The organism is Porphyromonas sp. C0041D3 (assembly GCF_056590575.1).
On sequence record NZ_JBWPWJ010000007.1, the window covers coordinates 1 to 57671 of the forward strand.

45 protein-coding genes and 1 pseudogene (1 of these 46 running past the window's edge) are annotated in these 57671 nt (G+C 55.9%); 18 read left to right on the forward strand and 28 right to left on the reverse strand.

Annotated features, from left to right (window positions below):
- Nucleotides 1-428: 428 nt before the first annotated feature.
- From AC1EKE_RS06125 to AC1EKE_RS06140, 4 genes are read left to right on the forward strand one after another with little or no spacing between them, the layout of a single operon-like run.
- The gene (locus AC1EKE_RS06125) at nt 429-1307 is read left to right on the forward strand and encodes a tetratricopeptide repeat protein (protein ID WP_480308684.1); all 879 of its coding nucleotides are present in this window, start codon (nt 429-431) and stop codon (nt 1305-1307) included.
- 8 nt (nt 1308-1315) lie between these two features.
- A complete protein-coding gene (locus tag AC1EKE_RS06130; RefSeq protein WP_480308685.1) occupies nt 1316-6430 on the forward strand; it encodes an alpha-2-macroglobulin family protein in 5115 nt (1704 codons plus the stop codon).
- A 52-nt stretch (nt 6431-6482) separates the two neighbouring features.
- Entirely contained in the window at nt 6483-6980 is a 498-nt protein-coding gene (gene tpx / locus AC1EKE_RS06135; protein ID WP_480308686.1) for a thiol peroxidase, read from the forward strand.
- Complete coding sequence (locus AC1EKE_RS06140; RefSeq protein ID WP_480308687.1) at nt 6981-8933, forward strand: family 20 glycosylhydrolase; 1953 nt, start codon at nt 6981-6983, stop codon at nt 8931-8933.
- Nucleotides 8934-9188: 255 nt separating this feature from the next.
- On the opposite strand, the gene mutL is transcribed toward AC1EKE_RS06140, so the two are convergent.
- The 6 genes from mutL to AC1EKE_RS06170 form a co-directional block, all read right to left on the reverse strand.
- Complete coding sequence (gene mutL / locus AC1EKE_RS06145) at nt 9189-11084, reverse strand: DNA mismatch repair endonuclease MutL (RefSeq protein ID WP_480308688.1); 1896 nt, start codon at nt 11082-11084, stop codon at nt 9189-9191.
- A gap of 8 nt (nt 11085-11092) precedes the next feature.
- Nucleotides 11093-11455, reverse strand: coding sequence for a hypothetical protein (locus tag AC1EKE_RS06150; protein ID WP_480308689.1), 363 nt, complete (start codon nt 11453-11455; stop codon nt 11093-11095).
- Nucleotides 11456-11462: 7 nt separating this feature from the next.
- On the reverse strand, nt 11463-13577 hold the full coding sequence (locus tag AC1EKE_RS06155) for an OstA-like protein (protein ID WP_480308690.1): 2115 nt from the start codon (nt 13575-13577) through the stop codon (nt 11463-11465).
- A 31-nt stretch (nt 13578-13608) separates the two neighbouring features.
- A complete protein-coding gene (locus AC1EKE_RS06160; protein WP_480308691.1) occupies nt 13609-15027 on the reverse strand; it encodes a peptidylprolyl isomerase in 1419 nt (472 codons plus the stop codon).
- Between the two features lie 12 nt (nt 15028-15039).
- The gene (locus tag AC1EKE_RS06165) at nt 15040-16761 is read right to left on the reverse strand and encodes a glutamine--tRNA ligase/YqeY domain fusion protein (protein ID WP_296159087.1); all 1722 of its coding nucleotides are present in this window, start codon (nt 16759-16761) and stop codon (nt 15040-15042) included.
- A gap of 234 nt (nt 16762-16995) precedes the next feature.
- Nucleotides 16996-19017 (reverse strand): LTA synthase family protein, encoded by a 2022-nt coding sequence (locus AC1EKE_RS06170; protein ID WP_480308692.1) that lies wholly within the window; start codon nt 19015-19017, stop codon nt 16996-16998.
- A gap of 158 nt (nt 19018-19175) precedes the next feature.
- Between AC1EKE_RS06170 and murB the strand changes: the two genes are divergently transcribed.
- Nucleotides 19176-20228: a UDP-N-acetylmuramate dehydrogenase gene (gene murB, locus AC1EKE_RS06175; RefSeq protein WP_480308693.1), complete on the forward strand. Its 1053-nt coding sequence runs from the start codon at nt 19176-19178 to the stop codon at nt 20226-20228.
- Nucleotides 20229-20234: 6 nt separating this feature from the next.
- A complete protein-coding gene (locus tag AC1EKE_RS06180) occupies nt 20235-21008 on the forward strand; it encodes an MBL fold metallo-hydrolase (protein WP_480308694.1) in 774 nt (257 codons plus the stop codon).
- Nucleotides 21009-21724: 716 nt separating this feature from the next.
- On the opposite strand, the gene AC1EKE_RS06185 is transcribed toward AC1EKE_RS06180, so the two are convergent.
- The 8 genes from AC1EKE_RS06185 to AC1EKE_RS06220 all read right to left on the reverse strand — a co-directional run bounded on the left by AC1EKE_RS06185 (nt 21725) and on the right by AC1EKE_RS06220 (nt 27023).
- On the reverse strand, nt 21725-21880 hold the full coding sequence (locus AC1EKE_RS06185; protein ID WP_018107830.1) for a DUF4295 domain-containing protein: 156 nt from the start codon (nt 21878-21880) through the stop codon (nt 21725-21727).
- A 22-nt stretch (nt 21881-21902) separates the two neighbouring features.
- A complete protein-coding gene (gene rpmG, locus AC1EKE_RS06190) occupies nt 21903-22106 on the reverse strand; it encodes a 50S ribosomal protein L33 (RefSeq protein ID WP_297127362.1) in 204 nt (67 codons plus the stop codon).
- A gap of 114 nt (nt 22107-22220) precedes the next feature.
- Nucleotides 22221-22481 carry a 50S ribosomal protein L28 gene (gene rpmB, locus AC1EKE_RS06195; protein WP_018107832.1) on the reverse strand — a complete coding sequence of 87 codons (261 nt, stop codon included), beginning with the start codon at nt 22479-22481 and terminating at the stop codon, nt 22221-22223.
- 163 nt (nt 22482-22644) lie between these two features.
- Complete coding sequence (gene secG / locus AC1EKE_RS06200; RefSeq protein ID WP_480308695.1) at nt 22645-23046, reverse strand: preprotein translocase subunit SecG; 402 nt, start codon at nt 23044-23046, stop codon at nt 22645-22647.
- A gap of 70 nt (nt 23047-23116) precedes the next feature.
- Nucleotides 23117-23797 carry a hypothetical protein gene (locus AC1EKE_RS06205; RefSeq protein ID WP_480308696.1) on the reverse strand — a complete coding sequence of 227 codons (681 nt, stop codon included), beginning with the start codon at nt 23795-23797 and terminating at the stop codon, nt 23117-23119.
- 22 nt (nt 23798-23819) lie between these two features.
- Entirely contained in the window at nt 23820-24326 is a 507-nt protein-coding gene (locus tag AC1EKE_RS06210) for an LptE family protein (protein ID WP_480308697.1), read from the reverse strand.
- On the reverse strand, nt 24326-25591 hold the full coding sequence (locus AC1EKE_RS06215; RefSeq protein WP_480308698.1) for a sigma-54 interaction domain-containing protein: 1266 nt from the start codon (nt 25589-25591) through the stop codon (nt 24326-24328). The genes AC1EKE_RS06210 and AC1EKE_RS06215 overlap by 1 nt, the downstream gene beginning before the upstream one ends.
- 61 nt (nt 25592-25652) lie before the next feature.
- Nucleotides 25653-27023, reverse strand: coding sequence for an aldehyde dehydrogenase (locus tag AC1EKE_RS06220; protein ID WP_480308699.1), 1371 nt, complete (start codon nt 27021-27023; stop codon nt 25653-25655).
- A 280-nt stretch (nt 27024-27303) separates the two neighbouring features.
- On the opposite strand from AC1EKE_RS06220, the gene AC1EKE_RS06225 reads away from it, so the two are divergent.
- Genes AC1EKE_RS06225 through AC1EKE_RS06235 form a run of 3 tightly spaced genes read left to right on the forward strand, consistent with a single transcriptional unit; the run spans nt 27304 to nt 33218 of the window.
- The gene (locus AC1EKE_RS06225; RefSeq protein WP_480308700.1) at nt 27304-28491 is read left to right on the forward strand and encodes a TlpA family protein disulfide reductase; all 1188 of its coding nucleotides are present in this window, start codon (nt 27304-27306) and stop codon (nt 28489-28491) included.
- A 17-nt stretch (nt 28492-28508) separates the two neighbouring features.
- The gene (locus AC1EKE_RS06230; RefSeq protein WP_480308701.1) at nt 28509-31769 is read left to right on the forward strand and encodes a SusC/RagA family TonB-linked outer membrane protein; all 3261 of its coding nucleotides are present in this window, start codon (nt 28509-28511) and stop codon (nt 31767-31769) included.
- 18 nt (nt 31770-31787) lie between these two features.
- The gene (locus AC1EKE_RS06235; RefSeq protein WP_480308702.1) at nt 31788-33218 is read left to right on the forward strand and encodes a RagB/SusD family nutrient uptake outer membrane protein; all 1431 of its coding nucleotides are present in this window, start codon (nt 31788-31790) and stop codon (nt 33216-33218) included.
- A gap of 5 nt (nt 33219-33223) precedes the next feature.
- Here AC1EKE_RS06235 and AC1EKE_RS06240 read toward each other — a convergent pair whose 3' ends face one another.
- Entirely contained in the window at nt 33224-34141 is a 918-nt protein-coding gene (locus tag AC1EKE_RS06240) for a DMT family transporter (RefSeq protein WP_480308703.1), read from the reverse strand.
- A 4-nt stretch (nt 34142-34145) separates the two neighbouring features.
- Entirely contained in the window at nt 34146-36701 is a 2556-nt protein-coding gene (locus AC1EKE_RS06245; RefSeq protein WP_480308704.1) for a zinc-dependent metalloprotease, read from the reverse strand.
- A 235-nt stretch (nt 36702-36936) separates the two neighbouring features.
- On the opposite strand from AC1EKE_RS06245, the gene AC1EKE_RS06250 reads away from it, so the two are divergent.
- A complete protein-coding gene (locus AC1EKE_RS06250) occupies nt 36937-37701 on the forward strand; it encodes a hypothetical protein (RefSeq protein WP_480308705.1) in 765 nt (254 codons plus the stop codon).
- A gap of 86 nt (nt 37702-37787) precedes the next feature.
- Here the strand turns inward: AC1EKE_RS06250 and AC1EKE_RS06255 are convergent, their stop codons facing one another.
- The 7 genes from AC1EKE_RS06255 to AC1EKE_RS06285 form a co-directional block, all read right to left on the reverse strand.
- Nucleotides 37788-37982, reverse strand: a complete 195-nt coding sequence (locus AC1EKE_RS06255; protein ID WP_480308706.1) for a hypothetical protein — start codon at nt 37980-37982, stop codon at nt 37788-37790.
- 8 nt (nt 37983-37990) lie between these two features.
- Entirely contained in the window at nt 37991-38557 is a 567-nt protein-coding gene (locus AC1EKE_RS06260) for a Maf family protein (RefSeq protein WP_480308707.1), read from the reverse strand.
- A gap of 17 nt (nt 38558-38574) precedes the next feature.
- A complete protein-coding gene (locus AC1EKE_RS06265; RefSeq protein WP_296159168.1) occupies nt 38575-39099 on the reverse strand; it encodes a KdsC family phosphatase in 525 nt (174 codons plus the stop codon).
- Nucleotides 39096-39911 (reverse strand): Rossmann-like and DUF2520 domain-containing protein, encoded by an 816-nt coding sequence (locus AC1EKE_RS06270; RefSeq protein WP_480308708.1) that lies wholly within the window; start codon nt 39909-39911, stop codon nt 39096-39098. The genes AC1EKE_RS06265 and AC1EKE_RS06270 overlap by 4 nt, the downstream gene beginning before the upstream one ends.
- Nucleotides 39912-39916: 5 nt before the next feature.
- Complete coding sequence (locus AC1EKE_RS06275) at nt 39917-40468, reverse strand: nitroreductase family protein (protein WP_297127399.1); 552 nt, start codon at nt 40466-40468, stop codon at nt 39917-39919.
- A gap of 90 nt (nt 40469-40558) precedes the next feature.
- Entirely contained in the window at nt 40559-41104 is a 546-nt protein-coding gene (locus AC1EKE_RS06280) for a pyruvoyl-dependent arginine decarboxylase (RefSeq protein ID WP_297127402.1), read from the reverse strand.
- 60 nt (nt 41105-41164) lie between these two features.
- A complete protein-coding gene (locus tag AC1EKE_RS06285; RefSeq protein WP_480308709.1) occupies nt 41165-41368 on the reverse strand; it encodes a hypothetical protein in 204 nt (67 codons plus the stop codon).
- A gap of 707 nt (nt 41369-42075) precedes the next feature.
- On the opposite strand from AC1EKE_RS06285, the gene AC1EKE_RS06290 reads away from it, so the two are divergent.
- The 6 genes from AC1EKE_RS06290 to lipB all read left to right on the forward strand — a co-directional run bounded on the left by AC1EKE_RS06290 (nt 42076) and on the right by lipB (nt 48540).
- Nucleotides 42076-42792 (forward strand): hypothetical protein, encoded by a 717-nt coding sequence (locus tag AC1EKE_RS06290; protein ID WP_296160756.1) that lies wholly within the window; start codon nt 42076-42078, stop codon nt 42790-42792.
- Nucleotides 42793-42904: 112 nt separating this feature from the next.
- A complete protein-coding gene (locus AC1EKE_RS06295) occupies nt 42905-43726 on the forward strand; it encodes a DUF3822 family protein (protein WP_480308710.1) in 822 nt (273 codons plus the stop codon).
- A complete protein-coding gene (locus AC1EKE_RS06300; protein ID WP_480308711.1) occupies nt 43717-44286 on the forward strand; it encodes an RsmD family RNA methyltransferase in 570 nt (189 codons plus the stop codon). The genes AC1EKE_RS06295 and AC1EKE_RS06300 overlap by 10 nt, the downstream gene beginning before the upstream one ends.
- A 33-nt stretch (nt 44287-44319) precedes the next feature.
- A complete protein-coding gene (locus AC1EKE_RS06305) occupies nt 44320-44571 on the forward strand; it encodes a GlsB/YeaQ/YmgE family stress response membrane protein (RefSeq protein ID WP_480308712.1) in 252 nt (83 codons plus the stop codon).
- Between the two features lie 52 nt (nt 44572-44623).
- Nucleotides 44624-47863: a PD-(D/E)XK nuclease family protein gene (locus AC1EKE_RS06310; protein WP_480308713.1), complete on the forward strand. Its 3240-nt coding sequence runs from the start codon at nt 44624-44626 to the stop codon at nt 47861-47863.
- An 8-nt stretch (nt 47864-47871) separates the two neighbouring features.
- The gene (gene lipB, locus AC1EKE_RS06315; RefSeq protein WP_480308714.1) at nt 47872-48540 is read left to right on the forward strand and encodes a lipoyl(octanoyl) transferase LipB; all 669 of its coding nucleotides are present in this window, start codon (nt 47872-47874) and stop codon (nt 48538-48540) included.
- A 75-nt stretch (nt 48541-48615) separates the two neighbouring features.
- Here the strand turns inward: lipB and AC1EKE_RS06320 are convergent, their stop codons facing one another.
- Genes AC1EKE_RS06320 through glgP form a run of 4 tightly spaced genes read right to left on the reverse strand, consistent with a single transcriptional unit; the run spans nt 48616 to nt 53223 of the window.
- A complete protein-coding gene (locus tag AC1EKE_RS06320) occupies nt 48616-49221 on the reverse strand; it encodes an FKBP-type peptidyl-prolyl cis-trans isomerase (RefSeq protein ID WP_297127419.1) in 606 nt (201 codons plus the stop codon).
- A complete protein-coding gene (locus AC1EKE_RS06325) occupies nt 49218-49931 on the reverse strand; it encodes a CDP-alcohol phosphatidyltransferase family protein (RefSeq protein ID WP_480308715.1) in 714 nt (237 codons plus the stop codon). Before AC1EKE_RS06325 ends, AC1EKE_RS06320 begins: the two co-directional genes overlap by 4 nt.
- A gap of 9 nt (nt 49932-49940) precedes the next feature.
- On the reverse strand, nt 49941-50618 hold the full coding sequence (locus AC1EKE_RS06330; RefSeq protein ID WP_480308716.1) for a phosphatidylserine decarboxylase family protein: 678 nt from the start codon (nt 50616-50618) through the stop codon (nt 49941-49943).
- Between the two features lie 28 nt (nt 50619-50646).
- Nucleotides 50647-53223 (reverse strand): alpha-glucan family phosphorylase, encoded by a 2577-nt coding sequence (gene glgP, locus AC1EKE_RS06335; RefSeq protein ID WP_480308717.1) that lies wholly within the window; start codon nt 53221-53223, stop codon nt 50647-50649.
- Between the two features lie 188 nt (nt 53224-53411).
- On the opposite strand from glgP, the gene AC1EKE_RS06340 reads away from it, so the two are divergent.
- On the forward strand, nt 53412-53810 hold the full coding sequence (locus AC1EKE_RS06340; protein ID WP_297127432.1) for an START-like domain-containing protein: 399 nt from the start codon (nt 53412-53414) through the stop codon (nt 53808-53810).
- A gap of 780 nt (nt 53811-54590) precedes the next feature.
- Here AC1EKE_RS06340 and AC1EKE_RS06345 read toward each other — a convergent pair.
- Nucleotides 54591-55599: pseudogene (locus AC1EKE_RS06345) on the reverse strand (transposase).
- A gap of 179 nt (nt 55600-55778) precedes the next feature.
- Here AC1EKE_RS06345 and AC1EKE_RS06350 point away from each other — a divergent pair.
- Nucleotides 55779-57671, forward strand: the 5' portion of a protein-coding gene (locus AC1EKE_RS06350; protein WP_480308718.1) for an Eco57I restriction-modification methylase domain-containing protein. 1131 nt of this gene lie beyond the right edge of the window; 1893 of the gene's 3024 nt are visible here — the first part of the coding sequence; it begins with the start codon at nt 55779-55781; the stop codon falls past the right edge of the window.

Below are 57671 nucleotides of genomic sequence, written 5' to 3' on the forward strand. Positions count from 1 at the left end.
CACACCCGAAACGGGTTAGGTGCCAACTCATATACAAATATACGCATTTATTACTAATGAGTACACACTTATTTTGCAAGTCCTCCACGGTCGTAGGACTGGCTAATTCGTAAGCTCTGAGATGGTGCAGATAAGAGACAATAGGGTCTTGGGATTGTCGTATCTTTGCCGCATGAATCTTTACTGAGACGACTCGTATACGGTTCCTTTCGCGTCCTACGGATATCCGCCATTGTCATCCAGGTTCGGCCAAGTATGGTGAGACTGCGGAGTCTCCCCCTGCTCTGAGGAGGCAGGACGAGTTGTCTCTTCCTTTTTTCCCCAATAATCTACAGAGCTGAGGGCTCCACATTCTTTAACAATCGAGATTGGTCAGGTGGGGAAAAATGGGTACCTTTCATAATCTAAAGCATGGAAGAAGTACACCAATGAATGTCCTCGCCAGACCCTTAGCAACGATCATCGTAGCCCTGATGCCCCTGCTTCTTGCTTCCGCTCAGACGGATAAGGAGGGGGGAGAGGCGTATGCCGGCTGCGTGGAGCGCTACTTTGACTACTACGAGGCAGGCAAACCGGACAGCGCTGAGCTGATGCTTAGGCAGGCTCTGGAGCTGAGTCCGGAGGCGGAGGGGAACTTCCTCCTCCTCGGCAATCTGGCTGAGCTGGTGGTGGCGCGGGGTGACTCCCTCGAGGCTCTGGAGCTCCTCTCTGAGGCGCTGAGCCGTCAGCCGAAAGTACCGGAGCTGAGGGAGCGACGGGCAGACCTGCTCTCTGACCTGGGGCAACTGCAGAGCGCCCTCACTGACTATGACGAGCTGGTCTCTACTGCACCCTCCAGCGAGATCTACCGGTATAAGCGGGTACTCGCATACGAGCAGATGGGGCTCTGGAATGCCGCCGAGGAGGACCTGAAGCGGATCCTTGCGCACAATCCAGACGCCTACCTCCCGCGTGTGAAGATGGCGGAGGTGTACGAGAAGCAGGGACGCCCACTCGAGGCAGAGAAGCTGCTGAGCTACCTGATCGAGCAGCAGCCGGTGATGGCACCGGCCTACCGGGCGAGGGCTCGGCTCCTGATGCGTCAGGGGCGTAAGTCGGACGCACTTGCCGATGTGCGGGAGATCATCCGCCGGAGCGGGGAGCGTGTCGATGCGGAGGAGTATCTCCTGAGGGGCGAGATCTGGCTAATCTATGGGGAGGAAGAGGAGGCAGAGGGAGACTTCGCTCGCGCCATAGAGGCGGGAGCAACACCCTCTAGGGTGGCACAAGCAAGGGAGGAAGTATTTCAGATCAAGAAAAAATCATAAATAATACCATGAAGCGTATCACTCATACGGCCCTCGGGGCCCGAATCGCAGCACTGCTGCTGCCGGCACTTGTCGGCGCAGGTCTGCTGACCGGGACCGGTATCGCCGGTCACCGATCCATTGATAAAGTAGCTATGGCAGAGGAACAGAAGATCCCCGAGGAGGAGATGCTCTCTCTCCTCGACCACCTAAGTCGACTGGCAGCCAATGCCGGTCGCACCATCGAGGAGTACGACACCACAGACGAGTCGCCCGACACACTCCTCTGGAGTAAGAAGCGGACCGAGGAGGAGCTGGTCCGGATGATCTCTCGAGAGCTGGAGCGTCGGGAGCTGTGGCGCGCCACCACCGACCTGAGCGGACTTCGCTATCAGAGTCAGGTCCGCCGATGGCGACTGGGTGTGCCCTCCGAGGGAAACGGGTACTCCCTGCTGGCTCAGCTGATGGAGCAGCTGGCGGACAAGGGCTTCGATGCTCTCCGGGAGCTTCATCTCCGGGAGCTGGACCAAGCCCTGAGGGCAGGCTACAGCGACCAAGCTCTCTCCATGCTGGAGTGGGAAGCAAAGCGGTCGGAGGAGAATATCTACCCGACCTATATAGAGCGCTTTGCCGGTCGCCCCGAGCAGCCGGTGGTCCGTATGCTGGACCTCCGGGAACGGAGCTCACGACAGCTCATACCTCTTGAGATGGAGTACAAGACCGAGGAGTGGATCCGCGAGGAGGGTAAGCTCTACGCCGAGTACCTCAGCATAGAGCCGTCAATACCGGGGAACCCCTACGAGAAGCGACTGAGGGAGATGGGCAAGCAGCTCTTTGGCCACAGTCCATCCATCAGTGATGTGACCTACATTGACCTCCACACTGGGGAGGCTACCGTCGAAATAGAGGGTCCGACGCGACAGGCGCTCGACCTCTACCTCGTCGGCGGTGACCGTAGGGTGGAGCAGCAGATCCGTAGCGGTCGTGCGACGAAGCTCGCCTCCTATACAGCTCCGGCGGGTAAGGCTCGCTGGATCAGCGACACAGTATCCCTCCGTCTGCCGAGAGTGGGGTACTATAAGCTGGCACTCTACAACGAACGCACGGGGGTGATCCGTCATAGCAATGCTCGGCTGGACAAGATCACCGTGGATCAGTACGAGCAGATCATCTACGCCCTCGACCGACAGGACGGCAGACCGGTCTCCGGCGTGGAGGTGAAGGTCTTCCGCGGTGATGAGCGGAGACGCCCCATCGCCACCCTCTACACCGGTGAAGGGGGCGAGGTGGTGGTTCGCCAGACCCCGCCGAGAGGGGGGTACCTCTTCATCAGCGTCAAGGATCCCCGAATGCTTGAGGAGCGGTTCTTCACCATCTATGGGGAGCAAAAGTGGCCTGCCGGGACAGCTAATCCGAAGAGACAGGCAGAGACACACTTCTACACCGATAGACCGATCTACAAGAGGGGGCAGACGGTGAAGGTCGGCATCGTCACCGTGACCCGCAAGGGGGAGGTGGTGAAGGCCGAACCGAACACACTTCAGCAGGTGGAGCTGGTCGCTTACCGCGACGGGGTGAGGGAGGTACTGGAGACACAGACGATCACCACCGACGATCGTGGGGTGGCGGAGGCTTCTTTTACCCTCCCCGAGGACGAGCATCTCTCAAGCTTCTCTCTCAGTACCGCCTATGGGGACGAGTCTCTACAGGTAGAGGAGTATAAGCTGATGCACCTGTCGCTCACCATCGACAGCATACCGACCGGCTATGTCTCCGGTCGACCGATGCGGATCTATGGTCGGACAGAGGATCTGAATGGTCACCCTGTGGCGGCACGACTGACGCTCCAGTACGATGTGGACGGGAAGCGGATGACGGGTCGGAGCGGCTCGGATGGACACTTTATGCTGGAGACCGAGCCGCTGACGAAGTCTGCGACGGGTGGCTACTACTGGAATCACCCGATCACTCTCTCTGCCGCTGATGCGATAGGAGATGTAGCGGATGAGTCTCTGGCGATGGAGAAGGATACGACCAACCTCCCCCTGTCGGCAAACCTACTTCTGGGCGGTAAGCATAGACTCAATCGCCTCGACCTGGCGCTGAGCACTGAGAGCCAGCCATACCAGCGGATGAGGCTGGGGGACCTGTCGAGGTATCAGCTCACGGCCACCTGGATCGATGCGAAGGGGAAGCAGGTCGGAGAGCCGATCGAGCTACCGATGAAGGGGAAGCGGAAGCTGAGCCTGGCAAGTCTGCCCAGCGGGAGCTACCGACTGAGGATAGAGACGACCGACTACTGGGGTCAGGTGGTGACGGACGAGAGCGACCCACTCTACCTCTACAGCCCGACCGATGACCGGCTCCAGGGCGAGGTACCCCTCTTTGCCACTATGACGAAGGAGGGAGAGATCCTCTACGGCTCAAGCCATGGCGGGACGCTCTCTCTGCTGATGGTCCGAGAGAGAAAGGGAAGTGTGCACCAGTTCCTCTCGGTGGAGCCGGGTAAGCTCTATCGCCTACGCCCGATGGAGGGGACGCTATCCGTGGTACTCTCCGCCTACTACAGAGGGGAGGAGTCCTCCGCACGCATTGACCTGACAGAGTATAGTGAGGAGTCGGGTGATAAGGAGAAGACCCACACCGATGGACTGGAGATGAAGGAGGGAGAGGGTCGCTTTGTGCCGGGAGCGGATTTCTCTCGACGCTTTACCATCGTGAGTCGCGCGGGCAAGCCGCTCTCTGAGGTGCCGGTACTTGTGGCGGTCTTTGACAAGGCCCTCACCGAGGCCTCGGGCAACGAGCAGCACTGGAGCAAGATCGGGGGTTCACCGATACTATACCAAGCTCTGGGTGGCAATCTGTATGGCGCTGTCCTGATGGATAGTGTGATGGAGAGTGCGGTGGCATCCCCGAGGGCGATGATGAAGCAGAGCAACGTCGTCAAAGATGAGGTAATGGTTGTGGCTGAGGGTGCCAGATCAGACGGGCAGCCGAGGCTGAGGCAAAACTTTGCCGAGACCGCATACTTCAGCGCGCTCCTCAGGAGCGATAGGGAGGGACAGGTGCAGCTGAACTTTAAGCTGCCCGATACACAGACGGAGTATGTCCTGAAGGTCTACTCCTTTGCCCCCAACTTTGAGGAGGAGCTGCTGGAGGACCATAGCTTCAGCGTCTTTGCCCCGCTCTCCGTAGAGCTGTCCTTGCCCCGATACCTGAGATGGGGCGACCGGCTGGAGGGACTCGCTCGGGTGCAGAATGCGGAGCAGTCGCCCGCAACCATCCGTGCAACCGTCACGGAGGGTCAGGCGCAGCTATCCGAGGCGGAGCTGTCGGTGGCCGGTGGTCAGACAGGCACGATGCCCTTCGTCGTGGAGGCTAAGCGTGCCGATGGCGACTCGCTGATACTGCGTGCCACGGTGGCAGGAACGCACTATACCGATGCGCTGGAGCGGGTGATCCCTCTCCGGAGCGACCTGACGGAGTATACGGTGGCGGTCCCCTTCTCGTCCTATAAGCAGTCGCAGGTGAGCCTGACACTGCCCAAGGCGGACCTCGGCGGTAGCCAGGCTGTGGCGGAGATCTACTTCTCCCCGATCCACCTCCTCCTCACCACCCTCGCCGACACCTACGCTACAGAGGCACCGGCAGAGGAGCTCTCTCTCCTCGAGGCGAGCACGAAGTATGCGGTCTACAGTCGCCTGAGGGCGCTGATCGCCTCCACACCGGAGCTGAAACGGAGCCTCTCTATGTCTCGCACACAACTGCGGGCTGCGATACGTGATCGGGAGTCGGAGCCGAGATCATCCTTCAATAGGCAGGCCGACCCGAGGACACTGGCAGACTTCTACGATCTGCTCCTGAGTGAGGAGCGGATGAGCGACTTGCTGAGCGGGCTGGAGAAGAGGATCCTCGCCTTTACCTTCCCCACCGGTGGTTTCCGCTACGATGCCCTACTGCCAGAGCCCTCTCCCTGGCTGACCCATGTGGTCCTGGAGAATCTTGCCTTTACCCCCACACGATCGGCAAAGCTGGATGATGCGATCGACCAGTCGCTGAAGTACCTGCAGGGTCAGCTCTCCAAGGACCGGAGCTACTACAAGGCTGCGATGGAGTATCGCCTACTGATCCATAAGCTGGGGAGGAAGGATCCCACCCTCACCGGAGAGGTGAAGAAGCTGCTCGAGAAGCAGGTGAAGGGTGCTCGAGAGAGCTACCGGACCGCATCGACCTCATACTTGCTCAATTTTGGGGAGTACTCGCGTGCCTTTGACACCAAGGCAGCGTACAGCGAGGTGCGGGACTTCATCCGCGACCGAAGCAGCTACACTCAGAGCGATGCTGAGCTGCTGGCGCTGACCCTCTTCCTCCACCACGATCAGCAGGACGAGGCACTCTCTCCGGAGGTGACACGCTTTATGCTGAGCCTCAAGCAGGGGACGCTGTGGCGCAACCCGATGACGCTGGAGGCGGTGGAGCCTCTGCTGCGCACGGTGACGCCGACGAGCTTTGCACCCGATGCGACGCTCCATCTCGGAAAGGTGACCTACCGCCCCACGGCACTCGATAAGGCGACGGGACACATCGTCCTCGGCCTGCCGAAGCCGGAGACCAAGACGGTGATCCGGTGGGAGGGTGTGACGACAGACTTTGCCTTCGGTGGCATCCGGTATCGGGTGACGGAGCCGGCGGCAAAGGCGACACCCACAGGTGAGAAGCTGACGATCGGCAAGGAGGTCTACGCCCGCCGTATCATCGATGGCAAGTCGTCACTCGTCCGACTGACGGATGAGCGGGAGGCGGTAGCCGGCGAGCAGCTGGTGGTGCGCTACCTGATCGAGACGAAGCAGGACCTGAGCCTCGTGACGATACGGGATGACCGGGCGGCAGGCGCCGAGCCGGGCTATGACTTTGCCGGCTACGGTATGTCGGACCGCACGTGGTACGGCTACAGCCGACGAGAGACGGCCGACTACATCTTCATCGACTACCTCCAGAGGGGGAAGCACGTGATCGAGCTGGAGGCGACCGCCAACGTGGCGGGACACTTCAGCTACGGTCCTGCCGAGGTGCAGAGCTTCTACGCGCCGGAGTATGCGGGCAATAGCGCCGGTGGATCACTGACGATCCGCAGGAGCGAGTAAGAGACAATTCTATTTTTTCATATATCACACACAACAACAATCACAAGAAACTATGGCTAAAGTAAAGTTTTCGGGAGAGACTGTAGAGACGATCGGTAAGCTGCCTGAGGTGGGCAGCAAGGCACCTGACTTCTGCCTGACGAAGGGCGACCTATCAGATGCAAAGCTATCCGACTACAAGGGTAAGCGGGTCGTGCTGAATATCTTCCCGTCGATCGATACGGGTGTCTGCGCTCAGAGCGTCAGGACCTTCAATAAGAAGGCCTCCTCGCTCGACAATACCGTCGTCCTCTGCATCAGCGCAGACCTTCCCTTTGCGCAGGGACGCTTCTGCGGTGCCGAGGGACTGGAGAACGTCGTGACGCTCTCCACCTTCAAGAGCCCTGACTTCGGCAAGGACTACGGCTGCCTGCTGACCTCTGGTGCACTGAAGGGGCTGATGTCCCGCTGCGTCATCGTCCTTGACGAGGAGGGAAAGGTGCTCTACACCGAGCAAGTCGAGGAGATCACCCACGAGCCCAATTACGATCAGGCTATCGCAGCACTCTAAATGAAGTATGGACTCCTAATCCCCTTCCTTCTCTCTATCCTCCTCAGCCCGGTGCGGGGGCTCGCTCAGAGCAACAAGCCCTTTACCATCCCTGAGGTCAAGAGCTGGAGCGGGGCGGAGGAATCCTTCCACTACAGTGACCTCTGTCGTCTCACCCCCGAGGGGGAGGAGGCGACGGAGGTCGCCGTTTTGCTTAGGCAGGACCTCCGAGAGCTATTAGGCGACACCGCCAAGGCAGGATCCACAGGAACCATCTCCCTTGCGATCCGCCCCACCCTACTCTCCGACAAGGGGAGCGAAGCCTATCGGATAGAGATCCTACCGGATCACATCACTCTCACGGGCAACTCCCGTCAGGGACTCTACTGGGCGACGCGGACGCTGCTCCAGCTGCTCGAGCAGGGGCAGAAGCTCTCCTGCGGCGTGATAGAGGACTACCCGGACTACCCGATACGCGGCATGATGCTGGATGTGGGACGAAAGTTTTTCTCCCTCGACTTCCTCCGCACCACCGTAAAGCTGATGGCGTACTACAAGATGAATGCCTTCCACATTCATCTCAACGACAATGGCTTCAAGAAATTCTACAGCGACGACTGGGACAAGACCTACGCGGCCTTCCGTCTCGAGAGCGAGACCCACCCGGGGCTGACAGCGACAGATGGGCACTACAGCAAGGCCGACTTTAGGCAGCTGCAGCAGGAGGCGGCTTCGCTCGGTGTGACGATCATCCCGGAGATCGATGTGCCGGCGCATACGCTCGCCTTTACCCACTACATGCCCTCGATAGGGAGCAAGGAGTATGGCGCAGACCATATGGACCTCTTCAGTCCCGACACCTATCGCGTGCTGGACGATCTGCTCGGGGAGTATCTGGACCCGGCCGACCCCACCTTCATCTCCCCTTACGTCCATATAGGGACGGACGAGTACAGCAATAAGGATCAGAAGGTGGTGGAGCAATTCAGAGCCTTCACCGACCGCTACATCCGCAAGGTGGAGTCGTATGGGAAGCGCGCCGCCGTCTGGGGATCGCTCACCCATGCACGAGGCGAGACACCGGTGAAGGTGGACGATGTCCTGCTCTACTGCTGGAGTATGGACTACTCGCTCGCAAGAGAGATGATCGACATGGGGTACGACGTGGTGAGCATGCCGGACCGGTGGGTCTATATCGTGCCGGCAGCCGGCTATTACTACGACTACCTCGATATTGAGAAACTCTATAGGGAGTGGACCCCGGCAACGATGAATAGCGAGACGCTGGAGGAGCACCACCCGCAGATCAAGGGAGGGATGTTTGCCGTCTGGAACGACCATTGCGGAAATGGCATCAGTCAGCAGGACGTCTACCACCGGATCTTCCCCGCTGTGCAGACCCTCGCAGCCAAGACCTGGCAAGGAAGGAGTGGTACAATGTCCTACGAGACCTTTGACCGAAAGCGTCGAAGTCTATCCGAGGCACCGGGAGTAAACCTGCTTGCGAGACCGGAGAAGAATAGGCGCTCCTACTTCGTCTCATCGCCTAAGGTGGGCTCCCCACTGGGTCTGCCGATCACTGAGATTGGGTACGACTACCGGGTCTCCTTCCGCATCACCCCGGGAGAAAATCCCCGCGGTACGGTCCTCTTTTCCTCTAAGGATGCAGTGGTCTACCTATCCACCCCGGAGGAGGGGCTGCTGGGCTTTGAGCGGGACGGGTACCGATACCACTGGGACTACCGCCTACCGATAGGTCGCGAGACTGAGGTGACGATCGAGGGGACCAATCGGGAGACCCGACTCTACATCGATGGTCAGCTGCAGGAGACGCTCGGCATCATCGTGCATCCGGAAGACCGTGAGCTGAAGGGACCTCGCTACTGGGTACAGACACTGGTCTTCCCGCTGGAGCGAACCGGCCACTTCACCGGCTCCCTCTCCGACCTGCGGGTAGAGTGGCTAAGTAACTGATACAACTGGGGAGACCTTTGCATAATACCCCATCTGCGGCGTCACTTTCGAGATTCGGGCTTGGTCATGTGCGTAAGCACACTCCCTTCGCCCTCACTCTCAGTTCCTTGCATCTGGGGTATTCTGCAAAGTCCCTGCCGAAAAAGCGGTGCTTTTTCGGCAAAAGACCATTTTGCAAAGGTCTTTGGGAGATATCAGTCTGAGAGAAAAAGAAGTCCCGCCTCACATCGTGAGACGGGACTTCTTTTTTTTGTGTCAGGGGAGGTGCTTGGCGAGCTCCCGAGGGGTGAGGAAGAAGAGGATCTGCCGACCGGATGGGGTAACCCGATACTCCGGGAGAGCAAAGAGCTGCTCAAGGAGCTGCTGCGCCTGCGCCGGGGTCATCTGGCGAGGAAGGGACCGTAGGCGCGAGGTGGTGATGGTCCGCACAAGCCTATTCGACAAGACCTCCCCACCTGAGCGACCGGTCTGCTCGCACTCACGGAGTAGCTCATGGAGGATCTCCTCCTCTCCGCCTGCGGGTAGCCCCTCGGGTACGGCGTTGATGCCGATCGCATTTTGCCCCATATCGGAGATGTCGAAACCTATCTCTGTCAGATCCTGACGGTACTCTCTCAGGAGAGCAGTGTCCTCGGAGGAGAGCTCAAGGAGTGCCGGGAAGAGCAGGCGCGATGAGACCACATGCCCGCTTCTAAAGGAGGTCATATACTGCTCGAAGAGGACCCTCTCCCTTGCCCTGGAGAGGCTGACCACGGCGATACCCTCCGGACGTAGGGCGATGCCATAGTCGCCGTAGATGAGCGGTGGGACATCGTACCCGGATCTCACCTCGGGCTTCTCCTCTGTGAGTGAGGAGGGCATGGTCTGCACAGGATCCTCCCTATCGGTGAGAGGGACCTGCCTCGGCATGTCCTCACGACTCTTCTGGAAGTCCTCGTAGAAGCTATCCCAGTCTGCTATATCGGGCATAGCCGTCTCGCCCCCCACGGCAGGGAAGGTGTCGCCGATCTTGGGCGTCAGCATCAGCTCGTCACTGTCATTGAGCCGGCTCCCCACCTCGAAGAAGTTGCCCGACGTGGGCGGCTCGGGGGCATTGCGTCTGCTGGTATCAGCGATGGGGATCTCCATACGATCCTCGTCAAAGTCGAGCGTAGGCATGGCTGCCCCCTTCATCAGCACTTCACGGATGGCGGAGAAGAGAATGGTGCCGATATCATTTTCGGCCTCAAACTTGACCTCCGTCTTTGTGGGCGAGATATTGACATCTATGGAGCCGGGGTCGCATGAGAGGAAGAGGAAGTACTCCGGCTTCTCCCCCTTAGGTATCATCTCGCCATAGGCATTGAGTACCATCCGGTGGAAGTAGGGGTGCCGCATAAAGCGATCGTTGACGAAGAAGTACTGACAGGCTCCGCGCTTGCGGGTATACCTCGTCTCCGTCACAAAGCCCTCGATGGTGACTAAGGGCGTCTCGATATGGAGCGGGAGGAGGTGCTTGGAGAGCCGGCTGCCAAAGAGGTCGAGGAGCCGCTGCTTCTGCGGTGCTGCAGAGAGCTGGAGCTGGATCTTGTCATTGTGGACAAGGGTAAAGGCGACCCGGTGCCGTACAGCAGCAATATTCTGCAGCTCAGTAAGGATGTGGGCAAATTCGGTCGTATCCGCCTTGAGGAACTTCCGCCGCGCCGGGACATTGAAGAAGAGGTGGCGGATCTGGAAATTGGCCCCCACAGGGCAGGCGATCGGCTCCTGAGAGATCACCTTAGAGCCCTCTATCTCGAGCTTCGTCCCCTGCTCCGCATCTTCCATACGCGTCTGGAGGGACACGTGTGCCACCGCAGCGATGGAGGGGAGTGCCTCTCCTCGGAAGCCCATAGTGACGATGGAGAAGAGGTCAGCCGCCTCGCGGATCTTGCTCGTCGCATGCCGCTCAAAGGCCATCCTGGCATCGACGGCTCCCATACCGGATCCGTTGTCGATGATCTGGATCAGGGTCTTGCCGGCATCCTTGATGATGATCTGGATGTCGGTGGCTCCGGCGTCGATAGCGTTCTCGACCAGCTCCTTGACGACGGAAGCAGGGCGCTGGATCACCTCACCGGCAGCGATCTGATTGGCAATATTATCCGGTAATAGATGTACTCTGCTATCCACGCGATGGCTTACCAGAAGATGAAAAGCTGTGCGAAGTCAGCCCAGGTGGTGATGCCTAAGCTCTCGAAGATCCAGTAGGTAAAGGCAAAGAGGATAGCGAGGACAAAGACAAGCTGCCTATTTTTCTTGCCAATGCTCTCCGAGAAGTCCTCCGGGTCGCCATACTTGGCAAGACGCTCGGAGTTGCGCCGTAAGCGTCCTCTGAGGTTTTCCTTCAAGTCCTCCTCCGTAAGGGGATTCGCCTCCGGGTCGACCCTATGCTTGGAGAGCCGGATCTTGCGCTCCAGCTCCTTCTTCTTTGGGTCAAAGGTGAGGTAGGTGTACCTGAATCCTCTTGGCTTCTTAGACTTAAAAAAACTTCCCCATCCCATAGTACGGTCACTTCTTCTTAGGTTGTGTCGCCTCGTCCTCCTTGCGGATCGTGGCCTGTCGCTCTCTCTTGAGCCCTGTGATCACCTCACGCGCCTTGGTCTCTGCCTCATCGGTCACAGCCTTACGTGTTAGTCCGAGTGAGTCGAGCTGAGCGGTACCCATGCGACGGAGGGAGTCGGTCACCTCGGCGGGGCGCTGTCGCCCGTCAAGGAACTCGGTGACCCGCTGCCCGAAGATGGCCCTGAGGGTGCTGTCGGCTGCGCCCTGCAGGATCTCACGACCCGCCTGTGGCAGAGAGACAGCAAGGGAGTCCATCACATGACTCCTGATCGAGTCGATCGATATGCCGGTGGTGTCCGCCATCGTCCGGATGATAGAGTCGGTCAGCGCTGTCACGAGCGAGTCCGATGGGAGTGAGGTCTGCACAGCCTGCTGAGGCTTCTCCTCCTTAGGAGTCGGGAGGTCCTGAAGGAGACCTGTCGTCGGTGGGCGCGGCACCAAATCGCCTCCACTCTGGCCAGGTGTCGGGGTGCGACGGAAGATATCCAGCGAGTCGACCGGGCGCCCCTCGGGGAACCAGACGAAGTCGGGATAGACCAGATCGCTCTCCTCGACGAGGAAGATCGGCTTCGTGCGTCCCTTTGTCTGTCCAAGGAGGAGGATCCGCACCACCTCTCGATTCTCCAGTTGCGTCAGTATCTCGCTGCTCTGCGTATGCGTCTGCTCGGTCTGGATGGAGTCCTTATTCTCACTGAAGTAGATCGTCTCCGCATTGCCTCGCGTCCATACGGAGTCCATCTCGCCCTCGTGGAAGTAGGCCTCCACCTCTCGTCCTCGCATCTGATTGTAGTACTTTTTCCGCAGATGCTGGGACATATAGGCATTCTCTCCGATCAGGGCGCGCTCGACGGAGCCATTTTTCATAAAAAGGCGGATCGAGTCACCGGTGACCTGTGAGAGACCGCTCCAGACGAAGGGGCGACCATACATCTTCATCACCGAGTCCTGAGTGAGGTAGACCATCGAGTCAGCGACAGCCTGTGCATCTCTGCGCCAGGTACGGACATTGCCTATCCCCTTAGCGATATTATTGACGGAGTCGACCTTGATCAGCTGCATCCTATCCGCACCGGTAAAGAGGTGGTCGGAGTCGGAGTACTCGTAGATATACGCATGGTCTATCGCCTCACCGCACTCGGTGGAGTCGTTGTACATCACATGATTGCCCCTCAGCTCCATACTCTCAGCCGTATCCCTGAGGATGACACTACCATAGAGGTCGGCAAAGTGTGCGGGGCGGTCGTAGATGAGAGAGTCACCCGTCATCCATCGGCTGCCGGAGACGATCTCGGCCCGATCAAGGAGTGTCGCCACGTCCTCCTCCGTCCGGTAGGTGCCGCGAGTAGCGTAGATGATACCGCTGTCGCCCTCGATCGTTGTGGGACCGAGGATGGTAGCGATCTTGGTATTAGTGTCGTAGTGCAGCGTATCGGAGTAGAGGGTGAAGTTGTCATTCTGTAGCACGACGTCGTTGTAGAAGACCGCCGTCTTATCCACCGTGGAGTACTCCGCATAGACGCTCGAGAGCACATTGAGGCTGTCAGCGACCGAGCCGTAGTCAAAGTAGTAAGCGATCCCCGACATACGATCGTAGTCCAAGCTATCAGTGAGGAGGGTATTCTCCCCCTGCTCCATCTGTACCAGCTCTCGGAGTCGTGCAAGCTTCGTGTAGCCGTCGTAGTCAAGGTAGTTGCAGTAGATATCGACCGTATCCTGAGCCTGGTGGATGTGGACGTTGCCAAAAGCCTCAAATCGATTGGTCTCCCTATAGAGGAGCGCACTGTCGCAGTACATCAGTGCGTTGTCATGCTTGAAGACAACGTTCCCCGTCAGGATCTGAGCATCGGGGTTGACCTCCTTATCGAAGCGCCACAGGTCCACGTGCTCTATGATGATCCGCTCCTTGCCGGTCGTATCAGGAGGCGCCGTCTGCAGGGAGGAGAGCAAGCCGGCAGTCCCGGGAGCCGATGGCCGAGCCTGAGTAGCCAGAAGCCCTGCCACCGACAGGAGCGTCAGTGCCAGAGCTATGAGAATGGGATGACGAGGGTCACCTTCGTTCATACGAGACTACTCTTGCAGTATTGGGACAAGCTTACTCCTTCTCCGTGCCCTCACGGAGTACCCAGCCGGGGTACTGAAAGGTGCACTGCCGATAGGCGGGTGCGATGCTGACGTAGGTGGTCTTCTGCTTCTCGCGGATCCACTCGTCGAGCAGCTCCTCGCGCTTTTTCCCCTCCACCATATCCTTGATCACCTGATAGTCGTCGACGACATTGGCGCGGTGACCCGACTTACGGCTCTTGAGACGGGCAATAGCCACGACGAGGTGGTTATTCTTATCCGTCATGGTAAAAGGCTTGGTGATCTCTCCCTCGCCCAGCTCCGATACGAGCGGGGACATCTCCTGAGGCAGGTCGGACATCTGGAAGCGAGAGGTACCGAAGAGGGAGCTCTGCTGATTGGCGTTCACCATCTGTCCGTTACTCAGCCGGGTATCCTCATCCGAGGAGTAGTAGAGCGCAGCAGTGGCAAAGGGGACACTGTCCCTCGTGATGATGCCGGCGATGGAGTCCATCCGGCTATTGGTTGCGAGGAGCTCCTCCTGATTGACCTCCGGACTCAGCATAATGTGCCGCACGTTGATCAGGTCGCCCCGCTTCTCGATCAACTGGATGATGTGGTAGCCCCGCTTCGTCTCCACGATGCGTGACACTTTCTTTGGGTCATTGAGGCTAAAGGCGACGTTGGCAAACTCCGGCTCCAGCTCCGCACGACCGACAAAGCCGATCTCACCACCCTTAAGGGCTGTCTCATTGTCCTTGGAGTAGAGACGAGCCAGGGTCTCAAAGTCCGACTTGCCACTATTGACCTGCTCCGTGAAGTCGACCAACCGCTGCTTTACCGCATCGACCTCCTTGATAGAGATCTTGGGCTGAAGAGTGAGTATCTGCACCTCCACCGTCGTGGGGACAAAGGGAAGGGAGTCCTTATTGATCTGCTCATAGAAGCGATTGACCTCCGATGGGGCGACCATCACCTCTCCGACAATCTTCTGCTGCATCTGCATGACGGTGTACTGCTCAGCCACCACCTTACGGCGCTCCTCCCGTATCTGAGAGTACTTCTGACCGAGGTACTCCTCGAGCTTCTCCTTGCTCCCCAGCTGATTAGTCACCTGCTCCAGCCACTGATTGACATTGGCATTGATCATCTGCTGATTGGGCTCGATGCTGTCGATCTTAGCTTGATTGAGGAAGAGCTTTGAGATCGCCATCTGCTCGGGGATGATGCAGCGAGGATCACCCTGGAAGGGCTGCCCCATACTCTCGTAGTACATCCTCTGTCGCTCAATGTCGGAGAGCAGGATCGGCTCATCACCCACGACCCAGGCCACCTCATCCACCACATTCTTGCGGCTCTGGGCGAGCATCGTGAGCGGAGCGAGGAAGAGCAGGCAGAGGGCACTCAGAATCTGCCACTGATGGGACCGGGTATGGGGTTGCGTACTCATTAGCATGACCTATTACTTATTGGCTTTGTCGTTACTGACCATCTTCTTCCACGAGTCGCGGAGGGAGACAGTCTGATTGAATACTGGCAGCTCGTCTGTGCTGTCCTTGTCCTTAGTGAAGTAGCCCTTGCGGACAAATTGGTAGTGGTCCTCCACCTGAGCCTCCGTGATAAACTTCTCAGCATAGCATGGGTAAAGGATCGTCTCGCTCTGAGGATTGATCAGCTCGCTGATGTCCTCGTACTCCTCCGCCATCGGATCCTCGGCAGAGAAGAGGTGGTCGTACATACGGACCTCTACCGGCTGCGCCCCGGCAGCATAGACCCAGTGGATGGTCCCCTTCACCTTGCGATCGGCGGTGGCACCACCGGTCTTGCTATCCGGGTCATACTCGGCATAGACCGTGGTGACCTGTCCGGTGGAGTCCTTCTCGCAGCCGGTGCAGGTGACGATGTAGGCGGAGCGGAGTCGAGTCTCGCGCCCGGGCGTGAGACGGAAGTACTTCTTGGGTGCATCCTCCATAAAGTCCTCCCGCTCGATCCAGAGCTCTCGACCGAAGGTCTGCGTGTGGGTGCCGGCATCCGGGTCCTCCGGATTATTGACGCACTCCATCTCCTCCGTCTCTCCCTCGGGGTAATTGGTGATCACCAGCTTGATCGGGTCGAGGACCACAGCGGCACGGGTGGCGACCTTATTCAGATCCTCCCGGACATAGTGCTCCAGGTGCTCCTCCTCGATGGTGCCATCGTACTTCGTGTAGCCGATGGCCCCGATGAAGTTTCGGATGCTCTGCGGGGTGTAGCCCCTCCGGCGCATACCGACGAGGGTGGGCATCCGGGGGTCATCCCAGCCGTGGACGAGACCGCGCTGCACCAGCTCCAGTAGCTTCCGCTTACTCATCACCGTGTGGGTGAGATTGAGCCTATTAAACTCATACTGGCGCGGGCGATACTCACTATCCTCTGGCTTGAGGAGATCAATGAAGTAATCATAAAGTGGGCGGTGGGGGACAAACTCGAGCGTACAGATCGAGTGGGTCACTCCCTCGAAGTAGTCACTCTGCCCATGCGCAAAGTCGTACATCGGGTAGACCGACCAGTCCGTCCCGGTGCGAGCGTGCGGCTTCTTGATGATGCGGTAGATGATCGGGTCGCGGAAGAGGAGGTTGGGGTGAGCCATATCAATCTTCGCCCGGAGGGTCATCGACCCCTCGGCGTGCTTACCGTGACGCATCTCCTCGAAGAGCCGGAGGTTTTCCTCCACCGGGCGATCCCGGTAAGGGCTGGCTGTCCCGGGCTCAGTGAGCGTCCCCTTCTGAGCAGCGATCTGCTCGGACGTCTGCTCATCGACGTAGGCGAGGCCCCGCTTGATCAGATCGACGGCAAAGTCATAGAGCTTATCGAAGTAGTCACTGGCGTGGTAGACGTTGCCCCAGTGGAAGCCGAGCCACTCAATATCCCGCAGGATCGCATCGACATACTCCTGATCCTCCTTGACGGGATTGGTGTCATCGAAGCGGATGTTGCAGACACCGCCATACTTCTCGGCGATGCCGAAGTCCATACAAACCGCCTTGGCGTGGCCGATGTGGAGGTAGCCATTGGGCTCCGGTGGGAAGCGGGTCTGGATGCGTCCGTTGTGGAGTCCCTCCCTGAGGTCACGCTCCACGATCTGCTGTATAAAGTTGAGCGACTTCTCCTCGCCGCTTTTTACTGGTTCTACTATCTCGCTCATACAAGGCTCTTAATAGGGTAAAAGACAGGGCGGCGACAGCTCCCGGCAAGCCGGCAACGATGCCACACCACTGATCACAAAGATACGACAAATAGCCCACCTATCCACCACCTCAGACCAAGCGCATTAGAGCCCAGTCCTACAAGCGGATACCTAATACCGATATTAGTGAAGTCTAATACCGATATTAGATCGATCTAATATCGGTATTAGACTTCAGCCTTACGAAGGGGGCTAATGCTGTGCGCCCGCCTCGGTAGCGGCAGGGTCGGTCAGCACAAAGCCCGAGGAGAAGAGCCGCTCACTATAGTCCTGCGCAATCGCTCTCAGTAGGTGGCTGTAGTGGTCCCGGATGGAGTCGCTCGGCAATGTCGGGTCGGGATGATCCGTCTGCACCGGTGCGCGAGGAGCCTCGAGAGAGACCTCCCCATCCCGCCGCATCACCACGGTCAGCTCCTTTGTAAAGAGAAAGTACCGGTCAAAGAAGTTATTGAGTGCATAGTGATCCACCCGGTCATCAAAGATATTGTGACCATAGGAGTAGATCGCTCGGTCTATCCCCAGCAGATAGAGCAGTGTGGGATAGATGTCGAGATGCTGGACAACGCGATCGGAGATCTCACCCCGGAGGGATCCGTCGGGGACATAGAAGCAGATCGGCACCATCGACCTGCCTGCAGGGCAGTCGTACTCGGGGCGGTCACTCTGATTGGTGTGGTCGCCCGTGATGACGAAGATCGTATGGTCATACCACGGCTCATCCTTGATGGAGTCGAAGAAGTCTCGCAGCGCCTCATCGGCATACTGCGCTGTGCGGTGGATCGGGAGCGTACCCGGCTTATACCTCTTCTCATACCCCCGAGGGAGCTGGAAGGGGTGGTGATTGGTGAGGGAGAAGAAGAAGGCTCCGAAGGGCTCTCTGAGGGAGCGCTTCATATCCCGCGCCATAGCCTGCTCAAAGGGATCGTCAAAGACGCCCCACGACTTCATGAAGTACCGATCGGCATCCGGCACCTCCTGACGGAAGTCCTCCGCCGTGTACTGGCGCTCAAGCCCCATCCGGTGGAGGAAGTCATAGAAGCCCATCGCCCCCGGCTCGTCACCGTGGTAAAACTTCAGGTCATACCCCTCATCCCTCAGCATCAGCGGCAGCCCCGACGTAAAGGCGTGACACTGCTGATAGCTATTCATCTGGAACTCCTTATCATTAAAAGTGGCGCCAAAGGTAGGGAGCGATGCATAGATCGATGGGAAAGACTCGACGGAGCGCTTCCCATTGGCATAGCCGTACTTTGCGTAGAGCGTATGAGGGATGAGCGAGTCGAGGAACGGGGTGTAGCTCTCGTAGCCGGGGATGTCCGTATTGAGCGCACCGATGTACTCCCGCCCCATGCTCTCCATCAGGACGATCATCACATTGTATCCCCGTAACGATCCGAAGAGGGTATCTCCCGGCTCGAGTGGCTCAGCCTGATAGACGGGGTCAAAGATCCGCCTAAGCTCGGTCGGGTCGTAAAACCGGTACCGGACAAAGCGCGCACCGGAGCTCCGGGAGAGCGAGTAAGGGGTATTCAGCACCAGCGCCACCTCCCGATAGTCCTCGATGTATCTGTCGGCTATCGTCTCACTGAGTGGTCGCTCATGGGATCGGAGGGTGCCGCGCATCCCGACCACTATGAGTCCGACAGCGACGAGAGCACCTGCTATCCGGTGCACCAGCGGACTCCTTTTTTGCTCTACCACGGGGGCAAAGGAGAAGTGGAGAAAGCCGTAGACCAGCAGAGACATCAGGGCGAAGAATGCCAAGGTGAGTGGCCAAAACTGGACCATAAAGCCTCCAGCAAGACCAACCATATCCTCCTCGCCAAACTCGTAGAAGAGGTGCCTTGAGGCACGGCTCAGGATATAGGGATAGTAACCTGTGTCGCAGATATTCATCACCAGCATCAGGCCCATCGGCAGAAGGAAGCCGACCGCCCTCACCACCTGCCACCAGCGACGCTGCTCCACTCGTGGTGGCAGAAGCGCTCCCGCTATCATCATCAGATAGTAGATGATACAGCCGTAGAGGATCACTGCCACATCGTAGTGAAGCCCTCCGGCAAGGAGCGTCAGCAGATGTGGCATCGCGATGAAGCTGAAAAGACTCTTATTGAAGAAGTAGTAAAGCAGCCTGCAGAGTGTCATCAGCACCACTGCCAGACCGGTGTGAGCCAGCATAGCGACCCACCTATTGCGTATCCTTAGGACACCCATTCCCGAAAAGCAAGTTATATTGTCAAGACAAAAATAAAGGAGTTTTATCCCGCGAAGGTAACACTTTAGACTCAATCCCCAGCCGACAGCTCCGGATAGCAACGACGGCGAAGAATTTGGGTACCTTTGAGGAAGATATACATCACTATAGTCTAATTATGCGCATTACGCAGGATCAACCGCTCAAGGAGCACAATACCTTCGGCCTCGATGTCCGAGCCGCTTTCTTCATCACCCTGGAGAGTGAGGAGGATGTCCGGACACTGGCTCGGGACGAGTACTTCCGGACCATCCCCTTTATCACCATCGGAGGGGGGAGCAACCTCCTCTTCAATGGCGACTTCAAGGGCGCCGTCCTCCGCTATACCGGGTCCGATGTCGCGATCGTCTCAGAGGATGACAAGACTGTCCGGCTCCGTGTGGGGGCGGGGAAGAGGTGGCACGAGCTGGTCACAGAGACGACGACGAAGGGCTGGTGGGGAATCGAGAACCTTGCCCTCATCCCGGGCGACAGCGGTGCCGCAGCGGTGCAGAACATCGGTGCTTACGGCGCAGAGATCTATGACGTACTCGACAAGATCCACTATATCGACCTGAGGGACGGCTCCGCACACGACCTCCCCGCTACGGAGGCGAAATACAGCTATCGCCACTCGATCTTCAAGGAGGAGAGTATGGTCTCTGCCGTCGTCACGGCGATCGAGCTTACCCTCTCCAAGGTCCCCAAGCCTAGGCTTGAGTACAGGGGGCTCAGCGACCTGAGAGAGGAGCAGGGTCTTACCCCCGCTCGTGTCGCCGAGGAGGTGATCTCCATTCGCCAGTCGAAGCTCCCCGACCCAGCCGAGCTGCCCAATGCGGGATCATTCTTTATGAATCCCTTTGTCACCACAGCGAAGCTGGAGGAGCTGCAGAGCGAGTACCCCGATGTGCCACACTACGACAGTGAGGACGGCACCCGACACAAGATCCCGGCTGCCTGGCTGATCCAGCAGGTGGGGATGAAGGGGTATCGAAATGAGAAGGTGGGGACCTACGACAAGCAGCCTCTCGTGCTGATCAACCACAGCCACGGCGAGTCCGCGGACATCAGACGGCTCGCTGACCTGATCATTGCTAAGGTGAATGAGCGCTTTGGGATAGAGATACGCCCCGAGGTGCGGTATGTACGTAGCATACTGATGCGCTCGGTCAATCAGATGATGGAGGAGTAAAGAGATATGGAGAAAGGTACGCTCACCTTCCTCGGCACCGGTACCTCTCGCGGGGTGCCACAGCTCGGGTGCCGCTGTCCGGTCTGCCGGTCCGCTGATCCGCGTGACAAGCGTCTGCGCTCCGCCGTCCTCCTCCGATCGGGCGGGCGACTGATTATGATCGATGTGGGACCGGACTTCAGGCAGCAAGGGCTTCGTGAGGATCTGGATCACCTGGATGCAATCTTTGTGACGCACGAGCACTACGACCATATAGGCGGGATGGATGACGTAAGGGCTTTCTCCAATCACCACCACACCTTCCCCATCTTTGCCCTCCCGAGGGTGATCGATGCGCTTCACCGGGTGATGCCCTACTCCTTTGGACCAAAGAAGTATCCAGGTTCGCCTACGCTGGAGCTCCACCCACTCACCTCCGGGGAGCCTGTTGCGGACGAGCGCTATGCGGATGTGCTGCCCTTCACCGTACTGCACGGACAGCTCCCGATCCTCGGCTACCGCATCGGAGACCTCGCCTACATCACCGACTGCAAGACCCTGCCCGAGGAGAGCTACGAGATCCTCCGGGGCGTCCGTACACTGGTGATCAACGCCCTGCGGATCCGCGAGCACCCCTCGCACCTAAGCTTCGATGAGGCACTGCAGGTGATCCACCGCATCGGACCGGAGCAGACCTACCTCACCCACATCGACCACGACTTCGGTACCCACGAGGATATCTGTGCCCTCTGCCCTCCCGGCATCGCCCCCGCCTACGATGGCCTGACCATCGACCTCTGACGCTTGGCAAAACAGAGTAAGGGGTCGAATGCTTGAGACTTAGTCCGACAACTGCACTGATACGTCAAATTCTCATAGTTAAGGGGTTACAATTTCTTGAATGTAATCCTATGGAGAACTATGTAACACGCTAAAAGGAGAGGAGCCAACAGAACCGTCATCGACACTATTGCTACCGATAACAATGACCAATGTAGAAAGTAAAGGCAAAAGCCAGCTACGATGACGATGGTAGCAAATCCGGTAAAAAAACCGACTGGAAAGGGAATAGGGTAATAGTCCGGCACAAGGTCGCAGCCGCATTATTCACACTTGATCCTGTAACCATATGCGTGTATAAGGTAGGGCATGCATGTCCTTAAGGACTGGCGATGCCCACAGTGTGGACATCGTCTCGAGTCTTTCTCTCTCATTACGTTCACCAGAGTATTTCGTAGAAAAACGACAGTCTCCTAATTCGGTACAATACGCCTCCTTATGACCACTGCATAGTCTCAGATCAGGAGTGGCTCTGTGAGAATGTCCTCACTCAAGTGATTATTCTCCTTGACTATTGCATCCGAAGTATTCTGCCAAGCTCTCGCTCGGGAAAGCAATGCTTGTTCGGTACAAGTCCATCCTGAGTCAGGAGGCAAAAAAAAGTGAGCGCAAGTAGAGAAAAGACTCTGCTAGCGCTCGCTTTGTTATCTATAGGCTGACTGAGGGTCAGCTCTAAGTCACTTTGCCTTAAGGACCTCCTGGACCATCTCGTTGGGGACCATCTGCTCCGAGAAGACATAAGCACCCGTCTTGGGGGACTTTACCATCTTCACTACCTTGGAGTAAGTACGGCCGTCACTGGCATGGAGGGTTGATATCGCTTTCTTTGCCATAATGTACTAGTCGATCTGAGGATTACTTAATCTCCTTGTGTAGGGTCATGCGCTTGAGGATGGGATTGTACTTCATCAGCTCAAGGCGCTCGGTGGTATTACGCTTATTCTTCGTAGTGATGTAGCGTGATGTACCGGGCAGACCACTCTCTTTCATCTCCGTGCACTCCAGGATCACCTGGACACGGTTCCCTTTAGCTCTCTTGGCTTTCTTTCTCTTGGCCATATCGTGATTGATCTATCTATGCGGTTACAAAAAATCAGGGAAGGACTCTCACGGACAGTGCCTCACGCAGCATCACAAGTGAGGGGTAGTGGTCCAAAATCCTCTCGTAGAGTATCAGGCCTTATCGGTAATGATGAAGTCGTCCAGATATCCCTTCGATGCAGCACTACGGAGCGCAGCATCCAGACCCACCTTATTGATCAGGCGGAGACCCTTGGCGGAGACACGTAGGTGTACCCAGCAGTCCTCCTCGGGCCAGTAAAACTTGCGGTTAAAAAGGTTGGCATTGAATGTCCTCCTCTCACTGCGGTGGGAGTGAGACACGCTGTTGCCCTTGATCGCCTTTTTGCCGGTCAGTTGACATACTCGTGACATAATATCTTGTCTCTATATTATTGTATTCGTGTACTTAAGTTTCAGGGTGCAAAGGTACCACTCTTTAGGCAAAATAGCAATCCTTCAGCCGGATAATCTGCTGACTCAGACCTTCTGATCACTCTCGCGAGCTATTCAGGAGTGGTGACACCACTTGAAGCCTTTACTCTGCGGGAGTAGCAGGCTCAGCAGGTGTAGCAGGTGCCTCTGCGGGTGCAACGGGCGTCTCTGCGGGTGTTACGGCGTTGCCACCGAAGGGCTGTGCATCAGCGGGAGCAGGGATAGTGGCCTGGTCGACATAGTCATTGATGACACTCTCCTGCTTATTGATGGCGTGCTGAACGGTGGGGGTCCACTTGGCTCCAACGACGCAGAGCAGGCACATAATGCCGGCCAGCCACCAGGTGACCTTCTCGATCATATCTGTGGAGCGACGGACGCCCATCACATTATTGGCACTGGAGAAGCCACTTGCGAGACCGCCACCCTTACTATCCTGGATGGTGACCACGAAGATCAGCAGGATAGCTGCAAGAACGCCTAAAACATTAAGGAACGTAAACATTTTCCTCTCTTAAAAACTTACTCGTATGCAGGGACCTCACGTCCCTGATCTCATATTAAATCCAAATAAATCAGTCCGCCACGAGTCCCTTACGACGTTGCTCAAGCTGACCAATTCGCTCGGCAAAGTAACCACTTTTTTCTGGATATTTCAAATTCAAGGTCTTAAGGATCGTCATCGCCTCGGAGTACCGCTCCTGGGAGGCGTACATCATGGCCAGCTTCTCCGTGAAGAGCTCCTCACCAGGCAGTGGACCATTATCCTCGTCCTCGGGAGGGAGGGCCACATCGTCCTCCTTACTGTCGGGACGGATGCGGATCTTCTCCGCCTCGGGTCCCTCATCGAGGAAGTCCTGGACGATCTGAGCCTCAGTCTCTCGCTTCGTCCGCCCGGTCTTAGTCGGTGACTTGGCTGAGGGGGTCGCAGCCGTCGTCTCATCGGAGACAGCGGACTCCTCAGGACGATAGCTCCGGACAAAGCGGTCGATCAGGTCGTAAGAGTGGGACTGCGGTCCTCCGGAGGTAGCATCCAGTGACAAGAGGAGAGAAAAAGGGTCGTGCAGGTACATCAGTCGGCGCTTCAGCTCCGCAGGGAAGCGCACATCCTCGCTACGGTAGAGATCGATGAGGAGCAGCCGGTGGAGTGCCTCACAGTAGGGGTATTGCCGGCTCAGCTCGAGGAGGTCATCGAGGTGGTACGCCGTCAGCGTCATCGGGTCGGCAAGGGCACGGGAGAGATCGTCGTAGGTCATAGTCGGGCTTTATCCATAGGGGCTACCAATTCTCCACGGTAGCATTGAAGATCTGATTGATGATATCCTTGGTCAGCTCCTCGCAAAGCTGATCCTGCACGTCGACAAACATCTGCGAGCTGTCGAAGGTGCCAAAGGAGGTAAACTCTCGCTCAAAATTCTCCTCCTCATTCACCTTATTCGTAAAGCGGACGTTGATCCGGAGGGTGAGGCGAGTCTTGGCGGCAAAGGCATTCTCCTGGACCGCCTCCGCCGAGAGGTCGTAGCCGACGATCTCTCCCTCGATGCTCAGGTCGCCATTAGTCGGTATGTCACGTAGGCGCGTCTGCCTCTGGAAGCGATCCTTCAGGTCCTCCGTGAAGCGCTGCGCAAGGGGTGGATAGACAGTAGGGGCGAGGTTCTGAAAGTCTGTGATGGAGACCGTCTTGATCTTCGTGTAGTCGATGCTGGCACCATTGAGCGAGTACTTGATATGGCAGCCCGCGAGGAGGAGCATGAGAAGGAGCGATATGAGGATAGACTTTTTCATCACTGCTTATTGAGCTTGCGGTAGAGCGTGCGCTCCGAGATGTCGAGGTCCTCTGCCGTCTGCTTGCGAGAGCCCTTATTCTTCTCGAGGACAAAGTCGATGTACCTCTGGCTCATCTCCTCGAGGGTAAGCATCTTGCCCTCTGTGCTGGTCAGCTCCTCGAAGTCTGCCTGCAGGTCGCCCACCTTGACTTCCCCTGAAGCCGATGACGGGGCGACGTGTGACAGATCTTGTAAGGGGATCTCCGCAGTCCGGTCGGGCATCATCAGGCTACCGACGGGCTCGCGATGGACCTGTGTCTGGAGGAAGCGGTAGAAGAGCTGTGTCAGCTCTCCGACGCTCCCCTTTACGTCCCGAAGCATCGACATAATGGCCCCCATCCCGGCACTGCTCCCGGCCGGCTCATCCATCATCGACTCATAGCCGATCGTGGGAGAGACCAACGCAGGATGGCGCACCTCGGCATTACGGGGGAGATTGTCCTGCAGCACCTCGCGGCTGATCATCCGATCCGGGGCGATCACGCTGAGACGCTCCACCACGTTGCGCAGCTGTCGGATATTCCCCGGCCAGTCGTAGCTCTCGAGGAGCTGCTCCGCCGCCTCCTCAAGACGGATCGGAGGCATATGGTACTTATCGGCAAAGTCGGCGGCAAATTTCTTGAAGAGCAGGATCACATCTCGACCCCGATCCCGGAGGGGTGGCAGGTCGATCGTGACCGTATTGAGTCGATAGAGCAGGTCCTGACGGAAGTCACCTCGCTTGACCGCCTCCTGGAGATTGACATTCGTCGCCGCCACGACGCGGATATCGGTGCGCTGGACGTCGGAAGAGCCTACTTTCATAAATTCGCCACTCTCCAGCACCCGCAAGAGTCGCGCTTGGGTCGCCATAGGCAACTCGCCCACCTCGTCAAGGAAGATCGTCCCCCCATCGGCCACCTCAAAGTAGCCCTGGCGCTCCGTCACCGCATCGGTGAAGGAGCCTTTCTTGTGCCCAAAGAGCTCGGAGTCTATCGTCCCCTCAGGGATCGCTCCACAATTGACCGCCACATAGGGTCCATGCTTGCGGAGACTATTCTGGTGGATGATCTTGGGGAACGCCTCCTTCCCGACGCCACTCTCTCCTCCCACGAGGACGCTGACATCGGTCGGAGCAATGAGGAGAGCCACCTCGACAGCCCGATTGAGCGCCGGACAGTCGCCGACGATCTGCTGCCGCTGCTTAGCACGGCGGATCTCCTCCTTGGGTATGCTATTATTCATATAGGGTCACACTTTGTCAAGTCCAAAGGTACCCAAAATAGTGGTCTGACAAAAAGTCAGACTAACGCAACATCAGTCGCACCAGCCGGAGATCCCGCTCAATATTTCGACCATAACGGACCGGCAGATCCAGCCAGGTAGCCTTGTGGAGGATGCTCTTCCGGTGAGAGAAGGTCTCGAAGGAGAAGCGCCCATGGTAGCCGCCCATACCGCTCTCCCCCACTCCCCCGAAGGGCATCTGAGACGAGGCGAGGTGCATAATCGTGTCATTGACGCAGCCCCCACCGAAGGGTATGCGGGAGATCACCTCTCGCTCCACCCTCCGATCCTCGGTAAAGAGGTAAAGTGCCAGGGGACGGGGTCGATCGGTCACCTCACGGATCACCTCATCGAGACTATCGTAGATCAGAATAGGGAAGATGGGACCGAAGATCTCCTCCCCCATCGCAGCGCAGTCCCAGTCACCCCGCACGATGCAGGGGGCGATCCTGAGGGTCTCCTCCGACACTGCCCCACCCCACAGGACATCAGACGCAGTGATCATATCGCAGAGGCGGTCAAACTTCTTGCGATTGATGATCCGCGGATAGTTCGGGTTAAGCTCCGCATGCTCACCCACCTGCATGACAAAAGCGCGCTTCAGGGCGCTGATGAAGGGCTCCACGACCGACCGATGGACCAGCGCATAGTCCGGAGCGACACAGGTCTGACCGCTATTGAGGCACTTCCCCCAGGCGATGCGCCGAGCCGCAAGGTCCAGCTTAGCTGTCGGATCGATGATGCAGGGGCTCTTCCCGCCCAGCTCCAGCGAGACGGGCGTCAGGTGAGCCGCCGCCTTCTCCATCACCACCCGCCCCACACGAGTTGATCCGGTGAAGAAGATGTAGTCAAAGCGGGCATCCAGCAGGTCCTGATTGACATACCGGTCGCCCTCCACCACCGTGATATACTCGGGAGGAAAGGTCTCTCGGATGAGTCGGCTGAGCAGCCGGGAGGTATTTATGGAGTAATTGGAGGGCTTAAGAACCACCGTATTCCCTGCCGCGATAGCACCGGCGAGAGGCGAGATACTCAGCTGGAAGGGGTAATTCCACGGACTCATCACCAGCACGTTGCCATACGGCTCCGGGACGATCCTACTCCGCCCGGGGAGATTGGATAGGTCGGTGCAGACCCTCTTCGGGCGCATCATCCGGGGGAGGTGGCGTCGTAGGTAGCTGATCTCGCTCAGGGCGAAACCGACCTCCGTGGTATAAGCCTCGAAGCGGTTCTTCCCCAGATCCGCCTGCAGCGCAGCTTCAATCTCCGACTCACTCATCCGTATCACGTGATACAAGCGGTCCAGCATCTCACAGCGAAAGCGGCAGGGCAGGGTCACTCCCGACCGGAAGTACTCCCTCTGCTTTGCCACCAGTTCCTCAGTCTTAGTCATATCGTTCCACTCTAGTTTTTCCCCCAAATGTACCCTTTTTTCCCACAAGAGCCCCACCGGATCCTACAAGAGAAGACCGAGAATGCAACCTGTGGAGACAGCCTGAGGATCAGCACAAAGTCTCCCCCAGCTATCGGTCATCTCTATTACCGGTAATAGTTCACACCCTTACGCTTCAAAAAAAATTACTCAGGAGAGCGCGCGTTAATTAATTTTTTCGTACTTTTGGCGTTTCATTTAATTTGGCAAGAAAAAATTCATCTCCAAACGCATTAGTCCTATGACAGCAACTAATAGACTACTCCTTACAGCAACGATTCTACTCCTTACAGGATGTGCTCCCCGGACAGAGACCGACCTGGTCCTCCGTGGAAGTGTAGAGGATAACCTGCCCGTATCGTCGATCATCCTGGGTCGGGTCCTTGACCAGCAGTACGACTACATCGAGCCGATAGATACTCTGTCAGTCTCTACGGACGGAGGCTTCGAGATGCGATCCGACACGCTTCCGCCGGCACTCTATGCACTAGTACCGATGACAGACGAGAGCTATAATAATACTATTCTCTACGCCTTCTTGGAGCCCGGTGTCAATAAGGTCACCGTGGGGGTCAGTCCCTCTCGTTTCCTTACCATCCACGCAGAGGGGACGGACCTTGCCGAGCGCTATCAGACCTATGCCGATGGTATGAGTAGAGCAGCCAACAGGCAGCTGATGGATTCGCTGGAGAACGAATTTAATCGCGTCCGTAACCTTGACGATGACGAGACGATGCGGCAGATCAAGGAGAAGACCGACCCCTACTTCTACAAGAGTGAGGAGGATCGTCAGGCCTACATCGACAGCGTGATGAGCAGCGAACAGCCGACCGATCTCTTCGGGCTCTACCTTTTCTACACCAATCGCCTACCACGTCTCTCTCTGAATACGATCGATGAGATCAATTCGGTCCGTGAGGAGCTGGGACACTTCGACCCTGCCACGCAGGAGAGCGACATGTACCGCAATGCCGTCGCCATGCTGGATCATTCCTCTCAGAGTGCAGTTGGCGTCGAGGCTCCTGAGATCTCGGGCACCACGCCGGAGGGAGATAGGATCACGCTGAGCGACCTCAGGGGGAAGTTTGTCCTGGTCGACTTTTGGAGCAGCACCTGCACCTGGTGCCGTGCAGAGACCCCCAGCGTGAGACGAGTCTATGAGACCTTTGCAGGGGATCACTTCACCGTACTCGGGGTGTCAGAGGATGTGGAGCGCGAGCCGTGGCTCCATGCGATACAGGAGGACAAGGTCAACTGGCCGCAGATCCTCCTCGACAGAGAGGCGATCAGCCCCACGAATAAAGTCTATAACATCCGCGGCATACCTCAGATCCTGCTCCTCGATCCGGAGGGGAAGATACTCCACCGTGATCTCCGAGGAGATGCCATATACGATACCGTCGAGGCAGCCCTACAGTTCACTCACTAAGCCACAGATATCCTTTTATGAAGTACCTACACAGCACGTTACTGACTGCGCTCCTACTGCTCCTGGCCCTGCCTCTTCCGAGTGCAGTCGCAGAGGAGATAGCTGGAGAGCAAGCCGAAGGATACAAGGTGACCGGTCTCGTCACAGATCAGACCGACCAGCCACTCCCCGGTGTGACCATCATCGCTAAGGAGGATCACAAGATCGCCTGCTACAGCGATGTCAATGGAGCCTTTACCCTCCACATCCCCTACTCGCGCCCTCTGACACTCCAGATCTCATACATCGGTATGGTCGCCCAGGAGGTCACTGTGTCCCCCTCCAATACTTCCGTGAAGGTCCGACTCAAGGATGACGTCGAGCTGCTCGGTGAAGTGGTGGTCACCGGCTACCAGACGCTCTCCAAGGAGCGCGCGACGGGATCCTTCTCCGTCATAGAGCCGAAGGCACTGCAAGAGAAGCTGGACGTCAACCTGATCGACCGTCTCAATGGTCAAGTGGCAGGACTGGTGAGTACGGACAAGGGACTGACCCTCCGCGGTATCTCCACCCTCAGAGGGAATACCCGACCCCTTATCGTGGTGGATGGAATGCCCTACGAGGGAGACCTATCTGCGATCAATCCCTCCACGGTCAAGAACATCACCGTGCTGAAGGATGCTGCAGCCTCCTCCATCTACGGTGCTCGTGCGGCGAATGGTGTGATCGTCATCTCGACCAAGCAGGGAAGTAAGGAGTCGAAGCCCACCTTCGCCTACAATGGCTCGGTACGCTTCGTCACCAAGCCGCGGATGAGTGCGCTCAATCTGATGGACACGAGAGAGATGGTAGAGCATTCACTCCAAGTCCAAGAGAAGTTCCCTCTCCAAGCTGTTCCACCTGCGGACTCCAAATACTACACCTCTCCACTCCTCCTCTCGATCCTAAGATATCGTAATGGGGTGCTCTCTGCAGATCAGCTAAGGAGCAAGATGGATCACCTCGCATCTTTGGACAATAGGAGCCAGCTAGAGGACTTCTACCTCCGCACCGGTGTCGAGCACCAGCACAACCTGGCGCTGTCGGGTGGCTCGTCGAACAACCGATATATGATCACCGCTAATTATGTGGGCAATAATCCGACGAACAAGTTTTCCTCCTCTCGTCGCTACGGCTTCACCATGCGCGATGACATCACGCTTTCGGATCGCTTCACCATCGACCTCGGTCTGACCGGATCCTACAGCGACAGTAGAGAGGACATCGGCGTAGGGAGCTTCTACAGATACTACCGCTCCCTACCCTCCTACACAATGCTCTCAGACGATCAGGGAAATCCACTCCCCATACCTGGTCGGCGCTCTGAGGCAGAGCTGAAGCGACTCGTCGACGCAGGACTATACGATCTCCATTACTCCCCTCTCCGCAATGAGGGGCTGGAGCTCTCTACAACTCACAACAGCTACTACAGGATCAATGCCGGGCTGACAGTCGACCTACTCTCCGGACTCAATCTCTCGCTCCGCTACTCGGGAGATTTCAGTCAGGACAAGAACGAGAAAACCTATGACCCTAAGTCCTATGAGGCAATGTCTCAGATCGTAAATGCTGCGACGAGGGATGCGACAACAGGTGAGATCATCTATAATATCCCCAAGGGCGGCAAGATAATCCAGGTGAGAGGAGATGGGCGCGCCTATACGCTCCGCGGGCAGCTTGACTATACCCTCGAGCAGGGGGATCACTACCTCACCGCTCTCGCAGGATCGGAGATCCGAGCCCTTAAGGAGATGAGCACCTCCGTGAGTCACTTCGGATTTGATCCAAACACCCTCGGATTTATACCAGTAGATCCCAATACGCTAGCAAATATTGAGGGGACATTTGATATCAACAACAATTATACCTACGACTACTTACTGGAGAATTACCTTTTCGAGCGCGAGGACCGCTTTGTCTCCTTCTACGGCAATACCTCCTACTCCTTTGCAGGGAAGTATGACCTGACGGGAAGCATCCGCGTGGATCAGTCCAATCTCTTTGGAACCGACCCGCGCAACCAGTACCGTCCGCTCTGGTCAGTCGGTGGTATGTGGCACCTCTCCAAGGAGGACTTTATGCAACCGTCATCAGACTGGCTCGACAACCTGGTTCTCCGGCTCACCTACGGTATCGGTGGTAATGTTCCTAAGGATGCAGGTCCCTTCCTGACGCTATCGTCACCGGTCTATAACCCCACAAACAAGGGGCAAGCATCACAGATAAATAATCCACCGAACCCCAACCTGAGATGGGAGAAAACTGCGACAACCAATATCGGTCTTGACTTCGGACTCTTCCGCAATCGACTCTGGGGAAGTATCGACTTCTACAACCGCTACACCACGGATCTGATGGCGGAACGAACGGCAGATCCGACACTCGGCTGGGGCAAGCTCTTACTCAATTACGGAACAATGGAGAATAGAGGGGTGGAGCTGTCTCTCTCGGGGGCTTTCCATTTTGGCGAAGTCTCCTATACACCTACACTCGTCCTAGGTGTAAATAACAATAAGCTGATCAATGTAGAGGAGTCCAATCGCAACACCTTTGCCTACACCCAAGGAAGTGCGATCACTGTGGGCTACCCTTACCTCTCTATCTTCAGCTACCCCTCTGCAGGTCTTAGTCCTAAGGATGGCACGCCTCTCTACTACCACACCAACCCAAAGACAGGAGAGAGGGAGGTGACTGACAATGTCTCCGATATCACCATGGACGATCTTGTCTTCTCTGGAAATAAGATCCCCACTCGCACCGGGTCACTTACCAACCGCATCGAGTGGAGAGGTCTTGCACTCTCACTTATGCTCTACTACAGCGGTGGCAACGTCCTACGTGCCGTTACCGCACCCTATAATGGTGGATCCTCTGGATCCAACCTCCCTAGAGAATATCTCCACTACTGGCAGAAGCCCGAGGATGAAGCAGATCCTACCATATCACCTGCAATCACTGGACGTGAGATAACAGATCAGGCCGTCACCCACGCATGGAGTGCCTCCGACCTACATATCTTCCCAGGGGATTACCTCAAGGTGCGTGATCTCACCCTCTCCTACTCAATACCCAAAGACAGGTTGGAGACCCTTGGTCTCTCTACTATGGAGCTAATGTTACAGCTACAAAATCTCGGGACCATCTCTTTCAACCGTCGGGGATACAACGCCGAGACGATGAGCACCTACTGGTATGGGTGGGGGATGCGTGGTATTCCCCAGCCACTGACTATCTCCCTCGGAACAACGATCAACTTCTAAAGCACTCGTACCTAAGCCATGAAAGCAAAAGATCATATCCTCCTCAGTCTAGTCCTTATACTCCTCGGATGTAGTGCCTGCACGGGCTTCCTCAGCATACGTCCTAAGGACGCTCTCTACCCAAAGACACTCGCCGATTACGAGAACTTGCTGAACCACCCTTATCTAATGAAGACAGGGTGTACTTTTCCCTCCTTCCTAACCGACGATGCGTACGTATTAGACGAGCCGGAGCCATTCTACACCGCCAATTATTTACTTGGTTTGGAGCCCTCCAATAAGGCCCTATATACATTTGCTCACGGAGATGTTTTCTCTGATGCTGCCGAGGACGAGTATTGGGTATACAGTTACAAGAATATCGACTACTACAATACGGTGATCGACTTTGTCCCCGACGCCACAGAAGCAACAGCGGAAGAGAAAGCTCGTGTCGTAGCAGAGGCGAAGGCAGGACGAGCCCTAGAGTACCTCTGCCTCGTCAATTGCTACGCCCCACAGTATGACCCGGCAACCGCAACGGTGGAGCAAAGCGGGGTGCCACTTATCCTACATGCCGACATCACACAAAGAGATCTCAAGCGTGCTACTCTCAAGGAGTGCTACGACCTAATCTTGAGTGATCTCACGGAGTCCCTACCTCACCTGTCCGAGGTAGCAAAGCCCTCTAAGTACCGTATGTCTCGAGGAGGTTGCGCCGGGATCCTCGCCCGCACCTTCCTAATCCTCGGGGAGTATGACAAGGCTCTCTCCTATGCTAAGCAAGCGTTGAAGTCCAATGATGCGCTATTGGATCTCAAGAGCATCTCAGTCGTAGACCCATATACCTATATAGGGCGGACAAATATGCCCAAGTCCCTTGAGGATCCAGAAGCGATATTGATTCGACATGCCCCCTCTGTATTTGGCAACTCTATGGAGCTACTCGGCTCATCAGATCTGATGAAAAACTTCGATGAGGCAAAGGACAAGCGATGCTTGGTATACTTCGTGGACAACGTCTTTGGAGAACCTTTTGAGCCGAACACTCTACGGCAATACTACTCTTGGTACGAGGAGAATATAGGCATCTCTTCGTCCGAGATGTATCTCACGGCAGCGGAGTGCGAGGCTCGCATCGGCTCAGTCGATCGCGCCATGGAGTTGCTCAATAAGCTGCGCGCCAATCGCATCGAGGGCTATGAACCGATGACTGCGGCGGGGATGGATCGGGAGAAAGTGCTTGATGAGGTGCTTCTGGAGCGGAGACGAGAGTTTGCGCTCCGAGGAATGTTCCGCTTCATCGATCTCCGACGCTTCGCGAAGGACCCCAAGCGAGCAGTCACCGTAACTCACAATACCGGTGATGGTCAGACCGAGTCAATCACGGCAGATGATCCTCGCTTTACGTTGCCTATCCCGCAGGTGGTCCTGAGGATCAATCCCAATATGAAGCAGAATAAACGATAGTATCACTACCGACCTCGCTTAAGGTCCTGGCGGGACTTGCTCTGCGTCACGATGACGACGCCGAGGATCACCAGCACACCCGCAACCATCTTGGTGACCGTAAAGGTCTCCAGTCCCATCAGCAATCCGGCCGTCGTAGCGATGACCGGATTGCCGTAGTTATAGACGGCAATGACGGTGGGACGAAGGCGCTGCTGGGCGTAGGGTACCATCAGATAAGCAAGCACTGTAGCGGCGAGGACGATGAAACCGAGTTGGAAGTAAAAGGTGCCGTCCATCTCCCTCCACGGCATCTCCATGGCGGGACCGATGCTGAAGGGCAGCACGATCAGGAAGGAGATGAGGAAGAGCCACTTCATCAGCTCCAGCGGAGAGTACTTATCGATCAGCCGCTTGAAAACAGTCAGGTAAAGGGTGTAGCTAAAGGTGGCGAGCAGAGCAATCAACTGCCCTACGATCGCACGAGTACCACTGCCGGCATCACCGCCCTTGGTGAGCATCAAGAGCAGCACCCCACTCAGTCCGACAAGGACACCGAGGACCTTCTTCCACGTCACCGGCTCCTTGAGGAAGAGTGCAGCCAGCAGCATGGTAAAGATCGGCCCCATCGTCGTCATCAGCGACTGCCGCAGTGGGGTGGTCATGGAGATGGCAAAGGCGAAGAGTCCTTGATTACCCAGTACGCCCGTGAGAGATGCCCCGATGAGGAGCCAAGCATCCCGAACCTCCACACGACGACCTGTAGGCACCACGAGAGAGGCGAGCCAAAAGAGGATGCACGCTGTCCCAAAGCGGCACGCCATATGGAGCCACGGCGACAGAGTCCCGTCGATGAGGAGGGCATTGGAGAAGGGTCCATTGAGCCCAAAGGCTATGGTCGCCACCAGCATCGCCAGGTGACCCCTGACTTTATCCTGCTTCATAAGGCTATTTCTTGTCGAGGAGTCGAGAGAGAGCCACCTCCCAGCCGGCGTAGTAGGCTCGGGTGACCGGATCCGTTGTCTGAGAGGCACGGAGGCGGTACGCCGAGCGGATCCGGGCAAGCGCAACACGTATATAAGGGGCCACTTCCTCACTCTTGACAGATGGGGTCAGCGTATTATGTCGAGCTGCAGAGCTCTCCCACGGGAGAGAGTCTGCCCACGAGAGCTCTACAGCGGAGATTTGAACTCCACCAAAGTGATCCGAGGACTCGACGTAGCCGGTCAGCATCTCTATCGCAGTGCGCTGGAGGCTCTGCTCCGAGCGACTCAGTGCGCGACCACCTCCCCCCTCGCGGAGCAGTTCATCCACATAGTCACTGAGGTACGCCTCGATGGTATAGTCGGAGCCACCCTTGGGAGCCTCACTGCCATCGATGATCCCCTTCAGCCGATAGCCTGTGGTGAGGTCACTGAGGACAAGGGAGAAGAAGAAGGGCTCACTCTTGTAGGGGTTGTAGCTATTGGAGCTATCGAAGCGCTGTGCTAGGTAGGGCGTGAAGAGCCACTCCCTCATCCCTCTCAGCTGACCGAAGGTCCACCGCAGCGCTTCCTGCTGACGCTCTTTAGGAATATAGGTGAGCGGCATCCGCCCCTCTCCCTGACGCTCATCGTAGTAGATCCGCCCACCCACTATAGGCGTGACGTGACGGAGGTAGCGAAGCATCTGCTCGATGATCGCGTCATAGACCGCCCTAAGGTCCTCAGAGGACTTGCCGGGCTCCCCGAGCCACTCCTCGAAGTGTTGAGTGATGTACCTCAGGTTCTTCACCCCGAGCATATTGGCAGCGATCTGATCACCGGAGAGATCCTCCGTCTGAGCCGTGGGATCGACAGTCATATCCTGCTGCGGACCATACATATACTTTCGATCCCCGGAATGCCTCTTGATGAGCGCAGCGAGAGCTTTCGCCTCACTCTCCTGAGGATAGCGGCGATAGCCCCACTCGATGGCATAGGTGTCATAGGGGCCGAGGAGCGGAGGCACCAAGCGCACGCCTCGCTCCAAGTCTCCGGGCTGTGCGACATAATTGAAGCGCGCGTAGTCCATAATCGATGGTGTGGTACCATACTTTTGGGTAAAAGCGGGATCTCTCAGCTGCTCCACGGAGTAAGCTGAGGAGGCGCCCATATTATGCTCCAGCCCCAGCGTATGCCCCACCTCGTGAGCCGCCACATACCTCATCGCCTCGCACATCAGGCTGTCCGGTAGCTTATCCGCACGCACCCGAGGGTCTACGGCACCGGTCTGGACCAGCCGCCAGTAGTAGAGCAGAGAGGTGATATTGTGATACCAGATCACATCCGCACAGAGGATCTCCCCACTCCGCGGATCGACATAGGAGGGGCCCATCGCATTGGCGACATGGGAGGTGGCATACTTGATGCACGAGAAGCGCAGATCATCGGGATCAAAGTCCGGCATCTCCTCCTTCGTAGGGTACATCCTGGCACGGATAGCATTGCTGAAGCCTGCAGCCCGGAAGGCGCTCTCCCAGTCGCATATGCCGTCCAGGATAGCCTGACGCCACTTGGGCGGGAAAGCGGAGTCGACGTAGAAGGTGATCGGCTCCACCGGATCGACCACCTCACCACGAGCATAAGCGATACTGTCCGACGGCTCCAGCCTCCAGCGGTGGATGATCTCATACTGCTCAATACGATCCTTATCGGAGGAGTAGTGGCTCCTGCCTGAGGAGAAGTACCCGACCCTGCTGTCTGCACGACGGGATCTCATCGGGCGATCAGGCAGTAGAACCATCGATCGATGGATCTCAAGCGTGGTGAAGTGTCTGCCACCCCCATACGCAGCGACACTCTTCACCTCCACATTCCGCTCAAAGGCGCGCACCCCGGTAATGTACGATCCCCCGCTCACAGATCCACCGAGAGGTGGCGAAAGTGGATCCTCGCTCTCAAAGAGGGACTCCCCATCGAGGAATAGCGACGTCACATCGATCACCCTTGAGTGATCCGTCTTCGCCACCACATCAAAGACCCTTGCCACAGGGGCAGCGAAATTGCGATCAAAAGAAACCTTGATCGGATCCTCCTCATCCACATAGTGGGTCGTGGGAACCATTTTCATCTGGATCTCATCCTTCCCCTTCGCCTCCAGTTGGGCAATGAAAGGAGTGATCATCATCTGTCCCGCCACCGCAGCTGTGGGGTCCGACGTGCGAGAGATGCGGCTGGTGAAGAGGAGAGGACGACCCAGCAGGCTGTCAGGCACCTCGAAATAGAGGTCCCCATCCTTCTCTATCGTCACGACCAGCCCGGAGTCCACCCTTGCCTCACTCACTAAGTCATCGTAGGCCTGCTCCTCCTTACTCTTCGTCACTTGTGGCTGTTTCTCAGCCTCTTCCTTAGCCTTCTGCCGCTTACTCTTCAGCCACTCCCTCACCGGTCGGCAGGAAGTGTCCGCCGTCTGTGCCGTCACCTCCCCCACCATTGGCATCATCGCCAAGCAGGCCAACAACAGCCTACACAATATCTGTCCCATATCATTTCTCATCTCAAGGTCACAAAGTTACCAATTAACCGCTGTAACCCGATTGACCAGCAGAAATGGTGATAAAATGTCAAAAGACTTGGCAGTGAATGGCAATAGTCTTAAATTTGCCCCGAGGGTGACTCGGTCGGATGCCTTTTTCGACTCACCCCAAGACCCACTTCAGCGAGACACTATGATCGAAAGAAACTATCCTGCGGACTTTAACGCTCTGAACGCATCTCCAATGGATGACAAAATACTCTTTGACCCTGCAAGCCACGAGTACACCTATGCGGACACAGGCGAGAAGCTCCACTCGGTAACCAATCTCATCTCCTCTTTTTTCCCTCCCTTCAACGTCCGCTCCTGGGCTGAGTATAAGTCTCGCACTCTCGGGACGACAGTCCAGGAGCAGCTGGATCTGTGGGAGCACAATGGGCTACTTGCGCGTCACCTCGGGACCTTTATGCACGAGCAGATCGAGCGGAGCCTTCTCAAGCAGCCGGTGGAGCACTCCTTTGATATCACGCTGGACGACAAGAGTAAGCAGCACCTCTCGATCGAGAGCGAGATGAGAGCCTTTGAGCAGTTCTTCGATGAGGTTCGCCCCACCCCCTACCGCACCGAGTGGCAGATCTTCGAGCGGGACTACAATCTCGCCGGGACCCTTGACCTGCTGGCTCAGGACTACAATGGCGACTTCGTCCTCTTCGACTGGAAGCGGAGCCGCAGGATGGGCAAGGAGGATGGCTACGACTTTGTGCCCAATACCTACAACCCCCACTCACCCGGACTCAATGGGCTGGAGCACCTCTACAGCACGCCCTACGTGATCGGCTGCCTGCAGCAAAACCTCTACCGACACATTCTCCGAGTGGGATATGGCATCGAGGTGAAGAGTATGTACCTGGTGGCGCTTAATCCCGCCTTCTCCCGGTACTACTGCCTCCCCGTGCCGGTCATGGACAAGGAGATCGAGCATATCCTCTTCTGTATCGGCAAGCACTAACCGGCCTCCCCTCATATAGCATCACCCGCCCCTCTGGATTGAGGAGCGGGTGATGCTTGCTTATGGGTCCCTCCGAGGTAGAGGTCTCAGAAGTCGGTGTGCCTCCGACGCTTTACAGGATGGGTCAGCTTCCAGACGTACTGTCCGAGACGAAGGACAATAGCGACACCACCGACGATGAAGAACCATGTCTTATCCTGCGGTATGGCGAAGTAGAGGACGACAGCTCCCACTGCGAGGAGCATAAAGAGGGCGGTCAGAGTATTGTAGATTTTTCCCATATCGTATGTTACAAGAAGTGGGACAGTGCGCTATAGACCTCAGCTGTAGGCAGTCCCATCACATTAGTATATGATCCATTGATCCGCTCGACAGCGGCGAGTCCGATCCAGTCCTGGATGCCGTAGCCCCCCGCCTTATCCATCACGTGGCAGTGGCTGATGTAGTAGGTGATCGCCTCCTCGGTCAGCGGGGCAAAGGAGACCTCCGTCTCCACACTCCGCTCTACGACCTGAGTGCCGTCGGTAAGCACGATACCGGTAATGACGCGGTGTGATCGACCGGAGAGGCGACGGAGGTGGTCACGCGCATCCTCCTCTGAGACCGGCTTATCCAGTATCTCATCATCCAGCAGCACGACAGTGTCTGCCGTAAGCAGGAGGTCACCCGCTGACAGTCCGGGGCGAAGGGCATCGGACTTACGTCGGGCTAGGAAGAGAGCCATATCCTGAGGAGCTACCTCCTCCGGGTGGGGCTCATCGATATTGGCAGGGCGGATCTCCAGATCCTCGATGCCCAAGCGCTCCAGTAACTCTCTTCGCCTCGGAGAGGCCGACCCAAGTATCAGGTGTCTCATAGGGTATGAGGGGGGGGTCAAAAGGTGGGTAAGTCCGTGACGATGCCCCACTCTCCCCGAGCGCGTAGCATCTCCTCCAGCACCTCACGCGCCACGCCCTGACCACCGGCGACGGCACAGACGTGATCTGCCACCATCAGTACATCCTCTGCAGCATCGGCGGGAGCCACGCTGTAGCCTGCCAGTCGCATCGCAGGTATGTCGATCAGGTCATCACCGCAGTAGATCACCTCCGACGGCTCTATCTGAGCGGTCTGGCAGAGCTCCATCAGCTTCTCCGCCTTACGGTGGCACCGCTCGTAGATGTATTTCACGCCTATGGGCTCAAAGCGGTTTCGGATCTCATCGCCGTGTCCCCCGGTGATGATGCCAAGGACGATACCGGCCCGAGCGGCCAGTCTCATCGCATAGCCGTCGTGGACATTGGTTGTGCGGATCAGCTCACCCCGATCATTCATCGCCACGGTCCTCCCCGAGAGGACCCCATCGATATCAAAGACCACAGCCCTGTAGCCGGATAGGTCTTGGGAAAATCTGCTCATGATTTCTCTGCTCGCTCTTGGATAGATTGGGTCATCAGTTGATAGATTGCGGTCAGGCGCGGATCATCCCTCAGGAGAGCCTTATGCCTCTGTAGGGTAGACTTATCGTGGCGCACAGCGGGACCGGTCTGCAGTGCCACCGGATCGTCTGCCGTCAGCGCCTTGGAGATCGTCTCCTCGATGAGTGGACGCATATCGCTAAGCGATAGTGGGGTCCCCCGGAGGAGATCCTGCGCCACCACCAGCAGGTGATTGACAAAGTTGCAGCCAAAGCAGGCCGCCAGGTGGAGCCTACCGCGCTCCTCGGAGGTCACGTGACGCACATCCGCGCTCCCGAGAGCATCCGCAAGGGTCCTGAGGCGACCCTCAGCCTCAGCATCGCTCCACTCCAGGAGAAGGGGGACACGAGACATATCCAGCGTCCTCGACGTAGAGAACGTCTGGAGCGGGTAGAGGACCCCATACGAGCGCAGTCCGGAGAGCACGCTCATGGGCGTGCTTCCCGAGGTGTGGGCCACCGTAGCTGGTAGGTCGGGCGGGAGGCTCTCTACCACCTCTGCGAGTCCATCATCACTCACACAGAGGAGGAGGAGCTCCACGGAGGGATCTCCCTGCAGCAGGTGAGCAAAGAGAGCCCTATCAGAGGTGCTCTCCGCCCCTACCTGTGATGCCAGCTCGTCAGCATGCTCCGGAGAGCGGCTCCATACCGCTCGGCAGCGCCATCCTGCCCGAGTAAGCGAGGGCGCGAGATGAGAAGCGACATTGCCGCTCCCCATGATCGCAAAGGTATGGCTATCTCGAGACGTCGCCACGGCAGTCACTCCTCTGCCTCATCGGTCGAGTAACGCCCGACAAAGACATGCTCCCACGGCAGGGAGCGCTCCACCGGCTCCAGCTGATCGGCATCCTCAGGGACACCGAGGGCGATGAGACAGTGGCAGAGGTAGGACTCCGGCAGATCCAGCAGCCTATGGACAGTCTCCTGAGCCGTCTCATCGACAGCCCCGGGAGTATCCTCCACGTGGCACCAGCAGCTACCGAGGTCATTGGAGGTGGCAGCCAGCTGTAGGTAAGAGGCCGCTATCGCTGTATCAGCGAGCGGGCGACGCGTCTCGGCCGTATCCGCACAAACAGCGATCACCACGGAGGCACCGGCCACGAAGGCGGAGCCATGCTCCCTTATGCCACTCAGTGAGCGGATCGTCTCGGGATCATCTACGACGATGAGCCGTACACTGCGACTATTCCGCGACGTAGGCGCCCGGAGGGCACACTCCACGATATCAGTCAGGAGATCAGGATCGATCTCCTCAGCGCGGTACTTACGTATGCTCCGGCGGCGCTGTGTCAATTGACTAAAGTACGACATATCAGGTATGTGTAAAAAAAAGAATCGAGCCCGCCGACACCCCCTCTTCGTGAGCTCCGGCAGCCTCGATCGATAAAAGTATGCGGAGAGTTACTTAGCCTCCTTGATCTCAGGCTGCTCGAAGTCGATGAAGCAGAGCCCGGCGAGAGCCGTGCCATACCGCTTCTCGATGGTGATGCCCTCAGTGACAAAATTGAGCTCACCGAGGAAGTACTGCGAGTAGGTCTTGTCGTGCAGATCGGTGATCACACGAGTGAGACGGCTCTCCAGCTCCTCGATCAGGTAGCGACCACTCACCTCGCAGACGAGACCGCCCACCTTGTTGTCAAAATTCTCATCGCTGTACATCCACGAGTAAACGACGCCTGCGGAGACAAACTCGTCCTGCGTCCCGTGCGAAACAGCCATGATCGTCTTCATCTCGGACCCAAAGGGAGGCAGGTCGATCTCATCCATCGTGGTAAGAACCGCCGTGGCCGGGATTACGGAAGAGTAGGTCATGATATTGAAGTCACAGATACCGGCGTCATGCAGAGCCATATGATAAGACCCCGCATGCATCTCAAGGTCTGACTCCCCACTCCCCTTGGTGATGAAGAAGGTGCGAGGTATAAGGTTACCAACGAGCTTACTCATGTCTTTCTTTACTATCCTAATAATTCTTGTTGCCAAACGTAGTCTACGAGCCATACCGGCTCAAGCCACAACAAAGGTACTATTTTGTACCGTCTTCCCACAGCCACCACCCTGCTCTGCAGGTAGTGGCAGGTGGTGGCGGATGCAGTCTATCTCCAGCGTGAGCCGGTGCTCTGGCGGCACCGCCCGCTCTATCCAGGAGCCTCCCATCTGGGCCGATAGGATGAGGTAAGAGGGGTAAGAAAACTGCTCCTCGCCCTCCACTCCTACCTACCCACTCCCTCATTCTCTATCCCCCTCTCAGCACACCGAAAACAATGTGAATTAGCCCTCCCCACTCAGCAGCCGAGGTCAGTCCTCTACTCAGGTCAGTGCAATTATTCCTCGCTGTCAGGTCATTGTGGGAGTAGTTGGTGCCGAGGTCTTGAGCCAAAAGAGTCCTAAGGTCTCGCTTTTTACATTGGGTTGGCGTGCCTTTGAGAAACGCCTGAGGTCAGTGTGCTCCGGTCTGTCTCATCTGAGGTTTTTCTTTTACCGATATTAGGCGCGACTAATACCGGTAAAGGAGATCACTAATATCGGTATTAGACTTCAATGCTGTCCCATAAAAGTCTGTCCGGGGGATGAAGAAAGGGCTGACTTCATTTCTGAAGTCAGTCCATTGTGGTACCACAACCAAGAGTACACACCCTGCCGGACAGCACTAGTAATAGGTAGAGATGTGGAGATACCCACCACCCCTGGCGGGTCACCGATAGATCAGAGAGACAGCACGGCATCCCAGCGAGCTTCGCCGTATAATAGGCAGATTAGCAGCTACTTTGGGACACAGCAGGCGACTCGGGGAAAAAATTTGTGCGCTACAATGTGGGTCATATCAATAAACTTTGCTACTTTTGTCAGTGAGGTGCCACGTGCTGGCCTCTCGGACGTTTTCTTTTAGACATAAAACAACCACAATATTTCATCTTATGAAAAATCTCTTCAAGATCCTTCTTGTCGCAGCAGTGCTGGCTCTTGCCTACGTGTGCTACGCCAGGGTAGAGACCCCGATCCGCTTCAAGAACACGAAGACTCAGCGTGAGCTCCGCATCATCGAGCGTCTCAAGGACGTCCGCACGGCTCAGGTGGCTTACAAGTCATCCAATGGTCATCACACGCCCTCCTTTGACGAGCTGATCAATTGGCTCCAGAATGGTCAGGTGAAGACCGTGCGTCGTCAGCTGGAGCTCAGCGAGAAGCAGCTCGAGGATGGTATGACCGAGCAGGATGCACTTGCTATCGTCGCTCAGGCCAAGAAGACCGGTGACTGGACGAAGGCCAAGGAGCAGAGACTGGTCAGGAATATCAATGGCGAGACCGTAGTCTTCTCCCGTGACACCGTGATCGCTCCGGCGCTGACTACCGTATTTGGTGAGCGTCAGGTAGACCTCAGCACCTTCGGCAAGATCCCCAATACCGGTGAGTACTTCCAGATGGACACCGCCTCGATCATCACCGGTCCGGAGGGTCATCAGTATGCGATCAACGTCTTCCAGGCGAGCGCACCTTTTGCCGCTTACCTCGGTGACCTCGATGCAACGGAGCTGAATAACGCAGTGGACCGCCAGACGAAGATGGGGAAGTATCCCGGCATGAAGGTCGGCTCACTGACTGAGATCAATAATAACGCAGGTAACTGGGAGTAATCCACGAGGACTGAGTACCTATAGACCCAGCTACTTACTGAATGAATCTGAGAGCCGATCTGTACCGGTACCGACCGTGTGAGATCGGCTCTCTTGCCTACTATCCCACCCTATGGATCAGATCAGAGACCGACACACCGGTCGTGACCTAACAGAGTCAGACATCAAGCGGAGCTCACTCCTCATTACCCTTAGCGATAATGGGCTCGAGGGGGTGATCGCTGAGAGTGGCGATCGTCCTCTGATCCTGAGCCACATCCTCGTACGAGGCAAGGAGGCGGCAGAGGACTTCCTCCGCCGGAGGGAGCTTGCTCGCCCCTTTGGCTCCTCCACTCTCTACATCGATGAGGGAGGGAGCTACACGCTGGTGCCGAGAGACTTCACCAGCGGAGGCGTGTCACCCCGGCACTGGCTTGCTGATCTCCCTGAGGGACACTGCCTGCAGAGTACCACGATCAGTGATCTGGGGATAGACCTGATCTTTACCACCACGGAGGAGACATTTGACGAGTGCCAGAGCGCTCTGCAGAGCCCGTCCTACGCTCATCCCGTCGCGGCTCTTGCACTCGCAGGGGCGACCTACAGCCGTCGGCGCTACCCGCGGACCCTCCTGGCACTGGTCTCAGAGGGGCATACGGATCTCTGCTACTGCGAGTCGGGGCGCCTTCGCCTCGCTAATCGCTACACCATAGCTGACCGCGTGGATCTACTCTACTACATTACGTCAGTGTGGGAGCACTTCCGCCTCGACAAGGAGCAGGATCACCTCCTGATCTTTGGGGAGGAGTCAGACGAGATAGACTCCGCCACACAACTCTTGAGAGATGCGGTGGCCAACGTGAGGGTCAATGACTATGGATCCCTCTGCGCCCACCCCGAGGAGCTGGCAGACATCCACTCCCCGATCATCCGTCTCGCTCTGATATGCGCATAATAAGCGGGAAATACGGTCGCCGACGCTTTGAGGTGCCTCGCACCTTTAAGGCTCGCCCCACAACCGATATGGCGAAGGAGAATTTATTTAACATCCTTGCCAACTACGTCGACTGGGAGGAGAGCGATGCGCTTGACCTCTTTGCCGGCACCGGCAGCCTCGGCTTCGAGATGCTCTCGAGAGGAGCTCGTAGCGTGACCGCGATCGAGCGCGATGAGGCGCATGCCGCCTTTATCCGCCAGACGGCAGAGACACTGGGCGACCCGGGGTATAAGGTCATACACTACGACGTACTCAAGTGGCTCAGACGACTTGCCGTCAAGGAGCCATCGGAGGTGCCGAGCTATCAGGTCATCGTAGCGGATCCGCCCTACGACTTAGCGCAGCTACCGGACTTGCCCCAGCTGATCCGGGAGGCGCACATCCTCACCGAGGGAGGACTCTATGTACAGGAGCATCCCAAGGAAGTGGACTTCAGCGACGATCCCGACTTTATCGAGATGCGCCACTATGGAGCGGTTCACTTCTCCTTTTTTAGACCTAATAATTCACCTCATTAATACATTTCACTAACTCAAAAAAGAAAGAACATTATGGGACTCATTTATTCACTTATCATCGGTCTCGTCGCCGGTCTGCTCGCTTCCTGGATCATGCCCGGAGGCGCCAAGGGGATCATCTGGAATACGATCCTCGGTCTCATCGGAGGTGTCGTCGGAGGTTGGGTTTTCAGCCTCATTGGCGTCGCTGAGGGGAGTGGCTTCTGGGGACAGCTCGTCGTAGCTGTCATCGGTGCGATCATCCTCATCGCTATCTACAACGCTATCGCTAAGCGCAAGAGATAAGCAGTCCACTACTGCACTTTACATCAGAGAGCCCTCCTCTCTTCATCAGCCGATGGAGGAGGAGGGCTCCTCTATCATCACTCATCTCCTCACACAGTTCACCATGGCAAAGCCCTTCCTCCAGCAGATTGCTGAGCACTTCCACAGCCTAACCTCGCAACCCAGCGACACTCCACTGCATCAATTCCGCTTCATCTTTCACAATCAGAGAGCGGGGATCTTCCTCTGCCACTATCTGGAGCAGTGCCCTAATGCGAGACCGCTACTGCTGCCGGAGTGTTCTACGATGAATAGCCTCATCAAGCGTAGGCTGCACCTCTCCGGGGGGGAGGATCCCAATAACGAACTGCTGGTGATCCACAAGATCTACCTCGCCTACCTCGAGGTGATGGGACTCAGACCGGAGGAGCGCTCCTTTGAGGACTTTTACGACCTGGGGCAGGCTCTGCTCCGTGACTTTGACGACATCGACAAGCATCTCATCAAGGTCAGCAGCTTCTTAGAGAACCTGCGCAACCACAAGGTGCTCACTGAGGAGCTCTCCACCTTCCTCTCCCGCCGGCAGTGGAGTGCGGTCAGCAAGCTGATCTACGACAAGGACGCCGACTGGAGCGAGATCGAGGCGGAAACGGCGACCGAGGAGAAGGAGACGAAGAAGTCGGAGGAGATGAAGAAGAGGTTCCTCGACTTCTGGATCAAGCTTCCCAGGATCTACAGACGTGCCAAGAGCCTGATGAAGAAGGAGGGGCTCGCCTACGAAGGGATGATGCTCCGGGAGGCGGTCCGGCAGATCAAGAAGGGGAAGCTCAGTCTCACCGACGACGGGATGATCACCGTCTTTGTGGGACTCAATGCTCAGACGCCCGCCATGTACAGGATCCTCGACCACTTCAGAGACTCCGGTAAGGCAATCTTCTACTGGGACTATTTCACCGACCCTATCGTGAAGTCTCCCGGACTGGCCGGCTCCTTTGTCGAGCGCAATACCTCGGAGTACCCCACTCCGACCGAAGGGGCCTATCACATCGACTTTGAGGTCCCAGATCAGGCACACGAGCTCCACACCGCCCTCATCTCTACCGCCTCAGCAGTCGCCCAGACCGGAGCGATCCGCAATCTGATAGAGGGCAACAACCAAGAGGACGGCTGGAAAAAGATCGTGCAGCCACTGAGCAAGTCGGACGAGAGCGCCCCACTCTATGACCCGCACGAACCACTGCGGACGGCGATCGTCCTTCCCGATGAGAGTCTCCTCCTACCACTCCTGAGCAATATGCCGAAGGAGATCGACAAGATCAATGTCACCATGGGCTACCCCATAAAGGGCATCCCCGTCGCTGCAATGCTGAGCCTGCTGCTGAAGTACTGGAGCAACTACTACACGCAGGGGCAACGGTACCGCCTCACTGAGGTATGCGAGATCCTCATGCTGACCGCCCTCTCCAAGTTTTTCTCCGATAAGAAGATGGTAGAAGCACGCCGACAGCTGATGGATCAGCTGATCGACGAGAAGAGGTACTTCATCGGCACCCGCGAACTTCGGGACCTGATCACAAAGCACTTCCGTGATGAGAATCGCACGCAGGATATACTACTGACTATTTTCAGCGAACCAGAGACTCTCACCGCTGACAAGGTTTGCTATCCCGAGGGCGCTGTGCTGACGGAGCAGGTGGACCACCTCCTCGAGCTTCTCGTCACGGAGAGCGCATCGACAGAGGAGGATGAGGATCCCGAGCAGGGGATGATCAAGTACATCCGTCGATACCTCATCCGGCCACAGCTCACCTCTCAGAGGGCCTACCATAAGCGCCACGCCGAGAGCAGTCCGAGCCCCTTCTCCTTCCCCGTAGTGGTGGATCTCCTCCGCACCACGATCTCTCAGGCGAGGATCCCCTTCAGCGGCATGCCTCTGGGAGGCGTACAGGTGATGGGGCTGTTAGAGACACGCGGGCTTGACTTCGACACTGTCATCATCCCCGATGCAGCTGAGGGCATCCTCCCCACTGCCACCCGGCTCGATACGACCATCCCATTCTCTCTCCGGACAGCGTACCACCTCCCGACGACCGATCTGCAGGAGCAGACAAGAGCCTACAATTTCTTCCGCCTTATGTCGCGTGCCAAGCGCGTCGTCTTCCTCTACGACTCACGCACCGGAGACTCTTCCGTGGGAGAGCCGTCACGCTACGTGCAGCTCCTCAGGGACGTCTACCACGTGCCTATGTACGAGGCGGAGGCCTCTTTTCCCCTCACCAGAGCAGAGACTGGCGGCAACCTCATTGAGGACAAGACGCTGGTCAGTCGGTACAGGGATAGCGTAAGCGCCAAAAGGCCTACAGAGAAGGTAAAGCGCCTCTCGGCCTCACGGATGAAGGACTTCCACACCTGCCCGAGACGCTTCTACTACACCGCCATCGAGGGGATAAGGGACGATGAAAACCTGTCCGGTGTCCTCGACAAGAGAGACAGCGGCACCCTCTTCCACACCGCGATGCAATTGCTCTATAAGGAGAAGGAGGGAATTACGGATGGTCTCTCGCTTATTAGTCTCACTGAAATCCTGAATAGCAATGCGATAGACGAGGCTGTAGACGAAAGCGCCAAGGAACTCCACCTCAAGTTTCAGGCGAGTGACTACAACGACAACCAGGTTGAGATGACAAAGATCCTTGTCGAGCGGATGGTGAAGGCGGATCTCGAGCGGGTCGAGACAGGCGGTCCCATCACCTATGTCGGTGGGGAGATAGAGATAGAGACCACTTATGAGGATGCAAACTTCAAGCTCATCATCGACCGCATAGACGTGCAGGGTGACACCGTCAATGTCATCGACTACAAGACCGGGGCGGACAGCACTGAGTGCGATCTATCCAAGTGGCCTACAGACGCTAAAAAGCTGGTCGAGTGCCTCAAGCAGGCTAAGAAAATCAATGGCGCAGTCATCCAGCTCCTATACTACTGCGACGTGATACTCACGTCGGGCGAGCTCAACCGGTTCTTGTCAGATAAAAACCTTAACATCCGCCCGATGATCCTCAAGCCCGGTGCGCCCGACATTAATGATGGCATCATCACACTGAAGCTTCCCAAGGGAAAAGATCCGAACCCGGTCGTGATCAGCGACTACCGGACAAATGTGGACTCAAGCGTAAAGGAGTGGCTGCGAGAGGCGGTGAGACTGATCCTCGACGATGACTTCAGCTTTGCCGTAGAGGCCGGCGATGCGAGTGGCTGTAACTACTGCCCCGCCTCCATGCTGTGTGAGAAGTATATCCCTAAAAAATGGTAATCCCACCCATGACCGATCTACAAGTCATCATCAATCCCTCCGGCATCAGCTACGCTGACTCCTACCATCAGCAGCGAGAGCTCTTCGACCAAGCGATCGAGGCAAAGCATCGCGGTGAAGTGCCGAGACAGTATCTGATCTTCAACGAGCACAAGCCGGTCATCACCCTTGGGCTTAATGCTAAGGAGGAGAGTCTCCTCTACCCCAAGGAGCAGATCCGCCGGGCAGGTATCGACCTCGTCCGGACCAATCGCGGTGGCGACGCCACATACCATGGTCCGGGGCAGTGGACCGTCTACCCTATCCTCGACCTCGAGCAGCTCCACCTCGGCGTCAGGCGCTACGTCGCTGCTCTCGAGGAGGTGGCATGCACCGTACTTCGTCGGTATGGTCTCGCCGGTGAGCTGATGGACGACGCACCCGGCGTCTGGCTGCATACAGACAGCTACCCCCGCAAGGTCTGTGCCCTTGGCGTGCGCGCCAGCCGCTTCGTCACTATGCACGGGATCGCCTTCAACGTCAATACCCACGAGGATGCCTACCACTGGATCAACCCCTGTGGCTTCAGCGATCGAGGCGTCACCAGTCTGGCTCGTGAGCTGGGGCACGAGGTCCCTATGGAGGAGGCAAAAGCGGCTCTGCTGGACGCCTTCCACGAGGTCTTCTCCTTTGAGTAAATAGTAGTGCAAAAGCGCTGAGGTCCCTCCACAAGAGCGGAGAGACCTCAGCGCTTTTGGTTTTGAGCTAAAAGCTTAGTGGGACTTGTGACAGAGACAGTCGTTGCCACGCCCATGGTGGCAGGTTTCGTCGTGATGGTGACCACAGCACTCCTCATCGTCAGAGCCACAGCAGCATCCACCATGGAGGAGCTGCTCGAAGCGCTTGAGCTCCTGATCCGTGGCGGGGTGAGCCTCCTGTACGTGGCCGACAAAGTGGAGCGTCTTGCCGGAGAGCGGGTGATTGAAGTCCATCCTCACTTTATCATCCGTGATGTCGAGCACCAGTCCATTGACAGTCTGACCATCAGCGGTACGCATAGGGACGTAGCGCCCCACCTGTACAAAGCCGCTATCGAAGTTTCCCTCCGGATCTTGGAAGATGGACTTGTTGAGATCCATCAGGAGCTGCTCCTGGAAGGGACCATAGGCAGCCTCAGGCTCGAGTGTGAAGTCAAAGGCATCCCCATCATCGAGGCCGCTTAGCTCTTTCTCAAAGTCAGGCAGCAGGATCCCGAGACCATGGACATAGTCCATAGGGCGATCCTCCGTCGTCTCCTCGACAAATGTCTCAGAGCCATCAGGAGCGACCTCGGTGAGCTTATACTGTACGCGGACGTAGGACTTATCGTTTATCTTCATTGGTTTGTTGATTTTGCGCCTGACTTATGCGTCAGCCACGTGATTAAGTTAAGCAAAATGTAAAGCATCATCGCCCAGGCGATCCCCTCAATGCCGCAGAGGATCAGCGCCACAATTGCAGCAATGACGACGATGATCAGACCGATATTGGCTCGCCAGCCCTTGGAGAGCTGCTTCAGTCCAAAGAAAGGTACCTCGCACACCAGCAGCCAGGCATCCACGACCATAAAGAGGACAAAGAGGGTCTGGGAGAGCGGTGTGGGGGCGATGCTCTGCCCCTCGAAGAAGAGCGCCAGCGGAGCCAGCATCACAGCGTTGCCGGTGGTGGCAAGGCCGATGAAGGAGGTGGTCTGACGAGGGTCGTTATTGAACTTCGCCAGACGGTAGATCGAGGCGGGCACGACCAGCAGCGGTGCCCAGCAGGCGACACCCCAGCCCAGCTCTCGGAGCACCAGCGTCAGCAAGATCGCCGGCGCGGCACCGAAGGAGATGACATCAGAGAGGGAGTCGAGGTCGCCCCCTATGTCCGACGTGGCGTGGAGCAGTCGCGCGGTCATCCCGTCGAGCACGTCTGCGATCAGGCTCACGGCTATGCAGCAGAGCGCCGCCTGGAGCGAGACCGTGAGGTACATCACGATGGAGAGCGCCCCGAAGAGCCCGTTGGAGAGCGTGAGGAGGTTGGGGAGGTATTTATAGATCGGCTTTGCCATAGATTCTATTTACTTACACGACGTGCGCGGAGGCAGCTCCGCCAGTATGGTGACGTTGCCGGTGACCGGTTCGTCAAGGTCCACGAGGGGCTTGCTCCCGAGAGGGAGGAAGATGTCGACGCGGGAGCCGAGCTTGATAAAGCCCAGCTGATCATCGATCTCACACCTCTCCCCCTCCCTGAGATAGGTCTCTATGCGACGCGCCATCGCCCCAGCGATCTGGCGAACCACTATGTGGTGTCCCTCGGGAGTGACAATCTCGACGGTGGAGCGCTCGTTCTCCGTACTGCTCTTGGGGACATAGGCGGCGTAGACATTGCCCCGGTGGTGACGCACATAGGTCACCTCGCCCGCTACCGGCACCCACTGAGCATGAACGTTGAAGAGGGACATAAAGGTGGAGATCATCAGGCACTTACCGCCCAATACCTCCGGCTCATCCACTTCCTCAATCGCCACGATGTGCCCATCCGCCGAGGCGAGCACCAGCCCATCCGTCGGCTTACCATGGATGCGATGTGGGGAGCGGTAAAAATTAAAGGCGATACCCAGCAGCACCACACTCACCACGACAGCGAGCCAAAAGGGCCACCGCTGCTCCACGACTAAGTAGACGTAGAGACAGAGGAAGCCGAGGAATATCCCCGCAGAGACTAAGAAGGTCGAGCCCTCGTGGTGGATCTTCATCCTGCTATCAGTGCAGTAGTGGCGTGCGTCAGAAGAGGGTGACCCACTTCATATATCCCAGAGCCATAGGGTGCGCCAGCAGCTCATGCGTCGGGGTGATGCGAGTGGCAACCTTATAGGTGCCGGGGAGGTCAATATCCACCCTCAGCTCATACCGTCGGCGAGATCCCTCCTCGGAGACGAGGTGGAAGGTCTGCTTATTGGCGAGGTGAAGCTTCTTCGTCTTGGTGTCCTCGCGAGCGATGATCAGCTCGACATCAAGGTCGCTACGCAGATCGTGTAGGTCTACAGTGACACTCACGCGAGCGGTTCCGCCCACAGTAAAGTTGCCTACCTGCGTACCATCGTCCTTGCTCAGCTGGGTGTCGACCACCTCTAGGTGAGACCACGACTGCGCCACATGGCGCTCCCAGTCGAGGAGCTGACCGAGCTGACGGTAATCGTCGGCACGGAGCATGGCGCTACGCTCACCGAGCTGATTGTAGAAGCGGTCAAAGTAATTCCGGATCATGCGCCGCATCGTGAAGCGGGGCAGTATCTGAGAGGTGGCCGTCTTGATGGCATGGATCCAGCCCTCTGAGTAGGACTGCTCCTTATCATTGTCGTAGTAGAGCGGGACGATCTCCTCCTCCAGCATACGATAGATGGTGGCGGCGTCAAGCTTGTCCTGGAGATTGGTGTCGGAGAAGGTGATTTTCTCGGTGAGCGACCAGCCTCCCCCCTTGACGTAGCCCTCATACCACCAGCCATCGAGGACGGAGAAGTTGAGCACGCCATTCATCAATGCCTTCATACCTGACGTACCCGATGCCTCGAGCGGTCGCGTGGGGGTATTGAGCCAAATGTCTACGCCCGGGATGAGGAATTGCGACACTCTGATGTCGTAATTGTCTACAAAGAGGATCTTGCCGAGGAACTCGGGCCGCTTGGAGATCTGGAAGATATGTCGGATCAGCCCCTGCCCGCCTCCGTCAGCCGGGTGCGCCTTACCGGTGAAGATAAAGATCACCGGGTGATCGGGGTCATTGACGATCTTGGAGAGTCGCTCGAGGTCTGTAAAGAGGAGGTGCGCTCTCTTGTAGGTGGCAAAGCGACGACCAAAACCGATGAGAAGAGTCTTCGGGGTAAGTGTCTCGAGGAAACTCATCAGCATGGTGGGGTCCTGATTGAAGTCGCCCATATGTGCCTCGTAGCGACGACGCAGATACTCGATGAGGCGACTCTTGAGCTCCAGCCTCCTCTCCCATACATCCTTGTCGGGAGTCTGCCAGACACTGTCCCACAGCTCGAGACTATCCTGATTCCTCAGGATGCCCTCGCCAACGCTCTTCTCCATAAGGTCAGCCCACGGGGAAGCCATCCAGGTAGGCAGGTGGACGCCATTGGTCACGTAGCCTACGTGAAGCTCCTCGGGGAGGTATCCCTTCCAGACGGGGGCAAACATCTCCCGGGAGACCTGACCATGCAACTTGCTGACGCCATTAGCCTCCTGGCAGGTATTGAGAGCAAGGACGCTCATGGAGAATTTCTCATGCGACCCGGGGTTCTCTCGCCCAAGGTCGATCAGCTCCTGATGAGAAATGTGGAGCTTATCGGCATAGTGACCCATATACTTCGTGAAGAGCGCCTCATCGAAGTAGTCGTGACCGGCAGGTACCGGTGTGTGGCAGGTGTAGAGACTGGAGGAGCGTACCAGCTCCAGCGCCTGATCGAAGTCGAGACCGCCCTCTACCATATGCGCCATACGCTCCAGCCCCATAAAGGCAGCGTGACCCTCATTGGCATGGTAGACATCGGTCTCGATGCCGAGGAGACGAAGCATCTGGACACCACCGATGCCGAGCATATACTCCTGTTTCATACGATTCTCCCAGTCACCGCCATAGAGCTGATGGGTGATCTGTCGATCCCACTCAGAGTTCTCAGCAATGTCGGTATCCATCAGGTAGAGCTTCACCCGCCCCACGTCCACGCGCCAGATCTGAGCAGACACCTCGTAGCCATTGAAGGGCACACGAAGCATCAGGGGAGCGCCATTGTCGTCACGCACCAGCGTGAGGGGCAGGTCCTCAAAGTCCTGTGCCTTATACTCAGCCACCTGCTGTCCGTCAGCGGTGATCTTTTGGTCAAAGTAGCCGTAGCGATAGAGGAAGCCGACACCCACCATATTGGCGCCGAAGTCACTCGCCTCCTTGATGTAGTCGCCTGCCAGGATCCCGAGACCACCGGAGTAGATCTTGAGGATATTGGTGATCCCATACTCCATGCAGAAGTAGGCGACAGAGGGGAGGTCGTCCCGCATCGGCTGATCCATATAGGCCCTGAAGCTGTCATAGACCTTGGCAAGTCTCCCTAGGAAGTCATTATCCTTCGTCAGCTCCTCGATGCGGCTCTGCGAGAGGGTGTGGAGCACGTGCACCGGGTTTCCCTTAGAGTGGTACCAGACCAAGGGGTCCAGCTCCCGGAAAAGGTGACGGGCGGGGGCATTCCAGACCCACCAGAGATTGTTGGCGAGCTCCTCCAGCTGCTGCAGGGATTGTGGCAGATCGGAGAGTGCAGTGATATCTCTCCATACGGGCTGATTGGCGTCCTTACTCCTTATCATAGTTCTCGTATTATTGTGCTTATAGTAACGAAGCAAATTTACTTAATACTTTACAATCTACGCGGTTCCGGAGCGACAATTTGCACCCACAAATCGATCCCTTGGGAGATGAAAGTCGGAAAATATGCCCCACGGGTAAGAAGAAATCATTATATTGCACAAGTAAGTAGGACTAAGAATACAACGCTATGGCAAGGACCACACATGGAGAGGGCTACAAGATAGAGATAGACCTGGACAACGCCTCTCCTCAGAGTGTATGGAACCAGATCTCCACCTCCAGAGGGCTCTCGGAGTGGATGGCACCCCGAGTAGACGTCTCACTGAGGAGCATCCATGTCTTCTGGGACGAGACTGGCGACGACCGCACCGCCACCGTGACAGACCTAGAGAAGGGGAAGTATATCCAGTGGAACTGGAATGACCACCCGGATAGCTATGTGCGTATGGAGATCGTCGTCTCCGAGCTCTCGCACTTAGTGTCGCTCTTAGTCAACGACCACGATGAGCACCTCGAGCCGACCACCCTGCAGAAAATCTGGGGCAACCACCGACGCAAGCTGAGACAATCCCTGGGACTGAGCTAAGTAGAGCTACTGCATAAGACAGTCGAGCGCCCTGCCACTCCAAGAGATGGTGGGGCGCTCGACTTTTGACGGAAAATCATTGACACACGATTAAACCATTCCCCACTGCAATCATCACAGGAAAACAGAGCAGCAGTAATGTTGTTGGTACTACATAGTGGGTTCTCCACCCTACATAATAGGAGAAGTGTGTAATAGGGTCCGAATGCCGGGCCTACAGGATAAAGGTTTTGTTTATCAGATGCGTTAATTTCATTAAACAAGTTTTTCCGAGCGGGACTGCGCGTGAGCGTGGTCCCCTCTTTTTTGCCTCGTGTCGCACATGGGGTAGACCCCGGGACACCAATGCGACTAAGGGATAGCAATCAGAATAAGACGCTATGATCTCTGCGCAAAAGTAATAGAAACGAATGTAATCGGCTGATTACAAAAGGAAAGCATAAACAAGAATAATAAACGGCGAACGATTTAGAAACGAGCGAATTTCGTTCTCCTTCTTTATTTTGCGATGCCTCAAAGAACTCTTTACTCTTATTTGTAAGGATACAATTTTTTCCACAAGGAGGTGTGCGGATTTCGGGAAATTTAAAGAAACTTCTTTGTATGAAACTTCAAATCCGAAACTAAACCCTTGAACGTCCTTATTGCGTTTACACGTCCTCTCATTACTGAATTTGCAGATAATTTGAACTTGAACCACCCACTTCTGCCTACAATATCCCCTTACCCCACAGTGTGACTTGAGGCAATACACAATATCATGCCCATAAGTTGTAGGCATTATCCAAAATCAGTCTGGGAAACATCTGCGTAAGCATCATTACAGGTATAGATATTCAGCACATACAGCCATGATGTCCTGATCCACTTGGCTTGTACAGAGATAAACATGAAGACAAACGCTTTTATGAGACTTGTTGCATTGAGTCCGAACTTCTTTACGTCAACTCTCTGAATAATGGCCTTGTAAAAGTTACGGACAAGTGCTGCAAGAAGAAGGAACACGGTGTTCTCTGCCATGAAGGATTTGGGCAATCTGTCCCATACGAAACCATTGTTCATGTCATCGAAGATACGTTCCTTTCCTCCTCGAAGATTATAGAACTCGACAATTTCACTTGCGGAAGATTCATCGTCGTTAGTCAGGATACAACGGTAAGTGTATTTTCCTTCCCAAAAATCGTGCACACCATCCATCCGTTTCTGTCTTTGAATCACAAGTCGGTATGCTTTACCATTTATCAACAAGGATAGAGTTCAATTTCAAACTCAATGCCATTGATTTCCTCAGTTTTTCAACCTCTGAGAGCAAAGATGTCATTATAGAACAAACAGCAGTGGTTAGCGCGGTTATAGAATGAAATCAACTTCATACATCTCGCCCTCTTTCAGTTGACCAGATGCAAACATACATGAGCAGTAAAGAATTGAGAGTGTCAGCCGTGTTGAAATCGTAGTTCTTACCCGCATCTGATGTGTATGAAACGTTTTCCTTCGTCAGCTCCTTTATCGCTCTGAGGATAGTGTCAGAGCTACATGCGCGAAGCGTCGGATGAAGTGAGAGATGGTTCATCAAATGAGTAGCGACATCCTCTATACATGAGCCACCAAAGAAGTAGATACTCATGAGAGAACGGATGATTTCGCTGTACCGACAACCGAACGACCTACACCTTAGATCGAGGGCTGAGTCGATTACAGATGACAATGTGGAGTCAAACTGCCCCATAATTGAAAAGAATCCTCCAAAAGGAGTGAGCTTCTCAGATTTAATTTGTATATTCGCTATGCCTATCGTTGGATTCTCTTGTTTTTTTGCAACACTAAGATAAGTGAAAATTCTGACATGGCAGAATCCAGAGCAACTTTTTTGTTGCCCAGGTACTCAAAAAAGCTTAAGTTATAATAGTGTTGCGGAATTAAGGGACAATAAAGCTTCAAGGATTATTTGCCCTAAAGACAAATAACATGGATATTCAAAAAATAAAGAATACAATACATAGCCTTGTAGAGAAGTACGAGACAAATCGTGATTTTTACAGAACAGTCAAATTCAATGAAACTCAAGTAAGAAATGAGTTTCTTGACCCTTTGTTCGAGGCACTAGGCTGGGATATTCGTAATACATCTGGCAAAAAGACGAATGAGCGTGAGGTGCTTTTGGAAGAATCTCTGAAAGCAAATGCGTCTACTTATTCAAAGAAACCAGACTACACATTCCGCCTTTTCGGAGAGCGTAAGTTCTTCTTAGAAGCCAAGAAACCTTGTGTTGACATCAGCACTGACAATAATCCAGCAAAACAGGTTAGACGTTATGGATATACAGCCAACCTTAAGATTTCAGTCCTCTCAAATTTTGAGGACTTGTATATCTATGATACTTCACATAAAGTTGATGATGCTGACACCTTGACTAGAGCACGCGTAAAAGCTTACCATTTTACCGACTATGAGAATGCTGTAGAAGAGCTTATTGATTTAGTCGGTCAGGAATCCGTATACAGTGGACACTTTGATAAAGTTTGGAATGATATTGAACTGAATGTTGTTCATCAGTCTGTTGATTCTCTCTTCTTGGAACAAATCAACCAATGGCGTTTGATGCTTGGTCAACAAATTCTTTCCTATATTCCTGACATGGAGATAGATCATCTTGGTGATATAGTTCAGAGCTACATCAACAAGATTTTGTTCCTTCGTGTATGTGAAGATAGAAATATCGAAACATACCAACGGCTGCTTACCATCGCTGATCGCAACAGTCATAAGGAATTGATAGCCAAATTCAAGGAGGCTGACAATAAGTACAACTCTGGACTGTTTGAGGAATTAATTTCTGAAGATGTAATCGGAAATATCAGATCATCATTTTGGACGATAATCCGTCAGCTCTATTTCCCCGAGAGCCCATACTCGTTTTCTGTTCTTTCATCAGATATTCTTGGTCGAATCTATGAGATATTCCTTGCAAAAAAACTTGCCGTAGTCGATGGAGAGCTTAGGATTATAAAGAAGCCAGAGAATGCTGAGCGTGACATCGTTACAACACCCAACTTTGTTGTCCGTGAAATACTACGCCAAACAGCTTCTGAAATAATTCAAGGTAAAGATGCTAACCAAATCAACGCCTTAAAGTGTGCTGATATTGCTTGCGGCTCAGGTGCATTCTTATTAGAATTATATCAGCTGCTTTATGATTCGTTGCTAGACTACTATCTAGATAATGATCGTAGCAAACTGATTCAGACAAGCATTGATACATTCAAGTTGCCATACGAAACGAAACGTAATCTTCTTGTAAATTGCGTCTATGGTGTTGATAAAGATTTCAATGCTGTCGAAGCTTGTAAATTTGGATTGCTTCTCAAACTTCTTGAAGATGAGGATGTAAACTCTTTATGTACTTTTCATCCTATTTTGCCAAATCTGTCAGAAAACATTTTCTATGGCAATAGTCTTTTGAGTACCGCTGATGTACCTGCTAATGATGCTCTTGAAATCAACCCATTTGATTTTGATAACAGATCATTTGACCTGATAGTAGGTAATCCTCCCTACATGAAAACAGAGGATATAAAGGCATTCACTCCTAAGGAGAAAAAGCTCTATGAGAAAGGCAATAGATATACAAGTGCATATAAGCAATACGACAAGTATTTCCTCTTCATTGAGCGTGCATTGAATCTGCTGAAACCGCATGGTTGCTTAGGTTACATTGTTCCAAGTAAATTCATGAAAGTTGGGGCAGCAAAGGAGCTTCGCAATCTGATTTCTAGCAATGCCTATCTTAAGATCTTGACCTCATTTGGTGCTCATCAGGTATTTTCAGACAAGTCAACATATACTTGTATTATGATATTA

What these genes read in the sequence shown, in the direction of transcription:
- tpx (WP_480308686.1), top strand. Translation starts at nt 6,483, where the DNA reads ATGGCTAAAGTAAAGTTTTCGGGAGAGACTGTAGAGACGATCGGTAAG.
- AC1EKE_RS06170 (WP_480308692.1), bottom strand. Translation starts at nt 19,017, where the DNA reads ATGGGTGTCCTAAGGATACGCAATAGGTGGGTCGCTATGCTGGCTCAC.
- AC1EKE_RS06250 (WP_480308705.1), top strand. Translation starts at nt 36,937, where the DNA reads ATGGATGACAAAATACTCTTTGACCCTGCAAGCCACGAGTACACCTAT.
- AC1EKE_RS06165 (WP_296159087.1), bottom strand. Translation starts at nt 16,761, where the DNA reads ATGAGCGAGATAGTAGAACCAGTAAAAAGCGGCGAGGAGAAGTCGCTC.
- AC1EKE_RS06265 (WP_296159168.1), bottom strand. Translation starts at nt 39,099, where the DNA reads ATGAGCAGATTTTCCCAAGACCTATCCGGCTACAGGGCTGTGGTCTTT.
- AC1EKE_RS06260 (WP_480308707.1), bottom strand. Translation starts at nt 38,557, where the DNA reads ATGAGACACCTGATACTTGGGTCGGCCTCTCCGAGGCGAAGAGAGTTA.
- secG (WP_480308695.1), bottom strand. Translation starts at nt 23,046, where the DNA reads ATGTTTACGTTCCTTAATGTTTTAGGCGTTCTTGCAGCTATCCTGCTG.
- AC1EKE_RS06300 (WP_480308711.1), top strand. Translation starts at nt 43,717, where the DNA reads ATGCGCATAATAAGCGGGAAATACGGTCGCCGACGCTTTGAGGTGCCT.
- AC1EKE_RS06320 (WP_297127419.1), bottom strand. Translation starts at nt 49,221, where the DNA reads ATGAAGATAAACGATAAGTCCTACGTCCGCGTACAGTATAAGCTCACC.
- murB (WP_480308693.1), top strand. Translation starts at nt 19,176, where the DNA reads ATGCGCATTACGCAGGATCAACCGCTCAAGGAGCACAATACCTTCGGC.
- AC1EKE_RS06310 (WP_480308713.1), top strand. Translation starts at nt 44,624, where the DNA reads ATGGAGGAGGAGGGCTCCTCTATCATCACTCATCTCCTCACACAGTTC.
- AC1EKE_RS06235 (WP_480308702.1), top strand. Translation starts at nt 31,788, where the DNA reads ATGAAAGCAAAAGATCATATCCTCCTCAGTCTAGTCCTTATACTCCTC.
- AC1EKE_RS06150 (WP_480308689.1), bottom strand. Translation starts at nt 11,455, where the DNA reads ATGGGATGGGGAAGTTTTTTTAAGTCTAAGAAGCCAAGAGGATTCAGG.
- AC1EKE_RS06275 (WP_297127399.1), bottom strand. Translation starts at nt 40,468, where the DNA reads ATGTCGTACTTTAGTCAATTGACACAGCGCCGCCGGAGCATACGTAAG.
- AC1EKE_RS06245 (WP_480308704.1), bottom strand. Translation starts at nt 36,701, where the DNA reads ATGGGACAGATATTGTGTAGGCTGTTGTTGGCCTGCTTGGCGATGATG.
- AC1EKE_RS06280 (WP_297127402.1), bottom strand. Translation starts at nt 41,104, where the DNA reads ATGAGTAAGCTCGTTGGTAACCTTATACCTCGCACCTTCTTCATCACC.
- AC1EKE_RS06220 (WP_480308699.1), bottom strand. Translation starts at nt 27,023, where the DNA reads ATGACTAAGACTGAGGAACTGGTGGCAAAGCAGAGGGAGTACTTCCGG.
- AC1EKE_RS06255 (WP_480308706.1), bottom strand. Translation starts at nt 37,982, where the DNA reads ATGGGAAAAATCTACAATACTCTGACCGCCCTCTTTATGCTCCTCGCA.
- AC1EKE_RS06240 (WP_480308703.1), bottom strand. Translation starts at nt 34,141, where the DNA reads ATGAAGCAGGATAAAGTCAGGGGTCACCTGGCGATGCTGGTGGCGACC.
- AC1EKE_RS06205 (WP_480308696.1), bottom strand. Translation starts at nt 23,797, where the DNA reads ATGACCTACGACGATCTCTCCCGTGCCCTTGCCGACCCGATGACGCTG.
- AC1EKE_RS06125 (WP_480308684.1), top strand. Translation starts at nt 429, where the DNA reads ATGAATGTCCTCGCCAGACCCTTAGCAACGATCATCGTAGCCCTGATG.
- AC1EKE_RS06140 (WP_480308687.1), top strand. Translation starts at nt 6,981, where the DNA reads ATGAAGTATGGACTCCTAATCCCCTTCCTTCTCTCTATCCTCCTCAGC.
- glgP (WP_480308717.1), bottom strand. Translation starts at nt 53,223, where the DNA reads ATGATAAGGAGTAAGGACGCCAATCAGCCCGTATGGAGAGATATCACT.
- AC1EKE_RS06185 (WP_018107830.1), bottom strand. Translation starts at nt 21,880, where the DNA reads ATGGCAAAGAAAGCGATATCAACCCTCCATGCCAGTGACGGCCGTACT.
- AC1EKE_RS06160 (WP_480308691.1), bottom strand. Translation starts at nt 15,027, where the DNA reads ATGAGTACGCAACCCCATACCCGGTCCCATCAGTGGCAGATTCTGAGT.
- rpmG (WP_297127362.1), bottom strand. Translation starts at nt 22,106, where the DNA reads ATGGCCAAGAGAAAGAAAGCCAAGAGAGCTAAAGGGAACCGTGTCCAG.
- AC1EKE_RS06155 (WP_480308690.1), bottom strand. Translation starts at nt 13,577, where the DNA reads ATGAACGAAGGTGACCCTCGTCATCCCATTCTCATAGCTCTGGCACTG.
- AC1EKE_RS06290 (WP_296160756.1), top strand. Translation starts at nt 42,076, where the DNA reads ATGAAAAATCTCTTCAAGATCCTTCTTGTCGCAGCAGTGCTGGCTCTT.
- AC1EKE_RS06225 (WP_480308700.1), top strand. Translation starts at nt 27,304, where the DNA reads ATGACAGCAACTAATAGACTACTCCTTACAGCAACGATTCTACTCCTT.
- AC1EKE_RS06295 (WP_480308710.1), top strand. Translation starts at nt 42,905, where the DNA reads ATGGATCAGATCAGAGACCGACACACCGGTCGTGACCTAACAGAGTCA.
- AC1EKE_RS06180 (WP_480308694.1), top strand. Translation starts at nt 20,235, where the DNA reads ATGGAGAAAGGTACGCTCACCTTCCTCGGCACCGGTACCTCTCGCGGG.
- AC1EKE_RS06130 (WP_480308685.1), top strand. Translation starts at nt 1,316, where the DNA reads ATGAAGCGTATCACTCATACGGCCCTCGGGGCCCGAATCGCAGCACTG.
- AC1EKE_RS06210 (WP_480308697.1), bottom strand. Translation starts at nt 24,326, where the DNA reads ATGAAAAAGTCTATCCTCATATCGCTCCTTCTCATGCTCCTCCTCGCG.
- AC1EKE_RS06215 (WP_480308698.1), bottom strand. Translation starts at nt 25,591, where the DNA reads ATGAATAATAGCATACCCAAGGAGGAGATCCGCCGTGCTAAGCAGCGG.
- lipB (WP_480308714.1), top strand. Translation starts at nt 47,872, where the DNA reads ATGACCGATCTACAAGTCATCATCAATCCCTCCGGCATCAGCTACGCT.
- AC1EKE_RS06305 (WP_480308712.1), top strand. Translation starts at nt 44,320, where the DNA reads ATGGGACTCATTTATTCACTTATCATCGGTCTCGTCGCCGGTCTGCTC.
- AC1EKE_RS06230 (WP_480308701.1), top strand. Translation starts at nt 28,509, where the DNA reads ATGAAGTACCTACACAGCACGTTACTGACTGCGCTCCTACTGCTCCTG.
- AC1EKE_RS06325 (WP_480308715.1), bottom strand. Translation starts at nt 49,931, where the DNA reads ATGGCAAAGCCGATCTATAAATACCTCCCCAACCTCCTCACGCTCTCC.
- rpmB (WP_018107832.1), bottom strand. Translation starts at nt 22,481, where the DNA reads ATGTCACGAGTATGTCAACTGACCGGCAAAAAGGCGATCAAGGGCAAC.
- AC1EKE_RS06330 (WP_480308716.1), bottom strand. Translation starts at nt 50,618, where the DNA reads ATGAAGATCCACCACGAGGGCTCGACCTTCTTAGTCTCTGCGGGGATA.
- AC1EKE_RS06340 (WP_297127432.1), top strand. Translation starts at nt 53,412, where the DNA reads ATGGCAAGGACCACACATGGAGAGGGCTACAAGATAGAGATAGACCTG.